General features: G+C 47.1%; 52 protein-coding genes (2 of these 52 only partly in view). 4 read left to right on the forward strand and 48 right to left on the reverse strand.

Annotated elements, in window-relative coordinates:
• Together LG211_RS13910 and LG211_RS13915 are read right to left on the reverse strand one after the other, a co-directional pair.
• On the reverse strand, window positions 1-217 hold the start of the coding sequence (locus LG211_RS13910; RefSeq protein ID WP_253020960.1) for a molybdopterin biosynthesis protein. 1,688 nt of this gene lie to the left of the window's left edge; 217 of the gene's 1,905 nt are visible here — the first part of the coding sequence; it begins with the start codon at window positions 215-217; the stop codon falls past the left edge of the window.
• A 12-nt stretch (window positions 218-229) separates the two neighbouring features.
• Window positions 230-1,459, reverse strand: coding sequence for a molybdenum cofactor synthesis domain-containing protein (locus LG211_RS13915; protein WP_148397589.1), 1,230 nt, complete (start codon window positions 1,457-1,459; stop codon window positions 230-232).
• 112 nt (window positions 1,460-1,571) lie between these two features.
• Between LG211_RS13915 and LG211_RS13920 the strand changes: the two genes are divergently transcribed.
• A complete protein-coding gene (locus tag LG211_RS13920) occupies window positions 1,572-1,832 on the forward strand; it encodes a GIY-YIG nuclease family protein (RefSeq protein ID WP_227755419.1) in 261 nt (86 codons plus the stop codon).
• Window positions 1,833-1,974: 142 nt separating this feature from the next.
• On the opposite strand, the gene LG211_RS13925 is transcribed toward LG211_RS13920, so the two are convergent.
• From LG211_RS13925 to serC, 25 genes are all read right to left on the reverse strand, one after another.
• Window positions 1,975-2,643: a peptidoglycan recognition protein family protein gene (locus LG211_RS13925; RefSeq protein ID WP_269477818.1), complete on the reverse strand. Its 669-nt coding sequence runs from the start codon at window positions 2,641-2,643 to the stop codon at window positions 1,975-1,977.
• Between the two features lie 86 nt (window positions 2,644-2,729).
• Window positions 2,730-3,815 (reverse strand): ornithine racemase Orr, encoded by a 1,086-nt coding sequence (gene orr, locus LG211_RS13930; protein WP_269477819.1) that lies wholly within the window; start codon window positions 3,813-3,815, stop codon window positions 2,730-2,732.
• Between the two features lie 17 nt (window positions 3,816-3,832).
• Complete coding sequence (locus LG211_RS13935; protein WP_269477820.1) at window positions 3,833-5,419, reverse strand: GlmL-related ornithine degradation protein; 1,587 nt, start codon at window positions 5,417-5,419, stop codon at window positions 3,833-3,835.
• Window positions 5,420-5,463: 44 nt separating this feature from the next.
• Complete coding sequence (oraE, locus tag LG211_RS13940) at window positions 5,464-7,680, reverse strand: D-ornithine 4,5-aminomutase subunit OraE (protein WP_148397593.1); 2,217 nt, start codon at window positions 7,678-7,680, stop codon at window positions 5,464-5,466.
• A 2-nt stretch (window positions 7,681-7,682) separates the two neighbouring features.
• Entirely contained in the window at window positions 7,683-8,048 is a 366-nt protein-coding gene (locus LG211_RS13945; protein ID WP_227755423.1) for an ornithine aminomutase subunit alpha, read from the reverse strand.
• Between the two features lie 67 nt (window positions 8,049-8,115).
• Entirely contained in the window at window positions 8,116-9,534 is a 1,419-nt protein-coding gene (gene ortB / locus LG211_RS13950) for a 2-amino-4-oxopentanoate thiolase subunit OrtB (RefSeq protein ID WP_227755424.1), read from the reverse strand.
• Window positions 9,534-9,833 (reverse strand): 2-amino-4-oxopentanoate thiolase subunit OrtA, encoded by a 300-nt coding sequence (gene ortA / locus LG211_RS13955; RefSeq protein WP_227755425.1) that lies wholly within the window; start codon window positions 9,831-9,833, stop codon window positions 9,534-9,536. The genes ortB and ortA overlap by 1 nt, the downstream gene beginning before the upstream one ends.
• A gap of 90 nt (window positions 9,834-9,923) precedes the next feature.
• Window positions 9,924-10,982, reverse strand: a complete 1,059-nt coding sequence (ord, locus tag LG211_RS13960; protein WP_269477821.1) for a 2,4-diaminopentanoate dehydrogenase — start codon at window positions 10,980-10,982, stop codon at window positions 9,924-9,926.
• Window positions 10,983-11,389: 407 nt separating this feature from the next.
• Window positions 11,390-12,778, reverse strand: coding sequence for a sigma-54 interaction domain-containing protein (locus LG211_RS13965; protein ID WP_148397598.1), 1,389 nt, complete (start codon window positions 12,776-12,778; stop codon window positions 11,390-11,392).
• 111 nt (window positions 12,779-12,889) lie between these two features.
• Window positions 12,890-13,606 (reverse strand): hypothetical protein, encoded by a 717-nt coding sequence (locus tag LG211_RS13970; RefSeq protein ID WP_269477822.1) that lies wholly within the window; start codon window positions 13,604-13,606, stop codon window positions 12,890-12,892.
• A gap of 25 nt (window positions 13,607-13,631) precedes the next feature.
• The gene (locus LG211_RS13975; protein WP_148397600.1) at window positions 13,632-14,723 is read right to left on the reverse strand and encodes an alanine/ornithine racemase family PLP-dependent enzyme; all 1,092 of its coding nucleotides are present in this window, start codon (window positions 14,721-14,723) and stop codon (window positions 13,632-13,634) included.
• A 2-nt stretch (window positions 14,724-14,725) separates the two neighbouring features.
• Window positions 14,726-16,537, reverse strand: coding sequence for an AMP-dependent synthetase/ligase (locus LG211_RS13980; protein ID WP_269477823.1), 1,812 nt, complete (start codon window positions 16,535-16,537; stop codon window positions 14,726-14,728).
• Between the two features lie 3 nt (window positions 16,538-16,540).
• Window positions 16,541-18,172, reverse strand: coding sequence for an AMP-dependent synthetase/ligase (locus LG211_RS13985; protein ID WP_269477824.1), 1,632 nt, complete (start codon window positions 18,170-18,172; stop codon window positions 16,541-16,543).
• A 267-nt stretch (window positions 18,173-18,439) separates the two neighbouring features.
• Window positions 18,440-18,649: a cold-shock protein gene (locus LG211_RS13990; protein ID WP_148397603.1), complete on the reverse strand. Its 210-nt coding sequence runs from the start codon at window positions 18,647-18,649 to the stop codon at window positions 18,440-18,442.
• Between the two features lie 656 nt (window positions 18,650-19,305).
• Window positions 19,306-20,565: a pre-peptidase C-terminal domain-containing protein gene (locus LG211_RS13995; RefSeq protein WP_227755429.1), complete on the reverse strand. Its 1,260-nt coding sequence runs from the start codon at window positions 20,563-20,565 to the stop codon at window positions 19,306-19,308.
• Window positions 20,566-21,045: 480 nt separating this feature from the next.
• Entirely contained in the window at window positions 21,046-21,450 is a 405-nt protein-coding gene (locus LG211_RS14000) for a C-GCAxxG-C-C family protein (RefSeq protein ID WP_227755430.1), read from the reverse strand.
• Between the two features lie 57 nt (window positions 21,451-21,507).
• A complete protein-coding gene (locus tag LG211_RS14005) occupies window positions 21,508-22,083 on the reverse strand; it encodes a DUF2238 domain-containing protein (protein WP_227755431.1) in 576 nt (191 codons plus the stop codon).
• Entirely contained in the window at window positions 22,084-23,868 is a 1,785-nt protein-coding gene (locus LG211_RS14010; protein WP_269477863.1) for an ABC transporter ATP-binding protein, read from the reverse strand.
• Window positions 23,869-23,926: 58 nt separating this feature from the next.
• The gene (locus tag LG211_RS14015; protein WP_227755433.1) at window positions 23,927-25,306 is read right to left on the reverse strand and encodes an NAD(P)/FAD-dependent oxidoreductase; all 1,380 of its coding nucleotides are present in this window, start codon (window positions 25,304-25,306) and stop codon (window positions 23,927-23,929) included.
• Between the two features lie 177 nt (window positions 25,307-25,483).
• Entirely contained in the window at window positions 25,484-26,713 is a 1,230-nt protein-coding gene (locus LG211_RS14020) for a L,D-transpeptidase family protein (RefSeq protein ID WP_269477825.1), read from the reverse strand.
• Between the two features lie 78 nt (window positions 26,714-26,791).
• Window positions 26,792-27,043 carry a DUF1292 domain-containing protein gene (locus LG211_RS14025; RefSeq protein ID WP_148397609.1) on the reverse strand — a complete coding sequence of 84 codons (252 nt, stop codon included), beginning with the start codon at window positions 27,041-27,043 and terminating at the stop codon, window positions 26,792-26,794.
• 66 nt (window positions 27,044-27,109) lie between these two features.
• Window positions 27,110-28,966: an excinuclease ABC subunit UvrC gene (uvrC, locus tag LG211_RS14030; protein WP_148397610.1), complete on the reverse strand. Its 1,857-nt coding sequence runs from the start codon at window positions 28,964-28,966 to the stop codon at window positions 27,110-27,112.
• Complete coding sequence (locus tag LG211_RS14035; RefSeq protein ID WP_148397611.1) at window positions 28,959-30,323, reverse strand: D-alanyl-D-alanine carboxypeptidase family protein; 1,365 nt, start codon at window positions 30,321-30,323, stop codon at window positions 28,959-28,961. Before LG211_RS14035 ends, uvrC begins: the two co-directional genes overlap by 8 nt.
• Window positions 30,324-30,331: 8 nt before the next feature.
• The gene (locus LG211_RS14040; RefSeq protein WP_148397612.1) at window positions 30,332-31,543 is read right to left on the reverse strand and encodes a cofactor-independent phosphoglycerate mutase; all 1,212 of its coding nucleotides are present in this window, start codon (window positions 31,541-31,543) and stop codon (window positions 30,332-30,334) included.
• 59 nt (window positions 31,544-31,602) lie between these two features.
• Window positions 31,603-32,691: a 3-phosphoserine/phosphohydroxythreonine transaminase gene (serC, locus tag LG211_RS14045; protein ID WP_269477826.1), complete on the reverse strand. Its 1,089-nt coding sequence runs from the start codon at window positions 32,689-32,691 to the stop codon at window positions 31,603-31,605.
• A gap of 126 nt (window positions 32,692-32,817) precedes the next feature.
• Between serC and LG211_RS14050 the strand changes: the two genes are divergently transcribed.
• Window positions 32,818-33,984, forward strand: a complete 1,167-nt coding sequence (locus LG211_RS14050; RefSeq protein ID WP_148397614.1) for a 3-phosphoglycerate dehydrogenase family protein — start codon at window positions 32,818-32,820, stop codon at window positions 33,982-33,984.
• Window positions 33,985-34,685: 701 nt separating this feature from the next.
• On the opposite strand, the gene LG211_RS14055 is transcribed toward LG211_RS14050, so the two are convergent.
• The 5 genes from LG211_RS14055 to LG211_RS14075 all read right to left on the reverse strand — a co-directional run bounded on the left by LG211_RS14055 (window position 34,686) and on the right by LG211_RS14075 (window position 40,513).
• Window positions 34,686-35,804, reverse strand: a complete 1,119-nt coding sequence (locus tag LG211_RS14055; RefSeq protein ID WP_269477827.1) for a DmpA family aminopeptidase — start codon at window positions 35,802-35,804, stop codon at window positions 34,686-34,688.
• Window positions 35,805-35,821: 17 nt separating this feature from the next.
• Window positions 35,822-37,147 carry a TRAP transporter large permease gene (locus tag LG211_RS14060; RefSeq protein ID WP_269477828.1) on the reverse strand — a complete coding sequence of 442 codons (1,326 nt, stop codon included), beginning with the start codon at window positions 37,145-37,147 and terminating at the stop codon, window positions 35,822-35,824.
• 9 nt (window positions 37,148-37,156) lie between these two features.
• Complete coding sequence (locus LG211_RS14065) at window positions 37,157-37,726, reverse strand: TRAP transporter small permease (protein ID WP_269477829.1); 570 nt, start codon at window positions 37,724-37,726, stop codon at window positions 37,157-37,159.
• Window positions 37,727-37,810: 84 nt separating this feature from the next.
• Window positions 37,811-38,887, reverse strand: a complete 1,077-nt coding sequence (locus tag LG211_RS14070) for a TRAP transporter substrate-binding protein (protein WP_269477830.1) — start codon at window positions 38,885-38,887, stop codon at window positions 37,811-37,813.
• A gap of 105 nt (window positions 38,888-38,992) precedes the next feature.
• The gene (locus LG211_RS14075; protein ID WP_269477831.1) at window positions 38,993-40,513 is read right to left on the reverse strand and encodes an amidohydrolase; all 1,521 of its coding nucleotides are present in this window, start codon (window positions 40,511-40,513) and stop codon (window positions 38,993-38,995) included.
• Between the two features lie 266 nt (window positions 40,514-40,779).
• On the opposite strand from LG211_RS14075, the gene LG211_RS14080 reads away from it, so the two are divergent.
• Entirely contained in the window at window positions 40,780-41,664 is an 885-nt protein-coding gene (locus LG211_RS14080; protein WP_269477832.1) for a MurR/RpiR family transcriptional regulator, read from the forward strand.
• 498 nt (window positions 41,665-42,162) lie between these two features.
• Here LG211_RS14080 and LG211_RS14085 read toward each other — a convergent pair whose 3' ends face one another.
• Genes LG211_RS14085 through LG211_RS14105 form a run of 5 tightly spaced genes read right to left on the reverse strand, consistent with a single transcriptional unit; the run spans window position 42,163 to window position 44,973 of the window.
• Complete coding sequence (locus LG211_RS14085; RefSeq protein ID WP_148397615.1) at window positions 42,163-42,357, reverse strand: nucleic acid-binding protein; 195 nt, start codon at window positions 42,355-42,357, stop codon at window positions 42,163-42,165.
• Window positions 42,354-43,232, reverse strand: coding sequence for a YihY/virulence factor BrkB family protein (locus LG211_RS14090; RefSeq protein ID WP_148397616.1), 879 nt, complete (start codon window positions 43,230-43,232; stop codon window positions 42,354-42,356). The genes LG211_RS14085 and LG211_RS14090 overlap by 4 nt, the downstream gene beginning before the upstream one ends.
• A gap of 22 nt (window positions 43,233-43,254) precedes the next feature.
• Entirely contained in the window at window positions 43,255-43,857 is a 603-nt protein-coding gene (rdgB, locus tag LG211_RS14095) for an RdgB/HAM1 family non-canonical purine NTP pyrophosphatase (RefSeq protein ID WP_148397617.1), read from the reverse strand.
• A gap of 15 nt (window positions 43,858-43,872) precedes the next feature.
• Window positions 43,873-44,424 carry a manganese efflux pump MntP gene (locus tag LG211_RS14100; RefSeq protein WP_148397618.1) on the reverse strand — a complete coding sequence of 184 codons (552 nt, stop codon included), beginning with the start codon at window positions 44,422-44,424 and terminating at the stop codon, window positions 43,873-43,875.
• Window positions 44,425-44,973 carry a DUF6506 family protein gene (locus tag LG211_RS14105; RefSeq protein ID WP_148397619.1) on the reverse strand — a complete coding sequence of 183 codons (549 nt, stop codon included), beginning with the start codon at window positions 44,971-44,973 and terminating at the stop codon, window positions 44,425-44,427.
• A 136-nt stretch (window positions 44,974-45,109) separates the two neighbouring features.
• On the opposite strand from LG211_RS14105, the gene LG211_RS14110 reads away from it, so the two are divergent.
• Entirely contained in the window at window positions 45,110-46,027 is a 918-nt protein-coding gene (locus LG211_RS14110; protein ID WP_148397620.1) for a D-2-hydroxyacid dehydrogenase, read from the forward strand.
• A gap of 320 nt (window positions 46,028-46,347) precedes the next feature.
• On the opposite strand, the gene LG211_RS14115 is transcribed toward LG211_RS14110, so the two are convergent.
• From LG211_RS14115 to LG211_RS14165, 11 genes are all read right to left on the reverse strand, one after another.
• A complete protein-coding gene (locus LG211_RS14115; RefSeq protein WP_269477833.1) occupies window positions 46,348-48,300 on the reverse strand; it encodes a bifunctional metallophosphatase/5'-nucleotidase in 1,953 nt (650 codons plus the stop codon).
• Entirely contained in the window at window positions 48,290-50,593 is a 2,304-nt protein-coding gene (locus LG211_RS14120; RefSeq protein ID WP_269477834.1) for a bifunctional diguanylate cyclase/phosphodiesterase, read from the reverse strand. The genes LG211_RS14115 and LG211_RS14120 overlap by 11 nt, the downstream gene beginning before the upstream one ends.
• A gap of 27 nt (window positions 50,594-50,620) precedes the next feature.
• Entirely contained in the window at window positions 50,621-51,337 is a 717-nt protein-coding gene (locus LG211_RS14125) for a B3/B4 domain-containing protein (protein WP_148397624.1), read from the reverse strand.
• 542 nt (window positions 51,338-51,879) lie between these two features.
• On the reverse strand, window positions 51,880-52,449 hold the full coding sequence (locus tag LG211_RS14130; protein ID WP_148397625.1) for an N-acetylmuramoyl-L-alanine amidase family protein: 570 nt from the start codon (window positions 52,447-52,449) through the stop codon (window positions 51,880-51,882).
• A gap of 71 nt (window positions 52,450-52,520) precedes the next feature.
• Window positions 52,521-53,027 (reverse strand): DUF6933 domain-containing protein, encoded by a 507-nt coding sequence (locus LG211_RS14135; RefSeq protein ID WP_148397626.1) that lies wholly within the window; start codon window positions 53,025-53,027, stop codon window positions 52,521-52,523.
• Between the two features lie 42 nt (window positions 53,028-53,069).
• Window positions 53,070-54,449 (reverse strand): aminopeptidase, encoded by a 1,380-nt coding sequence (locus LG211_RS14140; protein ID WP_148397627.1) that lies wholly within the window; start codon window positions 54,447-54,449, stop codon window positions 53,070-53,072.
• Between the two features lie 156 nt (window positions 54,450-54,605).
• The gene (locus LG211_RS14145) at window positions 54,606-54,857 is read right to left on the reverse strand and encodes a type II toxin-antitoxin system antitoxin (protein ID WP_336246071.1); all 252 of its coding nucleotides are present in this window, start codon (window positions 54,855-54,857) and stop codon (window positions 54,606-54,608) included.
• A 15-nt stretch (window positions 54,858-54,872) separates the two neighbouring features.
• Window positions 54,873-55,880 (reverse strand): SPFH domain-containing protein, encoded by a 1,008-nt coding sequence (locus tag LG211_RS14150; protein ID WP_227755444.1) that lies wholly within the window; start codon window positions 55,878-55,880, stop codon window positions 54,873-54,875.
• A gap of 173 nt (window positions 55,881-56,053) precedes the next feature.
• On the reverse strand, window positions 56,054-56,872 hold the full coding sequence (locus tag LG211_RS14155) for a MerR family transcriptional regulator (RefSeq protein ID WP_148397628.1): 819 nt from the start codon (window positions 56,870-56,872) through the stop codon (window positions 56,054-56,056).
• A 79-nt stretch (window positions 56,873-56,951) separates the two neighbouring features.
• Complete coding sequence (locus LG211_RS14160) at window positions 56,952-57,449, reverse strand: RNA polymerase sigma factor (protein WP_148397629.1); 498 nt, start codon at window positions 57,447-57,449, stop codon at window positions 56,952-56,954.
• Window positions 57,446-57,671, reverse strand: partial view of a hypothetical protein gene (locus LG211_RS14165; protein WP_148397630.1) — the 3' portion only. 749 nt of this gene lie beyond the right edge of the window; only the last 226 of its 975 coding nucleotides appear in the window; its start codon lies beyond the right edge, outside the window — the gene reads right to left on this strand; the stop codon is at window positions 57,446-57,448. The genes LG211_RS14160 and LG211_RS14165 overlap by 4 nt, the downstream gene beginning before the upstream one ends.

The following is a 57,671-nucleotide window of genomic DNA, read 5'->3' on the forward strand; positions in this document are numbered from 1 at the left end:
TCTTTTGTGAAATAACAGCGATGCCGTCCATTGCCGATGCGTTAAAAAGGGGTGAACAGTATTTGGCATAAGTCGCATGCCTGGTAACCCGATTAAGGGCTTCCGACACGGGAATAGTTTCATATTGAATATCCACGGTCCTCTGCAGCGCAGCCAAATAAAGAGCCGCCGCCTCATCCACCGGCTTTGTATCTAAATAAAGGTTTCTCTTTGCCATATTTTATCCTTTCTAAAACAGTACTACTTGTATGGTTTCTCCCGCTTTCAGTCCCTCTTTGTTCATGCCGATCAAGGTATAGCCCCATGCCCTGGATAAGGTAGTCATCAGCCCGGATTTTCCGAAAATGGGCCTGGCAATATATCCGTCGTCACCATCCACAAGTTCGACCAGCAGACAGGTTTCCTTGCCCGGCGCGCTGGCCACGTTGGTTTCCACCGAAGCCGTCGTATATGCCGGAGCCGGCTGGTGGGTTAATTGGAGATACAGCCAAACCGCCAGCAGTTCAAATACGATCATCGCCGCGGCCGGATGACCTGGAAGGCCCATTAAAATGGTCTCCGAAAGCGTATCATATCCCAGGATAGTCGGCTTACCCGGCTTCAGGGCGATGCCGTGGGTAAAGACCCCTGGATCTGCCAGCTGATCCAGGACATCGGCCGTATGGTCCTTTTCCCCCTGGGAACTGCCGCCGGAAACGACCACCATATCGCAGGTTTTCATGGCTGAGTCCACCGCTTTCTCCAGCAGATTGCGCTGATCCTGCAGCACCTGTTTGGACACGACCTCAAATCCATATTTTCTGCTCATGGCATCAAGCACGTAGGTGTTAATATCCCGCACCTGGCCCGGCATGGGCTTTTGATCCGCAGGCACCAGCTCGTCTCCTGTGGAAATAATGGCAATCTTCCAAGGCCGGTAAACCGGCACCGTATGAACGCCCGCCGAAGCAAGGACCCCGATTTCCTGAGGCCGCAGCCTTGTTCCCTTTTTTAAAAACAGAGACTCCTCTTGAATATCTTCTCCAATGCGGATCAGATTTCTCCCGGGTGAAACCGCATCGTATACAGCCATGCTCCTGGTATCAAAGGCTTCACAATATTCCACCATAACCACAGCGTCAGCGCCCTCCGGGATCATGCCGCCCGTCGGCACGTAGCTGCATTGCCCGGGCTGAACCATCCTCACGGCCGGCGTACCGATTTCAATCCGCTCGATGATTTCTAAAAAAACTGGAATGCTCTCCCCGGCTCCCTGGGTATCCGCCGCCCTGACCGCATATCCATCCACCGTAGATCTGCGGAAAGACGGGATAGGTTCAGGAGATACCAGATCCGATGCCAAAACCCGATCCATCGCTTCTTCCAGTTCCACAAATTCGATTTGCTTCTTTTTTTGCTGTGCCGCGATTAATAGTTTTTCGCGTGCTTCGCTTACTGTATCTACTGTTAATAGTTTCACTGCACTTTCCTTTCTACTTCTTTGCTTAGTTTTTAGCATATCGCTTCCACCTATGCGTTGTCAACGGGAAAATAATTTTGTATGATAGATACTATGGAAAGGATTTTTAATTATGAAGAAACAAGATTGCGTTTATATGCTGGAGTGCGCGGACGGTTCCCTCTATACCGGCTGGACCAATGATATTGAAAGCCGGCTGGCTGCTCATAACCGCGGAACCGGCGCCAAATATACAAGAGGCCGGGGTCCGGTGAAACTGGTCTATATCGAATACCTGCCCGACCGTTCAACCGCTCTGCGCCGCGAAGCGGCGATAAAAAAATTGAGCAGGGACAAAAAGCACCTGCTCATCGCCTCCCACCCTGGAAAATAAAAAAAGTGTGCATGACGGGAGCATAGCTCCCTATGCACACATGTCGGCCGCAAGGACCGACGCTTCGCAATGTACTTTCTTTGAAACTCCGTCAATATCGATGGCATCGATATTTCCTACGTTATGAAAAAGGCAATGCTTATCACATTGCCTTTTTCACGTCTTTTTTCAGTTTTTCCCAGGCGTCTGGATGTTCCACATAGTATTTGGGACAATCCTTGCCTGTAATATCGTAATGACGGATCACATCCTCTTCATCTAACCCAAACTCATCGCAAAGCCATGCGGTCAGCTTGATCAAAGCGCCGTATGTCTTACTGTTGAACTTTCCGTTTGCCTTGGGATGACAGACCTCAATGGAAATGGTATCCGGATTCCGGTCATTGGAAGCGGACGACTGTTCGTTTAAAGGCACACACTGAATCACTTCCCCCTTCAAGCCCACGACAAAATGCGCGCTGACGCTTGACTGGCTGGAATCGAAAAAGTCCCGGTTGGCTTTGGCGCTGCTCCCTGGATTGGCAACATAATGAATGACAATGTCGTTGACTCGTTTCATCGATTTTCCTGTTCTGGAGTGGCCGTCCTTCCCGATAAAATCCTGCTGCACAAAGGATGGGTAATCCAACTTAGATATGTCGATAGTCATAAAGCAGGATTTGAGCACAACGACGCTCATGAGAGCCAATATGACGAACATCAAAACCAGCAGGCGCTTTCGCCGCTCCCCCTGTTTTCCCCTCTTTGTTCTTGTCTTTTGTCTGATGGGTTTCTTCGCAGTTTTCCTTCTCGCTACTGTTGTTCTTGGCATACATTCATTCTAAAGCCCTCGACGTTTTTTGACAAGAGAAGGGCCTGAATGTTAACGCTTTTTTAAGAATTGCCGCCCATTACCCCTTATTTATAAACCTTTTCCACATAATTACTGGTTGCACCTTTCAGCATGGCGCCGTACCCCACTTTAAATTTGACCACATCGCCAATACTGTAAGATTCATCTGATTTGGTAACATCCAGGATCATATGGTCAGAGCTGGCTCCCAGAATATCGACCTTAGAATCCAGGGGTTTCATGCTGGTGATGTCGGTATCCTGCTGACCGATGGCAATAATTGCCCGCTTGATCTTGCCGCGGTCCTCATAGACAGGCTTTTTTCCAAAAGCATCGACCCCCGACTCCCCGATCGGAATCGACGGTTTTTCTTTCAGCTCAATGATCTGGGCCTCCAAAAGCAGGGCATCATCCGTCGTGCCGGAAAGCTTAGTCCCGTATGCCGTATCGTTTCCTAGGAGAAAGGCCTCCCCTAAGCGCAGATTGTTGATCCTTCCGGGAAGCTCCCCCTTTTCAATCAAGTAAATAGAACTGGAATTACCGCCTGAAACCATCTGCAGCTCAATGCTAAACGTCTTTTCAATATTCTCCGCCCATTGGCAGAGCCGGGATAAATTATCATGCTTTGGTATGATCGCGCCGTAGCAGGTCAGATTGACCGCAATTCCATAAAGCTGCAGATGGTCCATGGAAAGAACTTGAGAAACTGTATTGTAAATGGCCTCTTCAGCTTTGAAGAAAATGCCTTCCCTAAGATCGCCCAGATCGATCATCAGTACGACTTTATGCTTGACCCTCTGGCTGGCAGCCTCTTCATTGAGAAGCTTCAGTGTTTCAAGCTCAGAGTTGAAGCTGATATCCGCAAATCTGATCACTTTGTCGATTTCGCACGCCATGGGCAGCCGTAAAAGCACGGTTTGTTTGCCTGCTTTTCTTGCACGTTCAGCATACGTTTCAAGGTTCTGAATTCGGGAATCTGCAACAAAGTCCACGGCCGGATGCCGGCATATCAGTTTTACCACCTCCCGGTCCGCGCAAACGCCTTTTGTTACGATCATCAGACTGCAACGCCCTTGCTCTTTTGTAATTCTGGCCACACCTTCCAAATTATTTTTTAGTTTCTTCAAATCGATGGTTAATCTCGGATACATGGTTACTCTCCCCTATCTTAGTCTTTCTCTTTTGACGGCAGTCCCAGGCCTTCCCGGTAAGCGGCCATATCATACCCTTTTGCTTCACATTCTTTGATGTGTTTGATCAATGCTTCCCGCTTGGAATCCTGCGCTGCCTGATCTCTTTCCAATTCCTCTAAAACAGCCGCACCGGACCTGGTTTTTGCCAAGGAAGTATCCATTCCCCCAAAACCAGCTTTGGCTTTCGGAAACGAAATCCCCAAACTTCTTTCAAGCAGCCTTTTTGCTCCTTCTTTATGTTTTTTTGAAAGGACTCCCAAGGAAGCCATAATATAGTCCCGGTCCACCAGGACTTCTGCGTGCTGTGTTGGAAATAAACGCATTCCAGTCTCATCATGAAAGGCGATTTTCTTCATAATCGCTTCTTTGTGAGGCAGCCTGGTTAGGGCGCCTCCAGTACCGACAATATACTTGACTTGGGTTAAGTCCTTGCCTTCGGCCACACTAGTCCTGCCGGAAGGGCCGTAGATATATCGAATCTGCCCCGCATGCCGCTCTACTGCTTTCATCACTGCCTCTTCTGCCAGAATTTCCACCAGCTTGCTCTCATCCTCATTCTTAGGAATCGCCCGGTAGCTTTCCAGAGTTTGCTCCGGATCAATCCCTGCTTTCACGCATGTTTCCCGGAATTTTTCTTCACCCATGGATTCGATTACCTTCATGCGGTTGATATAGACGCCCAGATCCCCTTCCACGGTCCGCTTTGCCTTAGGCTCAGGCGAAGTCATAATGCGGGCCACCTGATCGGACTCAGCGGCAACCGAATGAAGGTCGGTGGTCGCTCCACCCACATCTAAAACCACCAGATCGCCCAGATATTCATAGAGAAGTTTCGTGCATTCCATCACTGCCCCGGGGGTAGGGACGATCGGCCCGTTTATCATGTCCCGTACATGCTCCATACCGGGAGCACGGGTGATGTGTTCCTCAAAGGCATCCTGAATCACCTTTCTGCACGGCTCCACATTCAGGTCGTCGATCTTGGGATAAACATTTTCCACATTGTACAGCTTTTGGCCGCTATCCTTATCAAAAATCAGCTTCATCTCTTCTTGATTTTCACAGTTTCCTGCATAAATCACCGGCGTTTTCAGTCCCAGGCTGCGAATCATTTCTGCATTCTCAATGGCCGTATCCCGTTCCCCATAGTCAACACCCCCGGCGATGAGGATCAAATTGGGATCGATGGCTTTAATCTTAGCAAGATCTGTCCGCCGCAATTTTCCCGCAGTCACATAATGGATGATGCCTCCTGCGCCCAAGGCAGCTTCTTTGGCGGCTCTTGCGGTCATGTCGTATACCAATCCGTGCACCGTCATTTTCAAGCCGCCCGCTGCCGAAGAAGTCGCCAGCATTTCATCGTATTCTAATGAATCGATCTTCTTTTTTCTGCAAAGATCGGCGATGGCGCCCTCAAGTCCAATCCGAACATCGCCGTCCAGCACCGATGTGGGAGCCTGCCCCTGGGCCCAGAAAACCGGCTCCTCTGAGTCAATATCCTTAAATGCGTTTACTACTGTTGTCGTAGAGCCGATTTCGGCTACCAGCACATCAACCTTCATACTCCATGTTCTTCCTTTCTTCCCGGGAGGCCGCATGAAGCGGCCTAAAGCTCGCCTCTCCGCCTCATGGCTTCTTCTGCAAGGAAAGTTGCCACATCGATGCCGTGTGAATCTCTTCCGAAACCTTCGTCAATACCGGTATTTCTCGCTTCCTCAGGGACGACCTGTGTGCCGCCTGCGGCGATGATTACCTTATCCCGGATTCCCTTTTCAATAGCCAGCTCGTTGATTCGTTTCATATTTTTATAATGGACGTTATCGTGGGAGATGATGGTCGAGGCCAAAATCGCATCCGCATTGAGTTCCACTGCCGCATCCACCAGCTTTTCCACTGGAACCGAAGTTCCCAGGTATTCCACCTTGATGCCCCACTTTTCGATGCCGCCGTGTTTGATGTTGATGATCTCCCGCAGACCGACCGAATGTTCGTCCTCGCCTACTGTACCGCAGACAACCTTCATCGGATGGTCGCTGAACTCTTTGTACAGCACCTCGTCGCTCAAGTGATGAGGCTCCGGCGGAATTTCTAGATGATTGGGATCCACGTCAAAGGTGACTTTACCCTTCATTTCAATTCTAGTACCTTCCGCATCCTGAAGGACTTCCTTGCTGATAACCTCCGGATCCTCCAGCCCCAGCTTTTTGCCGATTTCCAGGGCTGCCGCTTCTGCCGCCCGCATGTGGGTTGGAAGGCACATGGTAAGCATAATCGTGCCATCGGCGCACCACTCCATTTCTGGTTTGATGGCTTCGCCGTCCAGGTATTTCTTTACCTTTTCCAATCTCACATCCACACAGTCTTCCTCATCCAGCTCGTCGATATAGACGATCTTCTCCCGGTCCTCGAAGGTACATCCTCCGATGAGGGCCGCCGGATCGGCGGGATCGCCGCCGTACTGCTCAACATTATTGTACCCAAAATGGGCCGTTACCGGCGCCATATAATCATCTTCCCGTTCAAAGATATATCCATAGCCTACACCGCCTTCAATCTGCCTTGCGATACCATCGCCGTTTCTCGCCGGGTACTCGGCAGAATCCACGAAAAAGCCTTCCTGCACTGCCTGGAAATATCCGCCGGCTTGGACAATCTCTTCCATAAAGAGGCATGCCCGTTCTTTAATTTCTCTTGCCTTTTCTCTCAGATAGCCGTCCTCTTTCAGCTCGACCATTTCCATCAAACCGTCCAGGCCCACCAGGGTCTGTTTGGCATTGTCGCAGGCTTCGATGTTGTAAATATGCCATGGTACATTTCTGCCTTCGTCCGGGGTGATGGTGGACTGAATATCTGCCCTTGTCAGCTTGGAAATCAGCATGTTCAGCACATGAGTTACCGTAGCTTCCCTTGCGGAGGAGCAGATATATTTGGTATTCTGCTGGGCCCGCATTTTGTATCTGTCGCAAATATCCCGCAGGGCCACTGCATAGGGCAAATCCATGTATACGCTTGGCGCAGGCGTTGCCGTCGGCGGGACGGTCGATAAACTGATATTCTCAGGCTTTATGCCAACCTTCTCTGAGAAAAGGGCGTTGATGGCATGCTGGACGATCAGTTCCGGCATCACCTTCCATGCTTCTCTCGCTGTAGCGTTGGCGTTGTGAGCCCCGTCAATCTGCAGGATATCAGCCCATGCCAGGATTTTTTTTGATTCACAAGCATCGACGAAGGAACGCACGCAGTTGATATCCCGATACAGCACATTGTATTGTGGGTCCTGATGGGCTCCGTTGATGCCTTCTTCCGCGAACATGACCGCCACATCCGGGCCCGCCACGCCGGAAACATAGGAATGATAGTTGATGGGCCGGCCCACCTCATCTTCGATGATATCGAGGGCTTTTCTCTGAGCCCGCACCTGTTTTCTGGTGATCGGAACGCCGCCGATGCCCTGGGGCGTGCCTTCCATCAAGCCGTCTATATGGGACTGCCCCATATGGCGGATAACCATAATATGATCGGCTCCGTGCCACGCGGCCATCCGCATTCTGCGGATATCATCCTCAAATCTTCCGGAAGCGATTTCCGTTGTGATCACCGCATCCGGCTGGGGATCGATGTTTCCAAAATATTTTGCCGGCGGTAGGCCTACCCCGTTTTCCAAAGGCTCCGAGCAATCATGGTACTCAAAGGGACCCATTTTTAAATTGTCAACGTGCTTTCTCCAGGTCCAGCCTCTTCTTCTGGGTTCATATTTATCCAGGTCTTTAAGGATGTTACGCACATCCAGCTTTTCATTGGCTTCCAATTTGAAATCCGTCATTTTTATTTGCCTCCCTTCGTAAACAGGGACACTGCTTCATCCCAGCCTTCACCCCTGGCCAGCATCTCGCCGGCTTCTCTTATGGAAATATCTTTCTTTTTGGCCATTTTATAAACCACGTGGCCGGCGCCATGTCCCATGAGGCCTCTGTCCATACAGCCTTCTACGATTTTCTGCGTATCCAGGGAGGAAATGCCCATTCTCAGGAGAACGGCCCGCTCTACTGAAGGGGTGGTGTTTTTTTTGCCCAGCTCCAGGAGGGGGTCAACCACCTGAGCCGTTAACTGCCAGAACCGGTCGTATAACTCCTGGTCGCTGAGACCTGCGATATGCTTTCTGCGTTCCGCGAAATCATCTTCTCTTCTCATCCTTATCATCCTTTCTGTCCCCGGCCTTTCATCAGCCCGGCCGGTATGCTGGTTTCCATCATCTTGTTTAAAGGGAAGCTTTTATCTCTTCTACCGCTTTTTTCACCCAGTCCACATCTTTTTTCGTTTCTTCCGCAAGGTATTGGTAATCTTCTTCAGTGGGATCCATGGTATATTTTTTCAAGTTGGCTTTAATCAAAGATTTTTTCTGGCGGTCCAAATCCATGTCAGTGGCTTTGATCAGGGTCGGATGCTCCGGAATGATGACGCTCTTTCCCGGCACCTCATCCTTGGGGTCGCCAAAACGGACTTCTATCCCGTTTTCTCTTGCAAAGGATAGCTGTGGCTGGACATGCTTTCCAGCTCCCGTATATTCTGTCTCCTGGACAACGATCATCTGATCCTGGTCCATTTCCTGCGCCAGGGCAAAGGCCGCCGCCAGAGAAGTGTTTCCTGCCGGCCCTTTTTCCAATCCCTCTAAGGTAGCCAGACATTCGGTAATATAGAAGACGTCGCCTTGTGTGATGGTCACGTACCGATCCATGTAGCGCAGCGGTCTGGCCGCGGATCTTGGTACGTCGGAATGGTCCGGATCCACAGCGTAAGGTACGCCGAATCCAGTGTGGCCGGTGGTACAGGACTTGAGATTAAAGGCTTTATCCGATGCCATATGCAGGCCGGAAAGATCGATGGATGCTCCAATCACTTTGGTATCCTTGGCCCCGGCTTTCATCAGCCCTCTGGCCGTTCCGGTCAGGTTGCCGCCGCCGGCGTTGGTGCAGACCACCACGTCCGGATCTTTCCCGTACTTTTCTCGAAATTGCATGGAAATCTCATAACCCAGTGTCTCCACGCCTGCGATTCCAAAGGGCGTATATAAGGATGCGTTAAAGTATCCGGTTTCTTCCAGCAAAAGGATGAACTTATAAAAGAGCTCCGGTCCTACGGTCAGCTGAACCACTTCGGCTCCCAAAGCTTCGCATTTTCTCGCCTTTTCGATGATCTCCGGCTGTCCAACGCCCTTGGAGTCATAGCATTCCTGAACAATGATGCATTTCAATCCCGCAATGGCGGCCTGGGAGGCGACTGCTGCTCCGTAATTTCCCGATGTGGCTGCGATCACGCCCTTGTAGCCCAGCTTTTTCGCGTGAAAGACGGCGTTGGCCGCTCTTCTGGCTTTAAAGCTTCCCGATGGGTTGGCGGCTTCATCCTTGACGAAGATGCGGGCGCCTTTTCCTTCCGGCGCGCAGGCCCTTGCCAATGCGGTCAGATTTCTCAGTTCCAGGATCGGTGTGTTGCCCACATTTACGCTGTACTGGATTTTCTGCATTTCTTCCAGGGTATAACCGGTCTCACGCATCATTTTTTCGTAGTCAAAGGCCATGGACCCTGATTCAAACTGGGAATAGTCAATGCCGATGGCATCTTTCATCACTTCCTGTTTTCTGCTCATTACGCTGTCATAATCCTGAGGTAAGTTTGCCATTATTGTTCACCTCCAAATATGATTTCTCTCACTTGTTTATCAATTTTGAGCAGTTCAGGCACGCAGGTTCCGAAATCATGTTCATAATACGGGTTCACTTCAATCAGCGTGCCGGTCTCATGCCTGCCGTTGACGGATTCGATCTCAACCTCATCTCCGATCTGTGCATCTGCCAGCAGATAGCCTTTTGTCCACATCTCCAGGGGAACCTTCTTTGTATCCTCAGGAAGCTTTCCTGTCCTCTGCTCCGCTTTTAAAATCACCTTATGGATTCGCACCCATTCACCTTTTTTAACCATTGTCTCCTCCTAAAAAATACGGTTAGATGGCAGGACACCCTCTGCTGCAAGCTGAGCGTGTCCTGTCATTTTTGTATACGTATGAATCAACTATTTTACAATTTTTGCTTCTTCATAGATCATGTCTCTCATATCCCCCATGATGACCCTTGGAACCGGCAGGTCGATCATGGTATGAAGGCCCGGTCTTGCATTGATGATATGGGGAATCATATTGACGCACATGGCGATGGTTCCGATTCCTCCCGGTACCTCCGGCGAATTGACCATGTTGATGTTGGGCGTGCCCTTGATGATCACATAGTCTCCGGTCTGAACGCCCACCTGCTCCGGCTCGATCTGCTGTGGATGATCCATTTCGATCTTCAGCTCGCCGTCTACGTAACCCTGACCTTTCATGGCGCATCCGGCGACGTTGCCGGCCTTGGCGAAGCCGTAAGGAGATTTCCGGTCTACATCGGTCATAATTGGATCCATGGACTGGGTAACCTTTTCCACATCCCAGCCGATGGCGTCTGCGATCATGTGTATGGATTCGTGGAAACCAACGTGGCCTGATAATTTACCGGTCTTGACTCCATCCACGAATTCTTCCCTGGTAATGCCGATTCCCTGCTCTTCCATGACAGCCGGACCAAAAGGTGAAAGGCTGTTGACTCTCCTGGAAACAATATGTTCCACTTCTTCACAGCAGCCGGTCATAGTCACAACCAGCAGGTCCATGATCAATCCCGGATTGATGCCGGTACCCACGATGGAAACGCCGTTTTCCTTGGCGATGCGATCCAGCTCCGCTGCTTCCTGCGGGGATTGGGCTTTTGGATATGCCATCTCTTCCGCAGAAGATACCACGTTGATCTTTCTTTCGAGGACAAATCTCAGCCGGTCAAAAGCGGTTTTAACAAAAGAGTCCGTGCAGCAGAGAACCACATCCGCCGCTCCTTCTTTGATCACATCTTCCGGAGCACCGATTAACACATCTGGCCGGTCACCACGTTCTGTCTGAATGTAATCATACATGGACTTGCCGATCTTGGCGCCTCTTCCGGCAACGCCGACGATATCAACGCCCTTTTTCTTGAGAAGCAGATCCGCCATACCGCCGCCCATAGCGCCAAGACCCCAAATAATTACTTTTACATTTTTCATTTCCATATTCTCCTTTTCATCTTAATATCGCTTCGCTATTACGCTTTTACTTTTATCTTGATTCTGCTAATATATAAAGCAATCTCCATGCCAAATCCGCATAATTTGATGAGGACATTGTAAGCACTGAAAATTCAGCTTTGAATGTTTTTATATAATTTTGAATATTTTATCTATAGCTTGTCATGCGCCCGTTTTTTTTGCACTTTATAGCCCATTTTTTTGCACTTCGTTCATTTTTTAATGCCTGTTTTGATCGAATGGCGCATGAATAGCAGTTCCTTCTTACTTATTCCTTATCTTAGTATGCGATTCCTTTTGACATTTTATGAATTTCGTGGAAATAAAAAAGACCGGATAGAAATCACGCTGATTCCCGTCCGGTCCAATTTGTGTCTACAGACTCTCTATAATTGATATTTTTTTAATTTATGCTGCAAGGTCTGTCTTTTTATTCCCAACTGCTTGGCTGCCTTGGAGATGTTGCCTTCGCAGTTTGCAAGGCTGGTTCGAATGACGGCGCTTTCTATCCTGCCAAGATATTGATCCAAGCTTTCTTGCTCTCCATCAAAGTCGGTATCAGCAGAAACTTCGCGATATGCTTCTTGAATTTGAACTTGTTTTTCAGTCAGCACATGCTCCTGATCTGCCAGCGATACTGCCGACATAATCATGTTTTCCAGTTCCCGAATATTGCCGGGATAACTATAGTTTCGCAGCTTTTCCAATGCTCCGTCGGACACCATCCATACTTCTTTTCTATACCGTTTATTATGTTTTTCTAAAAAGCTGTCCACTAAAATCGGCAGATCGTCCAGACGCTCCCGCAGAGGAGGAATGGTAAGGTTGACTACATTGAGTCGGTAGTATAAATCCTTTCGCAAAGCCCCGCTTCTAATCAAGGATTCCGGAGATTCGTTGACCGTGGCGATGATGCGCACATCGATAGGAATGTCTTTCTTGCCGCCTACCCGCCGGATGTAATCTTCTTGCAGCACCCGCAGCAGTTTGCTCTGCAGCTCATAAGGCATGGCACTGATTTCATCCAGCAGCAGAGTGCCGCCGCTTGCTTGTTCAAATAGTCCGGCCCTGTCCACAGCACCTGTAAAGCCGCCTCGTTCCGTACCGAATAGAATCCCTTCCAAAAGGCTTTCCGGGAGCGCAGCGCAGTTCTGTGCCAGGAACGGTTTATCACTTCTTTCACTGGCAAAATGGATGCTCTGGGCAAACAGTTCTTTCCCGGTTCCGGTTTCTCCATAAATAAAAACTGACGCATCGGTTTTGGCTGCTTTTTGTGCACGTTCTACTACTTCTTTAAACGCTCTGTTCTCGCCGATCAAATTTTTAAAACTGTAGCGCTTGATTTTAGGCCTTTGGGGTTCTTTGGGGTTGATACTTTCCTTTTGAAGCTTGAGAATGGTGTCGCTCATGCTTTTAATTTCAGTAATATCTTTGCCGATTTCAATCGCTGCGATCACCTGCCCGTCGACTTCCACCGGAATGGTTGAGTTGACGGCCGTGATTTCTTTTCCGTATTTATTGCGATAGGTTTGATGCTGATTGATAGTTGCCTTATTTTCATTCAAAGCCCGATAAAGGGAGCTTTCTTCGGGCGGAATATGGGAGAACGCTTCTTGGAACGGCTTGCCCAAAACGTCTTCCCGATTGGTCTTTTCCAAACTTGCCATAGCCTCATTATATATGATGCTCTTGCCTTTTGCGTCCACCACATGGACGCCTTCATCTACGATCGCGGTCAGATCATGAAGGATTTTCCGGTAGTCCTTTGCTTTCATGTCTCCACCTCCTGGTCCCTTTTAATTCGATATTCTCCGTATCCCGATAGTTAGAATAGTATAGCACAAAAAAAACCAGGGTGCAAATTAATTTGCACCCTTAGCACTTTACTATATGACAGGTTGTTCGGGCAGGGGAATGTTTTTTCCCCCTACCGGTTTTCCATGATAGGTTTTCCAGAACCGCCAGAAACACATAAGCAAGCGAATCTCAGCCACCAGCACCACGATACCGCAGATCATCCCTATTATAAAGAAAACCATTGCTACTGTCTCCAAAGCTGCAATACTGCCTAAAGCAATCACGAAAAACAGCAGACCGCCTATAGAGGCCCAAATATACATGGTCCAGATGCTGCGGCACTTCTGCGCCAGATACTGCTCCCCCTCCATAAGGGCGATGTCACGGCAGCCATAAAGCAATTGATAAACGCATATGAAGCTAATGATCAATATCGCCAAAAAGAAGAGAACCATTGCTGCCAGGCTGATCAAGCCGACAACAAAGGAAGCATCTCCCAGGCTCTCATTTTCATCGGGCCAGTAAGCATTCACCAAGAAAAGGAAAAGTGCTGCCAACGCTGCTGCAGAAAGCAGGATCGTAATCAAAGTAAACGTTTTCGCCTTGCGAAACCGCTCATTGATGCGGCTGCACTTAAAAACACCCACAATGGTTATCACCCATCCGACCAGTTCCAGAGGCAGAACCAAAAAGGCAGCGGATTCGTCGACCGCAGAAATGAGCGAATCGACGACTGATAACACCATTGTCACAATCGATCCAATTACAATCAGTCTTAGTCCCCGCAAATCGTAATACACACACATGCGCACACCTCCTCAGTCAATGGGTCTATATATACACTACGTCCACATTCTGTGAATTGGTTGCATAGACAATGGTGGCATAACAGAGATCAAATTCGACCACGTCTCCCACTTTATAGTCGTGTTTGCAGTTCTGCACGTCGAGAATGGTATGATCGCTGGATGCTCCCAATATTTTAATTTCTTCATCGCGTGGCAGCAGCATATCGGCAAACGCAAAATCCACTTTGCCCAGGCCAATGATCGCCCGTTTATGTACACCCTGGTCTTCAAAGGCTGGATGGTTCCCAAAGGCATCGAACTCGATCTGCCCCACCGGATAGCTGGGCTTTTCTTTCACTTCGATAACTTCCGCCTGCAAGGTGAACACATCCTGGTGCATATCGCTCATGTCAAAGCCCCAGAGGTCCTGCAGATCCTTTGCCAGAATAATGGCTTCGCCGATGCGCAGCTGATTGATTCTGCGCGGCATATTCCCTTCCAGAACCCTTGGATAAGAAGTAGTCGATCCTCCGGAAACAAATTCCAGTTCCCTTCCGATCTTCTCTTCAATCATTTCTACGCACTCGACCAGCTCGTTGAGTTTTTCCGGCGTGGCCGCAATCGCTCCATAACAGCCCAAATTGGTTCCAATTCCGGCCAGCTCCAGATTGTAGAGCTCGTTTTCGACCCGAAGCGCCGCCTGCAGCAGCTCTTCTTTATCCCAGTAGCCTTCCCGCAAATCGCCCAGGTCTACCATCAGGATAACCTTATGACGCCGGTCCTGCAACCCGGCCTGATGGTTCAGCGCTTCCAACACCTTCATTTCACTGTTCAGGCTGACCTCTGCCAGACGAACCACATCGGCCGCCTCGCTGAGCATGGGGATCCGTATCATCATAAAATCCGACTGGACTCCGAAATTTCTTGCTTCTTCAATCTGCTCCAGCCTCGAGGTAGCAATGTAGCGGCAGCCGGCCAGTGCAAACTGGTTAGCGCATTCAGGAAGGCCTGTACAGCCTTTGATGACGCCTGCCACTTCAATTCCCTGGTCTTGGCATTTAATGAGAACATGGTCAATATTATGTCTCAGTTTCTTCAAGTCTACAACTAATTTCGGGTATTTGTTTTTGTTCATTTTCACCTTTCCTCTCTGTTCGAATCTGCATAGCGGACAATCTTTTTGGCCGTATTTTTCGCAAAATCCTCTTTACGAATGATGATCTTCTTAATTTTCTTGAAAAATGGCGTCATCTCATTAATCTTGTCAACTTCCTGCCAGAGCAGTTTCTGAGCCTCCTCCAGCGAGTATTCCTTTCCCACCTTTTCCTTCAGTTCCTCTTCATCCAATTTGACGGAAGCAACAATCGTCGTGTCTTCCCCGTCATCACTGTCCTGCCCAAAAACAAAGGATTCTTCAATGAAGGGAACATTGCTCAAATAGTATTCCAGCTCTTCCGGATAAACGTTTTTGCCGTTTTTGGTAATAATCACATTCTTTTTACGGCCTGTGATGTAAGCATAGCCGTCCTCATCGATATAGCCCAGATCTCCGGTATGGAACCAGCCGTCTCTGATCACTGAAGCCGTTGCCTCCGGCATATTGTAATAACCGAGCATGATGTTGGGTCCTTTGATGCACAGCTCACCGATTCCCTCTTCATTGGGCGAATCGATCCGCATGGAGCATCCGGGGAAAGGAACGCCAATGGATGTGGCTTTGGGCGCAGTATCGGGGTTGAGGGCGCCCAGAGGCGCGCATTCCGTAAGGCCGTAACCCTGCAGCGCCTGAATGCCGAAGTCCTGGATCCCCTCCAGGATTTCGGGGTTAATGGCAGCACCGCCGCAGATCATGATCCGCATTCTTCCGCCGAATACAGCACGGATCTCTTTCAGGAAAAGATTCCCCAGATCCAAACCAATTTTTTTGGTTTTACGGTTGAGCTTCAAAACCTTTTTCAACATCTTTTCCTTACCCTGCTTGCGGACATTTTTCCAAATTTTTTTGTACATACTTTCGAAAATCAGCGGCACACCCAAGAACATGGTCGGTTTTACTTCAGCAAGATTTTTGGTAATATATTTCAGTCCTTCACAGTAAGCGATGGCCGCGCCCTTGTAAATGGGCATCAAAAATCCGCAGGTGCATTCGTAGGTGTGATGGATCGGTAAAACGGAAAAAAAGATATCCCAATCGTTTACCTTTAAAACCGTCGGAGAAACCATCAGGTTGGACGCCAGGTTCCAGTGGGAAAGCATAACGCCTTTGGATACGCCGGTAGTTCCCGATGTAAAGAGAATAACACTTAATTCATCCTTGTTGATCTGGGCATCCAAGAATCGCCGGTCGCCTTCTGCGATCAGCCTGATCCCTTCCTTGACTAAAGGTCTCCACGCCTGCACCTGGCCTTGATCCTGATCAGCATCCATGTTGATCAGACTCTTGAGTACCGTGCCGCCGCTGTTTTTCATATCTTCAAAAGTTTTCTGAAAGCGCCCTGAAAAAATAACGCAGCTTACCTCTGCCTGAATGATCAGTTGTTTCAGCTCCAGGGGATTGAGCTCTTTGTCCAAGGGCACGACAATACCGGTACCGCACAAAGCAGCCAGATAAGAAATCGCCCATTGACAGCAATTGTCGCCGATTACGCCAATTCGTTTTCCCTTCAGGCCGGTATCAATCAGCGCCGTCCCCAAGCCATTAACCATATCCAGCATTTCCGTATAGGAAACAGTCTTATACGGACCGCCCTTTTCCATCTTTTGATAAAAAGCAGTATGATCACCATACAGCTGGGCGCTGGTTTCAATCATGTGCTTGATATCCATGATTGGGCGGCTTTCTTTGTATTTTACTGCTGGGCTGGTGCTGGCTTTAATCTGAGCTACGATTTCCTCAGCCGCTTGCAGGTCGGCACCTTTTAAAGCGCGGTATTCTTCTTTACTGAGCATCTATTAATCCTCCTGTGGATCGTCATTTTGCAGCTGACTATGGCGTTTGATCTTGCGAGTGGTGGTTTTTTCAAATTCTTCGTCTCTGATCCGGAATCGTTTCACCCGTTTGTAGAGAGGCATTTCTTCGTTGGTTTCATCGATAACTGCCTTCATAAAGTCTTTCAGGCCTTCTTCACTCATTTCTCCCAACTCCTCGTTGATTGCTGCGTAATCCGGATAAATATCCGCGCGTACGATCGTGTCGCCGGTTCGCTTGTCAATTGTTCCATAGACCATAACTTCTTCTATATATTTGTTTTTCAACAAATAGTATTCCACTTCTTCCGGGAAAATGTTCTTTCCATTTTTGGTGACGATTACATTTTTCTTCCTGCCGCAGACATAAAGGAATCCCTCTTCGTCAAAGCGGCCGTAATCTCCTGTATAGAGCCATCCGTCCCGGAGAACCTGCTCGGTCGCCTCCGGGTCATTATAATACCCGATCATAACCGAAGGTCCTCTGCATATAATTTCGCCTATGCCGTCTCGATCTGGGTCGATAATTTTCACTTCTGTTCCCGGCATTGGTTTTCCTACAGAATCGGCTTTGCTGTAACGGTCCCGGTTTACTGCAATAATGGGCGCGTTTTCCGTCATTCCATAACCTTGAATCATTGGAATTCCCATAGCCTCATAGTCGCGGATTACTTCTGGATTGATGGCCGCCCCTCCGGCAATGAACAGGCTCATATGATTGCCTGTGCTTTGATGAAGTTGGCCAAAAATTTTGCGGATCAGTTTTTGGTTGTTATATAATTTTGTCTTCCGTGACAAACGGACCATATTTCTCATGGTTTCGGCCTTGCCCGAACCTTCTGCCTGTTTCCAAATCTTTTTGTGCATAGTCTCAAAAATCAGCGGTACCCCCAGCATTACGGTGGCCTCTGATTCTTTCATATTTTTTTGTATATGCTTAAGCCCTTCGCAGATAGCAATGCACATGCCTTGATACATCCCAGTAAAGATATGGCACGTCATCTCATAGGAATGGTGCATGGGCAGGACCGATAATCCCATTCCCGGGCTTTCAATCTTTACATATTTCGACATGTTATAAACATTGGCGGAAATATTTTTATGGGAAAGCATGACGCCTTTGGCAAGGCCGGTAGTTCCGGAAGTAAACAGCAGTGAACACATGGCTTCCCGGTCGATGGGAGCATCGATAAAACGTTTGTCCCCCTGGTCGATCAAAGCCTGCCCTTCTTCGATTAAGCGGTCGAAGGAAAGAATGCTGTCCTCATGCTCCTCTGTGGACATGCAGATCCGGTATTGTACGCCTTCTACCTGGGAAAGTGCGATTTCTACCGTGTCCTCCAGCTTTTTTGAATAGATAATGGCGCTGACTCCCGCCCGCTCCAACAGATGGATGATTTCCTTCGGCGGAAGTTCCCGATCTAAGGGAACGACTACTCCGGTTCCGTTGACCGTACCCAAATATGAAACCACCCATTTATAGCTGTTTTCACCAATAACAGCTATCTTGGCCCCTTTAAGTCCCAGATCAATCAGCCTAGTTCCCAAGGCATCCACATCCTTTTTTACCTGAGAATAAAAGATGGGGCGATATTCCCCTCCAGGTACATCTTTCACAAGATAGGCTTTCTCCTCGGCAAAGATCTCTGCGCTTGTATTTAGCATATCTTTTAGATCGTTTATGTATCTGAATTGATAAAATGTATCTTTGTATTTTCTACTATTCAAATGGATAAAACCCCTTTCCCGGTTTCCCGTATAATTACAAAACGCCTGATAGTTTATTGTATCATTTTACGGAGCCCAGTGCAATTGGCAAAGAAAAAAGCTGTCTCTGCTTTTGAGAGACAGCTTCGGTTCGATCACTTTGTCTTACATGCTATGTTATGCTAAGCGAACATTGGCAGCTCTTGTCTTGCCCCGCTTAACGTCATCTTCAATGTCAAAAGTAACCTTCTGGCCTTCCTTGAGTGTCTTGAATCCGTCAGCGATAATGGCTGAGAAATGCACGAAGAGGTCTTCGCCGCCATCATCATTTGTGATAAATCCAAATCCCTTGTCATCATTAAACCATTTTACTGTACCTGTATACATTCTCCGGTACCTCCTGTTTCTTAATTATACTTCATAGATCCAAGTATAAAAAAATGCGGTTTAAAAGTATCCCAGGCAGGAACTTTTAAAAACCACATTGCTTATAACCGTTCTCCATTCAATACAAGCTTAGTATAGCATGTAGTTGTCAGATTTGTCAAACAAAATTCGCTCAATTTCCGTTCTTTCTGATGAGTTTTTGGGCGTGCTCCCGATGGGTTTTGCCGAAACAACTGGGGCCGCTGCGCAGAGGCGGCAGCTGGCCGGTATTTTTTTGAGGGGTTTTGGGGATCATCGGCGCGAAAAGGGCAGGTTGCCGGTGCTCTGGGGTTTACTAGTACGAAAGTGGTGGGCTGGCAGTGCCCTGGTGTGGTTTACCATAATCAAAACGAGCCATTTTGACCGAAATTAGTGTAAATTTTGTGGGCTGCAGAGGACAGAAATAGTACAAATCAGAAGCAACGTTGGTTTTGGCAAAATTCACCCCTCGAAAACGGTGAAAAATTGCACTAATTTTGATCAAAGCTGCAAAATTAGTGCAATCCTAGACGATAGGCGGTCACACGAAGCAACGGAATCGCTTTTTTTCATGCAACAGCCCCTGTTGTGTTTTATTGTTCTGGTTGAAACGCTTTCAATCAGTCAGTGGAAAGTGCTTATTTCCAGGACAGAGAGTACCATCCTGATGACGTTTTGGTTCCTCTGTACACTTTAATGTAGTATGTACCCTTAGGCAGCTTTCCATAAGACTTCAGTGTCAGTTTATTGTTGTAATAGTTGTAGTTGTATGCGCTGCTTACTTTCTTTCCCTTCTTATTGTAGACAACAACCTTCAGCTTATTGTTGGTAGCGCCCTTCATCGTCAGAGTTACTTTTTTCTTTCCGCCCAGCTTAAATTTATACCAATCAGCCTGGCTGCTTCCAGCAATAATCGTGCCCTTTTTGGTCTTTTTCTTTTTGATGGTCACGGCCTTAGACTTCTTTTTCCCGGATTTTTCGGTGATTTTTTTGTTGGTTACTTGTAATTGGTAGCCTCCATCATAATTGCTGCCAGCCGCAACTTTTATATAGTAGGTGCTGCCTTTTTTTACTCCATATGTAGGAACATATCCCGCATATGTATAATTAGACAATGCCTTTTTCTTGCTATTACATAGTGCGATCTTATCGTACCCTTCGCTGCTCCCCACCTTTAAATAACCTGTTTGGGTTGCTTTGAATTTAAAATAGTTTGTCTGGGCATCTTTTTGACCTACCGCAATCGTTGATCCATTTTTAACAGTACGGTCAATACCTGAGATGAAACCAGCTGACATGTTCAATGTTACCGCAACTGTGGGTTGGGAAGCATAGTCGTTCGAATACGCTCCAATATAATATGTCCCCGCTGCAGGGATTTTAATAGCAATTCCATCGGCTGCACCCGCTCTTACAATGCTGCTACCACCTGCAATTTGATTTGTCAGCGCAGGGTCTTGGAAAAGACCAAAATATGCTGTCCCAGTACTTTCAGGATAATTGTACGCCGCTAAAATAAGAGTTCCTTTAGATGGCAAATAAATCGATTGCTGGAATCCATACTTATAACTGCCAAGGGAATCTGCCGGAGCGCTATAGTCAATTCTCGCCACTGGAGCCGTTTCATATCCAGTTACCAGGGTTGCTACAGTAAGATTTCCTATTGCCTTTGTTTTTGCCGATTTCGATGTTGCTTTAGTTTGGTCACTCTGTGCTTTAATCTGTTTTTCAAGGTCAAACCCTTTTTCCAACTGTGAAAATTGTTTCTTCCCTTGTGAAGCCTTTATCGCGCCGCTTGCCTCGCTGCCGCCCGTATCTGCGAACGCTACGCCGGCTGAAGTAAATACCAATGTGGCGATCAAAAGCGCCGACAGCAATTTGCTCATTCCTTTTTTCATATTGCTCTCCTTTTTGAATACTGTTGGTTCAATTCATATTTAGTTATCATTATACCTGATTTTCACAGATTTTCCACTATTTTTTCACACATTGATCATGTTTTTTTATCAGAACAAATCCTTTAAATCCAAAGGTTACAGCCATGCATGTCCCACATGAAACCTCTGTATGTTTTAAGCAAAATATGCATATTCATTCACATTTGTAGTTCCCATTTACTAAAGCCGCAATCTTGGATCCATAAAAAATAAAAACAAAATAATTGTCCTTTTTAGCGAATTAGGATTAATAAAGCTTGCTGTTTAACGGAAATGCGAGGCATTGATGGCAAAACGGACAGCGCAGTGATCGAAACTACGCAAAGAAAAACGACCCTGCCGAAACCTGCAGATCAACTGCACGTTCCGATCGGGCCGTTCCTATACTGCAATTGTTAACGTGGGTACAAAGGGCGAATCACGATTTCGAAGGAAACTTTTTTATTTCAACAAAACCTCTTCAATTATTTTTGCCGCGTCCTCAATACAGCCGTCGCAGCTGCGCAGCACATTGCCTCCATTTATCCCCTTTAACTCAGCGCAGATCACCGTCTTATTCTTTTCTTCAAATTTCTTAGTCATTTCTTTCATCATCTTATAGCACTGCTTCTTTGTAGCAGGCTTGCTCAGGTTTCCATCGCTCAGTTTCATTCCTGTGAGGGCGGCCATAGCACTGACGGCCCCGCAGGTTCCCATTGTTCCCATTCCAAAGCCAAAGGCCTCTGTCATCTTAAATGCCTCCGCCTTATCCACACCCATCAGATCACAATAAGCACATGCCACCGCCTGCGCACAATTGTAACCACTCTTATGATTTTCTACTGCCTTTGCAACTCTTTCAGTCATTTGTCATCCTCCTTTTTTCTCTTCCGTTTCAAAAAACATCCCCTTTTTCGGCCAAAATCAGCGGCTGTCCCCGGGGTCAGGTTTCCTTTTTTTATCCCTTATTAGCCAGACAAAAAAGCCGGCTGTGTAAGTAAGTGCTCCCAAGGCGCCGGAAACAATATCACCCATGGTGTTAAGATTGTTTCCCTGCATATTTGTATGGATCAACTGGTCTGCCGAAAACTCGTAAATCTCCCAAATTGCCGCACATGCGCAGGAAAAGAACAACGCAAACAAGATTTGAACCAGCAGCAAACGCTTTTCGTGGTAACGCTTTAAGATGTATTGCATGATCAGACGGCCGCCTTCTGCAGCCAGTAGGCCGCTGAGATAGTGAACAAACCGATCATACCCGTCAATGCTGCGATAAAAGTCCAAGACTGAGCCAAAAGCTGCAGCCAGCAGGTCGAAACACAATGCCAAAACAAAGAAATGCTGGGGAGCTTTGTAAAGTACGGCAGCTATCAGAATAGACGAAACGTATGCGCCGATCATATTGATCACAGGCGGATCAATTCCTGTCGTCCGTGCGATTATCACACATATAGTAATCAAAAACCATAGTCCAATTACGCTATAAATTCGCTGCTTCATTTAGTTGCCTACCGTTTCTTCGTTGGTCGTATACATATTATAGAGCCTGCTGTACAGCCTTCCCTTGCTCATCAGCTCATCATGGCTGCCCTGCTCCTGAATGCCGTCTTCCGTCAGCACCAAAATCGTCGAGGCATTGCGGATCGTCGTTAATCGATGAGCGATGGTCAGGGTTGTTCTGCCCTTTGCCAGCTTTTCCAGGGATTGCTGAATAATCCGTTCACTTTCGTTATCCAGAGCTGAAGTGGCTTCATCCAAAATTAGAATTGGCGGATTTTTTAGGAATACCCGCGCAATGCTGATCCTCTGCTTCTGTCCGCCTGAAAGCTTGACGCCACGTTCGCCGACAAAAGTTTCATAACCGTCTGTCAGCTGGGAAATAAATTCATGAGCGCCTGCCAGCTTGGCGGCCTGGACGATTTCTTCCTTGGAAGCTCCCGGCTTTCCATATTCAATATTATCATAAACCGTTCCCGAGAACAAATAAACTTCCTGCTGTACCATTCCGATCTTGGATCGAAGGGAATGGGTTGTCACACTGCGAATGTCTATGCCATCGATCAAAATCCGCCCTTCTGTCACATCATAAAAACGAGGAATCAGATTGCATAAGGTGGTTTTGCCTGCGCCCGAAGGGCCTACCAAAGCCACGTTTTCTCCGGCTTTGATGGTCAGATCGATCTGGGTGAGAACGTTCTCATCGCTGTCTGCATAATGGAAGCTGGCATGGTCAAAAGTGATTTCGCCTTTCACCGCCTGCAAATTTTTCGCATCCGGAGAATCCTGAATTTCCACTTCTTCATCCATAACTTCAATGAATCGCTCGATCCCGGTCATACCCCGCTGGAACTGTTCCGTAAATTCAACGATTCTGCGCACTGAGGCCAGCAGCATCACCACATACAGGAGATAAGCCATCAGATCCGGAGGCGTAATAATGCCCTGCATCATAAATAAGGAACCGGCCACAACGACGGTGATATACATGATTCCGTCAAAGAGCCTGGTGGTGCTCTGAAAGCCGGCCATGTAGCGGTAAGCTTCCTTTTTCACATTGAGAAAGCCCTCGTTTCCTTCTTTGAATTTTTCCCCTTCAATGTCCTCATTGGCAAAGGATTTTACAACCCGCACGCCCAGCAGGCTGTCTTCCACCTGTGCGTTAATTTCGCCCAGCTGATTTCTGGATTTCTTGAACGCGGTCCGCATCTTATTATTGAATTTCATGGCAAAAAAGATCATCACCGGGATAATTGCAAAGATGATCAAAGTAAGCCATACATTCACGGAACACAGAATGCAGAAAGAAACTACGATTTTTAGAGCCGCAATATAATATTCTTCCGGGCAGTGGTGGGCGAACTCGGTCACGTCAAAAAGATCGCTGGTAATCCTGGCCATCAGCTGTCCCACTTTTGTATTGCTGTAGAAAGAATAGGACAATTCCTGGAGATGATCGAACAGGTCCCTGCGCATGTCCGTCTCGATTTTGGCTCCCATCACATGGCCGATGTTGGCCATGTAGTAATTGGCGATTAAATCGATGACACGCAGGCCCAGATAAATGGCCCCCACCGTCAGAATCAAACGCACTGTAAGACTTTCCACATCGTTCATGCCCATATCCGTCAGATAGCGGACGATCATCGGCAGAACCAGATCGCAGATTGTCGTCAGCGTCGCGCAGAAGAGATCCAGAATCAGTACCCATTTGTATTTTTTAAAATATGGAAGAAACCTCTTAATGAGATAAGAGGTTTTCTTCGTATTGATGTTATTTTCCTTCATCATTCAAATCCTTAATCGTTCTTTTTTCCTTGCTCCCCAGTTGAAGAGCCCGCCTGGATTATTTGTACTTTTCCGCCAGGAGTCTGCCCACATGAACGCCGCTTGCGGATGCCTGGGACAGGGAATGGGTCACGCCGGAGCCGTCCCCAAGGGCATACATGCCTCTTACCTTAGTCTCCAGATTTTCGTCTACTTCCACCTTGGAGTTATAGAATTTCACTTCCACCCCATAGAGCAAGGTATCCTCGTTGGCAGTTCCGGGAGCGATCTTATCAAGGGCATAAATCATCTCAATGATATTGTCCAGCTGGCGCTTTGGAATGACTAGGCTCAAATCTCCCGGTGTAGCCTGGAGTGTAGGCCTTGTAAAGCATTTTTCCATTCTGCGCGTGCTGCTCCTGCGCCCTTTGATCAAATCCCCGAAACGCTGCAGCAATACGCCTCCTCCCAGCATGTTGGACAGTCTGGCGATGGATTCGCCGTACTCGTTGCTGTCTTTGAAGGGTTCCGTAAACTTGTTGGAAACCAGCAGGGCAAAGTTGGTGTTTTCTGTCCTTAACGCCGGATCCGCATAGCTGTGCCCGTTTACGGTGACGATGCCGTTGGTATTCTCCGCAACTACCTCTCCATAGGGGTTCATGCAGAAGGTTCTGACCAGGTCGTTATACTTGTCCGTTTTATATACGATTTTGCTTTCGTATACATCGTCGGTGATATGTTTAAAAACTTCCGCCGGCAGTTCAACCCGCACGCCGATATCCACCCGGTTGCGTTTTTGTCCGATGCCCATCTTATCGCAGATGCTGGAAATCCATTTTGATCCGGAACGGCCGGTGGCCAGTACCAAATCCTTGCAGGACATGACTTCTCCTCCATCGGTGGTGATTTCAAAAGTTCCGTCATCCTTTTTCACCACATCCTGTATGGTTGTATAGAACATGGTATCGACTTTACTGCTGCAATAGTCGAAGACCCGGCCCAGAATTTTCACATTGCGGTCTGTCCCCAGATGGCGCACTTTGGCTTGCAGCAGATGAAGATTGTTTCGCAGGGCCGTTGTCTTCAGCTCAGAGCTGGCAGTGGAATAGAGCTTGGCATCCGCTCCGCCCATGCTACACAGCACATCGTCCACATATTCCATCAGTTCCAGGGCTTCCTGCGTTCCCACGTAATTATGCAGGTCGCCGCCGAACTGGGTGGTGATATTGTATTTTCCGTCGGAAAGGGTGCCTGCGCCTCCATAGCCGTTCATGATGTGGCATGGAGTACATTTGAGACACGACTTGGCGCCTTTCTTAATCGGGCACTGGCGTTTTTCCAGGGGCGCCCCCTTGTCAATCATAAGTACGTTTGCCTTGTTGTCTCTCTTTGTCAGCTCGTAAGATAAAAATACACCGCTGGCGCCTGCGCCAACAATGATGATGTCATAGTTTTTCATTTCATTCCCTCCAGAATGGCTTTTACTTCTACTCAATTCTTATATTTTATGCTGTTTTGTTCCTTTTGTAAAGTGTTGGACGAGGTTAAATCATTCCAAAAAACAAGGCTGCTGCATGAAAAGCGATTTGCTTCATACAGCAGCCCCTTTTGGGGTTCCGTTCATATTTAAGCCCAACTATTTTTTCTTCTTTTTGATGTTGGGGTCGGTCGGGTCGTATTTCTGGCCGGCCTTAATTTTTTTAACTTTCGGCTTATCGAATGGTCCTGCTGACTTTCCGTCGTAAATGGTCACCTTGGTTTTCTGATACCTGGCAATATCGTAGATAATCTTAGCGTTGGCTGTCTGCAGACGGATGCATCCGTGAGAAGCGGCTTTACCCAGATTATTGTAAGCAGAAGATGTCAGGGTGCGATTATTCTTCTGATTGTAATTGACAGAATGGAACAGGTAGCCTCCTGTAATTCTGGAACAGTACTGGCCGTAGCAATAACCGCCCATCGTCGGTCCGCCCAGCTTTGCCCAGCGGTACGTTCTGTTCTTGGTGAGGTAATAGGTTCCCTTGACAGTAGGAGTCTTGGATTTACCCACGGAACAGGCCATGGCCTTCACCGGAATCGTAAAGCCCCGCTTACCGTCTTTCGCGTAAAGAGTCACACAATTCTTTTTACGGTTCACCTTGATAAGAATGTCTTTTTTCTTCCACTTGTTTCCGAACTTGGCAATCAAATCCTGACAGAGCTTTCCTTTGCTGTCAAAATAGTATTTATATTTTCCAACATAGTTCCAGCCGGTAAGGGCAGTGCCTTTTTTGAAATAGTAGCGCTTTCCGTTTACCCGTTTCCAGGCCGTGCCTTTATAGACTTTCCCGTTTTTCTGGAAATAGTAGATTTTGCCGTTGTTCATTTTCCTCACGGAATTCTTATATTTCTGTTTGACTCCGTTTTTATAATAGTAGCTGCCGCTGACTCCGGAGTAAACTTTCCCGGCTTTGTAAAGCTTGTTGTTCTTTGTTCCGGAAAAAGGCTTGCCGTTGACATACAGCAGGCTGTTGTAGGTGCCGTTGGCTAAAACACCGCTCACATAGTATGCGCTGTTGTAGGTGCCGGTGTAGAGAGCTCCCACTCCACTGGTACCTAAATTATACAGCTTACCGTCGATCATCTGCATCCCTGTCAGCATAGCACCGTCTCTATAATAGGTGCCGTCATTCTGCCACCCATCTTTTGGCTGCTCCGCCTGTGGCGGCGGATTTTCACTTGCAGCTGCTGCGTTACTTTGAGCAACCGCCTGGTCAGGCGGCTCCGTTTCTGCGTACACATGATTTCCCGCAAACATCCATATCCCCAGCAGTACCGCCAGGGCGGCCAATCCTACCATCAGCCCCCGAGATCTCGTTGATTGCATTCTTGTTTCTCCTTCTTGCATAAATATGGGGACCGATTAAAAACCGTCCCCCAGTTCGCCGTATTCTGTGCGTATGTCCTACTCTTCTTCCGTCATCAGCTCGTCGAATACTGCAACTGCCTTTTCGAATTCAGCGTCATTTTCAATATCGATCAGCTCGAACTCGTCTTCACCGGTTTCCTTATATCCATAGATATACACGTCATCGGAATCATCCTGAGGAATCAGGGCGATATATTCCTTACCCTCTGCTTCGAAAACGCCCAGGATCTCGCATTCCAATTCTGTACCATCATCATATTCCAATGTGATGAAATCTGCATCTGACATATTTGTTTCCTCCAAAAATTTTCTAAATTTGTACTAATATCATTACTATACCATCATGCCGGGGTTTTAGCAATGAAAATATTCTTGAATTTTGATTGCCAGTTTTTCTGTAATTCCTTTTACTTCCTGCAACTGTTCCTGGGTAGCGCTCTTGATTCGATCCACGCTGCCGAAGTGATCCAGCAGGGCATTTCGCTTTGCCGGGCCGATGCCTTCAATCTCATCGAGAACTGATGTCAGCATCCGCTTATTTCGCAGGCCTCTGTGGTATTCGATGGCAAATCGGTGTACCTCTTCCTGTACCGTACCCATATATTTATACAGCAGCGGATGATCCTTGAGAAGAATCTCTTCCATTCGGCCTTCCTTGAAGAACACTAAGGACCGGGTCCTGTGATGATCGTCCTTTGCCATGCCTGCAACTGCCAGGTCCAGCTCCAGACCGCGGATCATTTCCAGCGCCGCATTGACATGGCCTTTTCCTCCGTCAATGAGAATGAGATCGGGAAAGACGGAAAAGCCTTCATCCCCTTCCAGCGCGCGGCGGAACCTGCGGAACAGGACCTCCTGCATGCTGCCGTAATCATTGGGACCTTCGATGGATCTGACCTTGAATCTGCGGTACGATTTCTTATCCGCTTTCAGACCCTCAAAGACGACCATGGCTCCCACCGTATCTACCCCGTTGGTATTGGAAATGTCATATGCTTCGACCCGGTATTCGCGGCCATTGTACGTTCCTTCTTCGTAACCCATTTGAATGAGAATGTCGAAAATTTCTTTGCCCAGGCTCACGGCCCTTTCCTTTCGGACTTCCGCCCGCTGGTCAATGGTTTTGACCATTTCCACCACATCTTTTTTGGCCAGCTCCAGGACCGCCCGCTTTTCGCCTTTTTTCGGCGCCAATAAATGGACCTGATGGCCTGCCAGTCCGGAAAGGTATTCTTCCAGCAACCCCTTTTCTTCCGGCTCCTTTTCCAGGATGATCTCCTTGGGCAGACTGAGGCTCTGGCTGTAGTGCTGCTTGATGAAGGCGGATATGATATCCTCAGACGAGTCTTCTTCCATGGATTGGAGATCATAAGTCTCCCGGCCGCTCAGCTTGCCGTCGCGCACAAAAAACAAAACCACGTGCCGCTGTTTGGCGCCCCTTGCCACCAAAATCAAATCCACATCTTTTGTATCCTGGAGCACGACCCTTTGTTTCTCAGAAAGGGTCTTTGCCGCCATGATGTAGTCACGGTACTCGGCCGCCCGTTCGAAATCCAAGGCTTGGGAAGCTTCCGCCATCTGTTCTTCCAGATAAGTGAGCATGCCTTTTGTCCGGCCTCTCAAAAAATCCACTGCGTGATTGACCTTTTCCCGGTATTTCTCAGGCGAAACCGTGCCCTGACAGATGCCGTCGCACTGGTCGATATGGTAGTTGAGGCATGGGCGGAATCCTTTGGGGAATACGCGGGCCGAACATTTTTTCAAGGAGTAGACCTGATTGAGAAGATCGACGATCTGGTTGACCGCCCCGGCGTCGCTGTAGGGGCCGAAATATTTGCTGCCGTCTTTTTTCACCAGCCGGGTCTTAATGACGCGTGGGTAGTCCTCCTCCATGGTTACCTTAATATAGGGGTAGGTCTTATCATCCCGCAGGAGCACATTGTATTTGGGCATATGCTTTTTGATCAGGTTGCACTCTAAAATCAGAGCCTCCATTTCGCTTCCCGTAGTAATGTACTCGAACTCTTCGATCTGGGAAACCATGGCCCTGACTTTGGGGTCCATGTGTCTGGAGGACTGGAAATATTGGCGCACTCTGTTTTTGAGAGAAATCGCCTTTCCCACGTAAATGACTTGCCCCAGTTTATCTTTATGCAGATAAACTCCCGGTGAATCCGGGAGTTTTTTAAGATTTTCCTGAATATCAAACATCGTTTCTTCGCTCTTGCTCTCTTCTTTTCTGTCTTTTTGCTTTAGCCGCTTTTCGTCTGCTGCGCTTGCTGCCCGGACGCCGGTTGAGCGCGGCCAGGATGATGATCATCAAAATGATAATACCCGCTGCGATATAAATCAAAACAGCCAGCCAATCGGGGATTCCAATACGTGACAATGGGCCGCCTTCTTCAATGGTCTTTCCTGCCACGGCGTCAACCTGACTCATGAGACGGTCGCCGTCGTATACTTTGATAATGCCCACTTGATCGCCTTTTTTTACAGGAGCCTGAAGCTTTCGCTTTTCAAACTCCGTATGTACATTCTTGATGTCCTCACCCTTTTCCACTGTTACCGATGCCGGGCCCTGCGCTACGGCGGGCACGTTTCTATGGGCGCCTCGTTTTACCCGAACCTTGCCGACCTTCTCCGCCTTTTCCACAATTTGATGGGTATCGTAGAATTTATCCAAGGTATAATCCCAGAGCTTTATGGTATCGTAAAAGCGCATCTGGGGTCCGGAATGAAGGACCACGGAAATCAGCTCCGTGCCATTGCGGTCAACCGCTCCTACAAAGCAGCCGCCCGCCGTACTGGTCAGTCCGGTTTTGACGCCGATGGTTCCCGGATAATAAGGGGTGAACTTGATCGTTTCCTTTTTATCCGTTCCAGTGCCTTTTTCCACTTCAACCTCTTTGTTATACCAAAGACATTCGTTGGTGCTCTCCAGCTTGCGGGCTTTGGATTTGTTGGTGGCCGGGATCGTGTACTCCGTTGTGCTTACCAACTTGCGGAAGGTTTTATCCTTTAAGCCCTCCCGGGTCATCACCGCCAAATCGTAAGCAGTGGTCAGGTGGGCTTCCTGTCCCTGCCAGTTAAGGCCGTTGGGATTGAGAAAGTGGCTGCTTTTGGCGCCGCATTCCTTTGCCTTGGCATCCATCATTTTGGCGAAATTTTCTACAGTTCCGCCCATTTCTTCCGCCAGTACCACTGCCGCGTCATTGGCCGAATAGACCATCAGCGCGTACAGCAGCTGCTCCGCCGTCAACTCCTCGCCTTTTTTCACATCCATAATGTTGCCCATTTTGGTAGCATCATGCTTTACCGTAATCACCTGGTTCAAATCCAGCTTTTCCAACGCCAAAAGGCAGGTGGCGATCTTGGTGGTACTGGCCGGTTCCCGCTTGGAGTAGGCGTCCTTTTCATAAAGAATTTTTCCAGTGGATGCGTCCATGACAATAGCTGCCTGCGCGTCCAGATTCAAATTATCCGCAGACGCAGCAAATGCCGGCACCGCTTGGGTACAGGCAATTGCAATGATTGTAATAACAATAAATAGTTTCTGCTTGAACTTCATACCTTCTCCTATTTTTCAAAGAAGAAATCCGCCAGAGCAAAACCGCTGTCCATGTACTGTCCTTTTGCGCCGGATTTTTCGTTGAATTGACGTTCTCTATCCTCAGGCTGTTCTTTTCTGCTGTCATAAATCACATATGGAACCGGATCCGCCGAGTGGGTGCGGATCGCCAGGGGCGTTCTATGGTCAGGAACGATGAGAACCCGGAAATCTTCGCCAGCCTGGCGGAAATATTCCACGATGGGCGTGAGAACCTTGCGGTCGATGGATTCCAGGCACTGAATTTTTCCTTCAAGATCGCCCTGGTGGGAGCATTCGTCCGGCCCTTCCAAGTGCATGTATACGAAATCCTTTCCATCCTTATATTCCCGGATAGCCGCGGCTGCTTTTCCTTCAAAGTTGGTGTGAAGGGTGCCGGTTGCGCCTTCCACGTCCACCGAATTCAGCCCCGCGCAGATGGCGATACCTTTAATCAGGTCGACGGCGGAAATGGCGGTTCCTGTAATGCCGTATTTATCGTAGAAGGAGGACAGACTCGGTTTTCTGCCCTGGCCCCAGATCCACAGGGAATTGGCCGGATTGAGCCCGCGGGCGATCCGGTCTTTGTTTACCGGATGGTCTTTCAGGAGCTCATAGCTTTCCTTCATCATTTTAGTGATAAAATCGCTGCCCTCGCCCTTTGGCAGATGGTCGCCCGCCTTCTGGGTCAGCACGTCGTGAGGCGGCGTCAGCTCGTAATCGGTAGAGCCGTTATGAACGATCATGCAGTGGCGGTAGCTGACTCCAGTATAAAAGCGGATATTCTCATCGGCAAACTTTTCGTTGACTGCCTGGATCAGCTGATCCGCTTCTTCCGTGGTAATGTCTCCCGAACTGTGATCGGTAATAATCAGGTCTTCGTAGTCGCCTTCCCCTGTCAATGTGACGATGTTGGTACGAAAGGCAACATCCGTATCGGACATGTTGATGCCGATGCTGGCTGCCTCCAGAGGCGACCTTCCTGTCAGATAAACAGCCGGATCATACCCCATTACGGAAAGATTGGCCGCATCCGAACCAGGCGCCACTCCAGGGGGGATAGTCTTTACCATACCCACCATTCCTTTTGCGGCCAGCTGGTTGGTCATATTCAGATCGGCAGCTTCCAGCGGGGTTTTCCCGCCCAGCTGATCGACCTTTTCGTCTCCTGCTCCATCGGGAACCAAGATCAAATATTTCATGCTTTTCCTCCTAAAATGTCAAAGGCTTCCCTTCTTGTGAGGGGAAGCCCGGTTTACGTTTACTTGTTTTCGGCTTCGAACTTCTTCATGAATTCAATGAGCGTATCCACTCCTTCCGGCGGCATAGCATTGTAAATGCTGGCTCTCATTCCGCCGATGGACCGGTGTCCGTTCAGGTTGTGCAGGCCGCAGGCTTTTCCTTCTGCTACGAATTTCTTGTCCAATGCTTCGTCGCCTGTGACGAACACCACATTCATCAGTGAGCGATCCTTTTCCCTTACCGGACAAGTATACAGTTCACTTTCGTCGATATATTTGTACAGCTTGGCAGCCTTTTCTTCATCCAGCTTGTGCATGGCCGCGACTCCGCCGATTTCCTTGATGTGTTTGAACACTTCTCCGGCCACATAGATGCCGAAGCAGTTGGGTGTATTGTATGCGGAATCGTTCTCTGCATGGACTTTGTAATCCAGATAAGTGGGAACCGTATCCTTGGCAAAGCCGATCAGATCTTCTCTCATGATGACGATGGTAACGCCTGACGGCGCTACGTTCTTCTGCGCGCCCGCATAGATGAGGCCGAATTTGGAAACATCGATCTCTTCAGAAAGGATGCAGGAGGACATGTCCGCTACCAGTGGGATGTCGCCTGTATCCGGGATGTATGGGTAATGGGTCCCGTAAATGGTATTATTATAGGTTATATGTACATAATCCGCATCATCTCTAAAGTCTTCTCTCTTCACTTCCGGAATGTAGGAGAATGTGGATTCTTCGGAAGATGCTACAATCTTGATATCTCCGAATTTTTTCGCTTCCTTAGCGGCTTTCTTAGCCCAGGAGCCGGTGATGATGTAATCGGCTTTTCCTGATTTTCTCAGCAGGTTAAGGGGCACCATGGCAAACTGCAGCGTACCTCCGCCCTGAAGGAACATAACTTTATAATTGTCCGGAATGTTCATAATATCCCGCAGGTCCTGTTCCGCATCCGCCAGGATTGCTTTGAACTCCTTGGAACGATGGCTCATCTCCATTACGGATTCTCCGCACCCTTTATAATTGGGCAGATCTGCGGCTACCTTTTCGATCACGGAAAGCGGCAGCATCGACGGGCCTGCCGAGAAATTATATGCTCTATTATTGCTCAAATTCGTCACCTCCATAAGCTACTTGAGTCAATTCAACAAATTCATGATTTCCTATTATATCACTTTACTGCCTCATGGTAAAGTGCTATAATTTAGGATAATTCAATTTTATAGAGAGGTGAAACCATGTACAAAATCGCGACCCTGAACAAAATTTCACCGGTAGGACTTTCCCGCCTTACCGATGATTATACGGTAATTGACAATACAGATGAAGCAAACGGCATTCTGGTCAGAAGCCAGGCCATGCACGATATGGAATTCGGAGACAGCCTGCTGGCCATCGCCCGTGCGGGAGCCGGCGTCAACAATATTCCTCTGGACCGCTGTGCACAAGAAGGCATCGTTGTCTTCAACACACCGGGAGCCAACGCCAACGCAGTAAAGGAACTGGTTCTGGCAGGAATGGTCCTGGCCGCAAGAAACATCCCCGACGCTCTGGCATGGGCAAAGACTCTGGCCGGTACGGAAGGCGTGGGTAAAGCTGTCGAAAAGGGCAAAGGGCAATTCGCTGGTACGGAGATTAAAGGCAAAACCTTGGGTGTCATCGGCCTGGGCGCAATCGGCGTGCTGGTTGCCAATGCGGCGGAAAAATTGGGTATGGATGTCATCGGCTATGATCCGTATCTGACGGTCAAGGCTGCCCACGGCCTGTCCAATACGGCAAAGATCGTCGATGATCTGAAGGATTTATATCCCCACTGTGATTACATAACCATTCATGTTCCGGCTGTCGCTGATACAAAGGGGATGATCAATGAAGACGCTTTCAATAAAATGAAAGACGGCGTGGTCTTCCTCAATTATTCCAGAGACACGCTCATCAATGATGATGATCTTGAAAAGGCGCTGGCTGCCGGAAAAGTAAAGAAATATGTTACTGATTTTACGGATGATCGAGTGATTACCTTTGATAATGTCATCGTACTTCCCCATTTGGGAGCTTCCTCTGCTGAGGCGGAAGACAACTGCGCATCTATGGCGGTGGATCAGATCATGGATTATATTGAGAACGGCAACATCACCAACTCGGTCAACTTCCCGGCCTGCAATCTAGGACCAATCGTCCCCGGGTCGACACGGGTCTGCGTCATACACAAGAATGTTCCTTCTATTTTAGGTCAGATTACCGGTATCTTTGCAGATATGGGGCTGAATGTAGAAAATATGATCAATAAAAGCAAAGGGGATTACGCCTATACGCTTCTTGAGCTCTCCGGAGATGTGGCAGAAGCGGATCTGAAATCCAAGCTGGATGATGAAGCGATCATTTCAATAAGAGTTATCAAATAAGTTTTATATAAGCGACCTGCTTCTCGAGCAGTCGCCTGGCACCGGAGATTGCACTAATTTTGCAGCTTTTTCAAAATTAGTGCAATTTTTCAATGCTTTCAAAGGTGGGGGGGATGTTAAAGGAGGGCGGCCCCAGGGGCCGCTTGAGCTGGTTTTCGGGAAATCATCGCTGCCTAGGGGGTTTTCTCCCGGATTGAAAAGTCGGCCTCCTGCCTCCGAGCTGCGGCAGACTTCCGCATTCCGGTAAATTTCTGTAAAAATCTGCATTCTTTTCGCAAAGTTGTAGGATTGCGGGGCCGGATCCCGGCAGCTTTCGGCCTGTACGGCCTCATTGCGAATTTGAGAGTGCTTGGCCCTTGGAACTTGCGTAAAAAGTAAAATTCTGTTTCAGTTTTTTCCCGAAAAATCTCCACAGCCTATCTCCAACTGCTTCCAGGCTGCGGCCGGCATCCTGCCAACTCCTTCCACCCATCAGGGCCAAGCTGGATTCAAAAAAGAAAAAAGCCGCTTTTCGTATCCCAAAATGCAGCTTTACACCTCTTATTTTTCAGTTTTTATCAAGCTTCATCACAAAATCTCGAAATCAGGCCCGAGCAGGGTCTTCAAATGGGAAGAACAGATACAAAAAATCGAGAATCCGATTTTTTTATATCTGTTCTTATAACTCACCCTTTTACAAGCCTGTCCTTTCACTTCTTTCCTTAGATGATACGCCTCTCCTTTAGAAATTTTACAACCTGATCCTCCGGAATGGACGGTACATAATTGCAGTTTCTGCCTGTCATACTTTCCGCCATAAACATCGCGTTTAAAATCGCCTCTTCCACGCACTGCACCACAGCCCGATAAAGCTCGTCCATTTTAAAATCAGAGAGCAGTACAATATCAGACTGATCATAACCAAAAGCATTGGCATTGGCCGTTGAGAAAGCGAGGAATACATCCCCCGATCCGTTCTGACACCCGCCCCCTAACCGGCCGATCCCCAGCGGAATCCGCTTGCACATTTTAGACAGCTGCCAGGGAAGCACCGGAGCATCGGTAGCCACAACAACGATGATCGATCCATCTCCGTCTTTTGGCGATATTGACATGAGGTTTTGCTCATATCCTTGAATCAGACGTCCAATCTGTACCCCACGAATACAAAATTCTTCCCTTGTCCCGTGGTTTGCCTGTACCAGCGCGCCCACGGTAAATCCGCCATCTTCTTCACGCAAAACCCTGGATGAGGTGCCAGTACCGCCTTTAAATCCATGGCACCTCATCCCAGTCCCGCCGCCGACGTTCCCTTCCGCCACCGGTCCACCCGCAGCTGCGTTCAGGGCTTCCAACGCATGTTCCTCAGTCACTTTAAAGCCGTTTATGTTATTCAATATCCCATCGTAGGTTTCACCGACAACCGGATAAAAAAAGCCGTATCCTGGTATTTCCCTACCATTATTAAATCCCGGATAGAAAAAATCATTTTGAACCATCCACTTGGCTGCCGCTTCACGGACGATGCCGACGCTGTTGGTATTGGTTATCATAACCGGACCATGCAGAAAACCCGAATCATCGATCCAATGAGTTCCTGTCATTTCCCCATTTCCGTTAAGGTCAAATCTACCTGCCAAAACTGCGCTGCGCTGTTTTCCCCGAGGCAGTATACAGGTGACGCCGGTACGGGCAAAATCACTGTCATAACGGGTCGTTGACTCAGGCCTACCCAATATCACAGTTGCAAATCCCACCTCCACACCGGCTACATCCGTAATCGCATTATACTTGCCGCAAACGCCTTCAAAGGGAATCCCTAAATCTCTTGCTCTCGTCATAAATCCAATCCTTTCTATTACGCCTGCATACTCGAAGGCAAAAACGTAGCCAATATTGGAAATGCCGTCATAATCCATATGAACAGAAACATAACGATTACGAAGGGCAACGTGCCTTTAATGGTTTCCATCATATTATCTGTTCCCGAAATACTGTGGGTTACATAAAGGTTGAATCCTACCGGTGGGGTAATCAGCGACATTTCAAGCAAAACCGTCAGTGTCACGCCAAACCAGATCGGATCAAACCCCAGCCCATTGACCATAATCGGGTAGAATACCGGCACGCTGATCACCAACAGATCAATCCCATCCACAAGGCATCCCAATACGATGTAAATGACTATTATGATCGCCCAGATAATATACTCGTTAATGGGCAGATTGGCCACATAGGTACTCAAGGTCGACGGTATATTCAGCAAGGATAAGGCCATGCCCAGACACCTGGCTCCTACAATGCTGATCATCAACTGTGCATTTACTAAGATTGTTTCTCGAATCGCTTCCAGAAGAAGCGTCTTTGTCATAGTCTTGTAATAAAGCCCCCATAGGGCTAACGATATGAGGACCGCAACTGCTCCCGCTTCTGTGGGAGTGGCGATTCCGCCGTATATGGAGCCCATGATTCCGCCAATGAGGAGAATGATGGGCCATAAATCTTTCAGCGATAATAATAGATCTTTCAGATAATGGATTCCTCCGAATTTGCTCCTCGGCGGAGCCCAATGGGGATTTTTAATGCATGCAAAGGCGATATACAATATGAAACAGGCGCCCAGCAGTATTCCAGGTATGATACCCGCAATAAACAACTGTCCGATTGAATTGCCTGTCAGCGATCCGTACAGAATCATCATGATTGACGGCGGAATCAAAACACCCAGCGTTCCGCCGGCGCATACCGAACCGAGAGTGATGCCTTTGGCATATCCCTGCCGGTCCAGTTCGGGTATGGATACCCCTCCTACGGCTACAGTGGTTGCTGTGCTTGAGCCGGAACAGGCGGCAAAAATACTGCAAGCAACGATATTGGTATGAAGCATGCCGCCAGGAAAGGGTCCCAGAATCCGTTTAACGCCTTTGAACAGAGAATCGCTGCATCCGCTCAGTATCAAGATTTCCCCCATAAAGATAAAGAGCGGCATCGCCACCAGGGTATACGAATTAATGCTGTTGATCAGAGTGCTTTCCAGCACATTTTGCATGTTTCCTTGCCCCAGGAACATTAGAGCTATAACGGAAGTGCCAAACAGTGCGAAAGAAATCCAGGTTCCGGTAGCCATCAGGACTAACAGTATGCCGACTATGATAATGACGTAAAATAAAATGCTTAAATCCATTTCGCCCTCCTATTCTGTATCGCCGATCTGGTCATAAAAACGCAGCGGCGATTTTCCGGTTATCATATGTATCACTCGATTGATTAAAAAACCGGCCATATCCAAGGCTAAAATAATCATTCCCACAAGGATTGACAGGGAAAAGATCCACAGGGGAGTCTGCATTGGTCCGGAACTCAAGGCATTTCTAGTAATGCAATAGTCCATCCAGTTATAGGAAAAACCAATCAGATATACCAGACACAGTAAAGAGAAAGCTGCCGCGAAAATGGCCATGATATCCTGTCCTTTGATTGACATCCGTTTTACAATTAAATCCATTTTCAGATGTTTGTTATACCGATGTGCATACCCGAAGCTCAGGTATGACATTGGAACCAGCGCAAGGCCGCTCCATTCCTCTACGAACATCCAGCTTTGATGTATGAATAACCGATTGAATACACCGGCGCAAATGATTATAACAACGCCCGCGAGAAGTAGGCCGCAGATAACCCCTGCTGCTCTGGAAATATGAAAGGCAATCGTATCAACGACCTTTATGATTTCGATTAATCTATTTTTTTGTTTATTTTCCATATCTTCACCTTTTCAAGAGGGGCCGCCGCAAGAGCCGCCGCAGCGCCGCTGTGGGCCAGCCCCTATGATACAATTATGCTGGCATTAATTCTGGCTCGATACAAGTTCTAATAGCTGCTGCCCCAATTCTCCGGCGCTTTCTGCCCACGGAGTCCATACGGATTTGCTGAGCTGGGCTGCAATTTTCTCTCTCACCTCATCGGACGGTGTGACCACTTTTACCCCTTTCTCTTCATGCTGTTTGACCAGCGCCGCGTTTTCTTCCACTTCTTTCATTTCCGGTTTGTTGGCTGACTCGCTCATGATATTTAGGAATGTTGTCCGAACATCGTCCGGCAATGCGTTGAGTGCATCCATGTTTACCATCAGGCCGTCTGACGACTGGGAAATTTCCCATAGATTGATGGTGTCGCAATAGTCAAAGTATCCATTGGAGGTAGCGAACTGTACGCCGGTTGTTACTGCGTCAATCAAGTTGGTGGATAAGGCGGTGTAAACTTCGCTGGATTCGATGGTTACAGGCGTACCGCCCAAAGCTTCTACAAATTTCCCGAATTCAGAGGAGTAAACACGGACTTTATGGCCTTTTAGCCCCTCCGTCGTATCCACGCCATAACCCATGGTCATAAGCCGCTGTGCGGTAGCCGGCACCATATGTACCATCGTAGCATTCCAGTCTTCCTCCAGCTTCTTTTCAAGCAGCCCGTTTTTGTCCTGCTTGAAATCTCCCCATAATTGTTTGTTGATGTCCCATGCCTTCATAGAATCGGCAGGGAACAGCAGCGGCAGGGTATCAACCCCAAACGCAGGATCCACCGATGTTACATAGCCTCCGTAAAAATGCGACATCTGGGCAATTCCTTCGTCTACGACTTTCAGCATATCGGACCCTTCATAGGGATGCTGCCCTGACCAATAGGTTTTGATCACCAACTGCCCATCGGTCTCTTTTTCAATCTGGTCAAACAGGTTTGTCCAAATTTCACAGCATGCGCTGTCTTCAGGGCCGTAGGGTGAATAAAATGACCATTCGGTGACTTTTTCAGCGTCATCTTTACCGCCGCCGCAGCCGGTCAGGCCCACGGCGCCCAGTGTAAGACAAATCAGTACTGAAACCATTACAACTAACTTCCTCTTTTTCTTCTTCTTTTTCTTCTTCATTTTCGTCTCCTTTCCGTTCAAAACTTCTTTTACCTTATAACAACATCTTTCAATATAGGGAGCCTTGTTCTGTTCTGACGCGCGGCAGGCCATATGCCGCATAATCTACTGGTTTGGCCCTTGATAAACCAGCTTTCCGTTTACAAATGTCTTTTCCACCTGAATTTCTTTAACATGGCCGGGATCGGAAAAGGGGCTGCGTTCAAGAACCACCAGGTCTGCATTTTTCCCGTATGCGAGGGTTCCTTTTTCCTTATCTTCATGGGCGGCCCAAGCGCCATTTGTTGTATAAAGCTTGAGAGCCTCCCTCATGGTTATTTTTCTGTGGGGATTGTCAGTATTAACGCATGCATCGATTCCCGCCAAAGGATCAATCATGGTTACCGGACTGTCGCTTCCGCCGCAAACCATTCCTCCGGCTCTTATAATATCGGCGATTGGTTCAACTTTCCCAGCTTCTGCAGCACCGAATCGTTTTTTATACATACTGTCTTCCCCGCTGTCCCACACTTGTGTAAAAATCGGCTGCATCGGCAGCGCCAGTTCTAGTTCGGCCGCCATTTGAATTTGTTCCTCTGTGGGATAAGAAAAGTGTTCGATTCTGTGACGAAGATGTTTCTGTCCCAATTCTCTTATCACTTGATTTAATAAATAGATGTACTGATCGATGGCGCGGGTCCCTGCCGCATGAAGGGAACACTGCATGTTGTGATCGTTTGCTTTTCGAATAAACTCCAGTATTTGAGCATCGTTGTAGTATAAGAGCCCTCTGGTATCAGGCCGATCGGCATACGGCTTAATCAGCGCCATGGTGTGCAGGGTGCGGGTTCCATCCAGGCAAATGCATCCGCCGATCCGGTCAAGCTTATACGGCATCACTTTATCGAAATCTAACGTTTCCCAATAATTTACCACTTGCAAATCGATTAAATCCCGATTGACAATCCAGGCCGGCATGTCCACCCCATAATCGCCGCCGTCCAGGGAATGGATTGTCGTCACGCCTTTGGATAAAGCAAGGTCGCTTACTGCATGCATGTATTCCTTGATTACTATCTCGTCCACCTGGGACATGATGTTATTCAGCGCCAAATAATAAGAAATATCGTCATTTACCTCTCCGGTCATTCTTCCGCGGCTTGTTACCACGCCTGGCATCTCCGGCGTTATTCCCGCTGCTTCAATTGCTCGATTGTTTAAATAGCACCCATGATAGCTTTTATCATAAATAATAATCGGTTTGTCTCTGCTGATCTGGTCCAGATCAGCTGCTGTGAACATTCTGCCCTGATACCCCTCTTTGCTGAAACAGCCTGCTGTAATCATACTTCCGGCTGTGCTGCATTTTTTGGATATCTCTTCCAGGACTTCATCAGCTGTCTTGGCGTAATTGAGATCGGCAGAGTTGAGATATTCTCCGGTTAAAGTCCCATGAACATGGGAATCAATGAATCCGGGCAAAATACATTTACCTTTCATATCGTAGACTTCACTGGCCTGAGGCATATCATCGCTTCCGCCCAATGCTGTGACCTTGCCATGGTCGATCGCCAGCCAGCTCGCTTTCGGCCGTTCTTCGTCCATGGTAAGAATTTCTGCATTTTTGATTAATATTTGGCAGATCATAAAACCACCCCCTGGCATCGCACCGCCATATTTTAAATATAATTATTTATTTTCTATATTTTTAAATAATTATATTCATTTTTTGGATAATTGTCAATTAATTCTGTCATTTTTTAAATATAAATATTTTTTTGCACTTTTATGTTTAATAGTTTTCTAAAACTGCAAAGCTTCCCATAACATTCCGCTATAGCCATTTTTCTCAAATTATGTTAGAATCCACCTAAAGGTTTGTATGAAATGAATAAATAGGATGGTACATATTTATGAATGAACACGCAAGAAAAGTTGCTAATGTTATAAACCAAACAAAAGTGAATATTGAAGATTTAATAACGAAAAAATACGAAATCCTGTCAAAAGGTGAAAAAAAAGTTGCTTCGTATATACAAAGCAACTATGTCAATGCTGTTCTTCTATCAAGCACGGAACTGGCTCAAGCCTGCGGGGTAAGCGACACGACGGTGATCCGATTCGCAAAAGATTTGGGTTTTAAGGGTTTTGCGGATTTTAAAAAACATATGAAGAACAACATTAATACGTTTCATAGCCCCTATGATTTTCTAAAAGCCATGGATGAAGACCAGGAAGAAAACGACCGGGAACTCCGATATTTGGAAATCCTCTCTAAGGACATTGAGGATTTCAGCAAATCCTTTGATTATTCCAAACTGGAGAGTGCGGTCGACCTGATTCTCAAGGCAAGGACCATTTATTGTGTTGGTATTGGTACAGATTCCATTATGATTTCATTTCTTGCAACCTATTTTAGAAAGATCGGGCTTGATGTTATCGGCCTTACAGAAGGTGGGATCGCCTTATGGGATGGCCTTTTGAAAATATCGGAAAAGGATATTATCATACTTTCCTCCTTTCCCAGATATTTGAAAGACGAGCAGCGGATCGGACAAATGGCAAACGATAAAAATATACCCCTTATCACCATTACCAATTCTGAAGCAACGGATATTCTCTGGCACAGCGACATCAATTTCCTAGTCAAAGAGACTCAAAAAACGTATTTTAACTCCATGACCATACCGAGCATCATCTGCAATCTTATCCTTTTGAAAATCTTGGATAAGGAGCCGGAAATGGTATCTTCAAATATGCAGCACTATCTCAACTTCTCAAAACCGGATTGGTTATAATCCGGGCTGCCAAAGTGCACGGCTATGCTTATGATGAATTCACCTTCATATAATAAACAATAAATTTTTACATCGGATGGGATTAGTGTAAAAACTCAATCATTTCAGCGGGCGATTCTTGCCAGATTGGTTCCGATTTCTGATTTTTACTAAATTTGCCCGCTGCAGCCCACAACTTTTGCACCATTCTGCAAATAAATAAGGCGGTTTCGTTATGGTAAATCGTTACTCTGCGAGCAATCATCTTCCATTCACCTTTCCTGCCAACTCCTTCCACCCATCAGGGCCAAGCTGGATTCAAAAAAGAAAAAAGCCGCTTTTCGTATCCCAAAATGCAGCTTTACACCTCTTATTTTTCAGTTTTTATCAAGCTTCATCACAAAATCTCGAAATCAGGCCCGAGCAGGGTCTTCAAATGGGAAGAACAGATACAAAAAACCAAAAAGTTAATCTTTTGATATCTGTCCACCCATCCCGCCCTTTTACAAGAGGCCTGCTTTATTTTTGCAGCTTTTCAATATTTTCTATGTACACGGAAACTTCACCGCACCCAGGACATACCGCCACTTTAGGTCGGATTCGTTTCGCCAGCAATTCTTCGCTCTCCACCAGCTGGATTTCCGCGGCTTCCGAGTCTTCACGGATGGAATAACCTTCGATCATTTCTTTTCCGCATCTTAAACATTTTCTCATTTTTCATTCCTCCTCATGGATGGATGTTCCACCGGCTTTCTCTTGCTGAAGCTGGTAGTATCATCCCACACCTTGTTAACTAAAATTCCCAGGCAAAGGACCCAGGCCAGGAAATAAAACCAAAACAGAACTGCGACAATGGATGACAGTGCTCCATAGATAATGTCGTAATTGGCAACGCTGCTGGTGTATTTTGCATAGACCAGGGTCACAAGCAGCATGCCCACAGAGGCAAACACACTCCCCGGCAAAATTTTTCTAAAAGGCACCCTATTGGTAGGCAGTATATAATAATTGTAGCTGACCATCAAAAAATACAGGGCCAGACCAAGCAGCCATCTGAGGTACATCCAAATGCTATTGATATACTTATCCGCATCCAGATCGAAGAGCTTCACCACGGTCCGCAAAAGCAGATCACCGTAGCCCAGAATGAGCAGCGCAAATGCAATCGTAAACAACGTTACGATCATAGTTCTGACAGCCCGCAGCCGTTCTCTCCAGTATCCTTTCCCCGTATTCTTGCCTTCTGTGAACGTATAATTCGTAATCCGCATAATCGCGAACTGCGCCCGGGACGCCGCCCACAAAGCGACACACAAAAATACAATGTTGCCTGCGCCCGCCGAAGAGAATTGAATCAAATTGAGCAGCATTCCGGAAAGCTGTTCTCCAGTGTATTTACTGATCCATTCGACTACATACTGATTGTTCAAAGGCAAATGAAAGTACCCCAGGATTTGGGTCAGCAGCAAAAACATGGGCACAATGGAAAGCAGCAGGTAGAACGAGATTTGCGCGGCAAATCCCTGATAATATGGATCTCTGAATTGCTTAATCCCTAAAAATGTCATTTGCAATAACCGTTGTCTCATGCTACACTCGTCTCTTTCTCAATTATTTTGCCGCCCTTGCTTCCAGCTGCCTTCTCAAATCTTTCAGCGCATTCGCTCTATGGCTGATTTGATTTTTTGCGTCAGGCTCAAATTCTCCAAAGGTAATGTCATAGCCCAGCGGCACAAAAAGAGGATCATATCCAAACCCATTAGGTCCTCTTTCCTCCAGCACCAGATGGCCCTCAACTTCTCCCCGTGCGACGATGGTATCACCGTCTGGGTACACCATGGTAATTACTGAAACAAATCTGCCGGTTCTTTTTTCATAAGGCACATCTTTGATCAAATCCTTCAGCTTATCGTTATTGGCCTGATCGTCGCCGTCTATTCCTGCAAAGCGAGCAGAATAGACCCCCGGCGCACCATCCAGACAGTCCACTTCCAGTCCGGAGTCATCGGCAATTGTAATCTCATTGCAGAGTTTCATGATCTCATACGCCTTTTTATAGGAATTCTCTTCAAAGGTGGTTCCGTCTTCTTCCACTTCTATATCAGCAACGCCTGCCTTATCTCTAGCAACGATCTCCATGCCGAATTCTTTTGTTATAGCCTCAATTTCTTTAATTTTATGGTGATTTTTTGAAGCTGCTACAATTATGCCCATATTACTACCTCTCAGTTATAGTATTGCCTTTATCCCAATGATTACTAATATTGTTCCACCTAAAATTTCGGCTTTGCTGCCTAAAAGATCACCGAATTTACGGCCTACATATATGGAAATCATCACCATGATTGCCGTTATGATCCCGATTTCCGCTGCCGCGGCTCCGATGGGAACGCCCAGAAAGCTGAACCCCAGCCCTACGGCCAACGCGTCAATACTGGTCGCAATAGCTTGAAAAAGTAAGATCCCTAAGGTCAAAACCCGGTTTTTGGGCATCTGATGTTCTTTTAGGTGCGCAACGCCTTCCTTGATCATTTTACCGCCGATAATCCCCAAAATCAGCAGGATTACAAGTCCGGACCATGCGCTCATAATCCCGGCAAAAAGGCTCCCCGCATAGTAGCCTACCACCGGCATCAGCATCTGAAAGCCAGCGAAAAAAGCCAGCATTCCTATGTAATCCACAGACTTTAAATTTTTGTAAATCATCCCATTCGTCATGGACACCGCAACCGCATCCATGGCAAGCCCTACCCCGATCAGGGCTACTTCAATGAATCCCATTTATGCCAAATCACCGCACGATCCTACAGGAACCTTCCCTTCGATAGCTCCAATCACTGCCTGCGTCTTTTCCTTGTCAAAATAGCTGCACAGCTCTATGAAATCCACGCCCAGAGAAACAAGTTCCTTTGCCGCCGCTTTAGCTGCGTCCAGATCCTTCGTAAAACGGACATAGGTATTGCACTCTTCGCTTTTAAGACTGAATTTCTGAGTTACTTCAACTCCATCCATTACGATGACAATGCCATACTCTTTCAGAGAATCCAGCGCTTCTATTTTAACCAATTCATCGGGCAGATAATCCGCATGGGTGATGCCCATTTCTCCGGTGAAGGACTTGGAAAGCTTTGCAACCGCTTCATCATCGAAGTCGCCGCACAAATCGATCAAATCATATCCTTCCTGATCCAGCTTTTTCGCCAGTTCTTCGGTCATCTCAAAGGAACTTGTTCCGGTTACCAGACTATAGCTCTCGTCATTCTCATAGACGAACGAATAAGTTTCCGGGCTGCTCCCCGGAACGTTTTCAATGAATGCATACTTAAACATACTTCCTCCTACTAAATACTTCCTTGCGGCAACGCCGCAATAAATGGTGCGTTCATTATACCACAATGTTCCTGGACTTTCCAATCCTCATGGTGTAAAATAGCCATTGTAAAATTCATGAGGAGGGATAATAATCTTGAAAATTGTTATTTTTGACGGACATACAATCAATCCGGGCGATCTTTCTTGGGATGCGCTCGAAGCAATCGGCGATCTGACAGTTTACGATGCCACCCGGCCTGAAGAAGCGCTGGAACGCATCGGCGACGCAGAAATTCTTATGACCAGTAAATGCCCTGTTACAAAAGAGTTTATGCAGCAATGCCCCAATTTACGCTATATTGGTTCAACTGCCACCGGTTATAATAACATCGATGTGGATGCTGCAAGAGAATTGGGCATTGCTGTCACTAATATTCCTGCCTATTCAACGGAAGCAGTGGCACAGCATACCATCGCTTTAATCCTTGAGTTATGCAACAATGTGGGCCTTCACAATGATTCAGTAAAAAGCGGAGAATGGACAAACTGTAAGTACTTCTGTTATTGGAAAGCGCCGGTGATGCTGCTGTCCGGCAAATCCCTGGGGATCGTCGGCTATGGTCAGATTGGGAAAAAAGTGGCGGAGATCGCCAAAGCTCTGGGGATGAGCGTTCATGTGTACAGCCGCGATAAAGAGGCAGCAATGAAATGCGATTTCGTTTCCCTTCATTGTCCGCTGACAAAAGAAAACGCAGGATTTGTGGATGCGAATTTTATCGGACAAATGAAACCGGGTGCGATTCTGATTAATACAGCCAGAGGCGGATTGATCGATGAAACTGCCCTTGCAGATGCCCTCCGCGCAGGTCGTCTCAGTGCAGCTGCCGTAGATGTGCTGTCACAGGAACCGCCTGCAGCAGCAAACCCTTTACTGAAGCTTTCCAACTGCATCATTACGCCTCATATGGCCTGGGCCCCGGAAGAGATGCGTAGCATCATCTGCCGGACATTAGCGGACAATTTGAACAGTTTTCTGCAAGGCGGAACGCTCAATCGGGTGGACTTGAAATAAAATTTATGTTCTGTTAATCCTTAGCAAATATCCGAAAAGCTATTTCCATCAATAAACAAAAATTTTTCCCATTTCTATTCGAAACAGGCACAAATAGAGTGCTTGTCCATATAAAAATGGGATATTTTTTGTTTCTGGCAGATTGGATAGGACCAAATTGCGGCTTATTCATATTTTATACTTAGAAGTTTGCGCTAGCTTATACGAAAGCACTTGAGTTTAAATCAAATTTCACGTTAAAAGACCGAATTTATATGGACATTGCCAGCAAATTGCTGGATTTCGAATAGAAATAGATCAATATACTTTTTTGTAAATATCTATTCACCCGCAGAACCAATGGCGTGTCGCCTTTTTCTGCGCAGAAGCAGACGGACAACCATAACAATGACCGCTGTCAGCAAAAGAAGCGCTCCCGCAGCCATGAACAAAACCTTCCCTGGCTGCTTTAGCAGCTCTACCGGACTGAGACTATTCATCTCAACTTTACGGCCCTGGAGCTTGTGGTAACGGTCCGGCACAGTCCCATCATCAAAGGATTTCAAGTAAGAAGCCAGTGCATACCATGCTTTCAATTCATGGTCGCCATGATAAATAATATGATCTTCGAAATTTTTAATTGGTTGTCCCTCTTCATCCTTAGGCTCAATGGACAAGAGACCGAAAGACTTCTCTTTGACTGATCCAAGCATCTGGCAGGAATATAAATCAGCAACAACCCGATAAAGTTCATCATTCTCTAGCTCTTTATAGGTTCCGTTTCCCAAATCCCTGCGAACATCCGTAGCTCGATTGAGAAAGAGCCGATTGGGGTTATAATTGTATGCCAGCCCGCTCATATATAGCCGCGCCACCTGCATAATATTAGACACCGAAACATCTACCTCAGCAGCCGCTTTCAGCTCCTTCCCTGTCAGATAGGCGCTCACCAGAGGATATCCGGTTATTTTATCCTTTCCGTACCCCAAAGAGAGTACATTGAAGGCATCAGCTGCTGTAATCGGCCCTTCACCAAAAGAGGCCCGCACTACACCGGCCGGAACCACCGCTACATCCACGGGCCGGGCCTGAACTCCTTCAGCTTGAGATACCGCATAAAGATAAGAATCGGCAATCAAATTTCCCAGCGTGTCTTCCCCCTGATCCATTGCAAATTGTTCAATATCTGTAAAGGCTTGATCGGTTTTTGCCAAAACATCCTTCATGTGAAATCCAAACTGAGAAAAATACTCTTGATCCACAAGTTTCTCAAATCCGGCAAGTCGGGTTACAATCGATTGGTCCTCTCTAACACGGCCATCAAGGGGAAGCAGTTCATAATTTTTTAGATGGGCAGTACCGTCGCTGCCTTTTTCCAATACTAAGTGGCCCAAATTATACGTATAGCTTCCGCAGGAAGCCAATATCGTATCGCCGACCACAATCGGCTCCGCCAGCTCTGTATGACTATGACCGCTGATAATCACATCGATATCCGGTACTTCCCTTGCGAGAATTTCGTCCTCCGATTTATCCGGATTCTCATTGGTTCCGCTGTGGGAGAGACACACGATGGCATCCGCCTTTTCACCCTGCTTTATCTCGTTTACGATTGTCTTTGCCGTCTCAACCGGCTCTTTAAAATAGAGACCGCTTTCAGGTGCGAATTCGTCCGCTTCCTTCCCTAAAAGCCCGAAGACCGCAATCCTAATGCCGTCTTTCTCAATCAGCGAATAGGGTTTGACGTCATATGCATCGCATGCAGATTTCAACTGGGATGCCGCCGCCTTTTTGTCTTCATCCGCAAGCGATCTTTCCCAATCTATGTTGGCAGACAGGATCAGAGGCAGCCGTTCTCCCGACTTGACTGCTGCCTGCAGCATATTCGCCAGTCCACCCGCCCGATAATCAAATTCGTGGTTGCCAAAGGTCGTTGCATCATATTGCAGCGCGCCCATCATCCGCAGCTCTGACGCCTGGGTAGAATAAATGGTCTGATACGGCGTGCCCATGGCAAAATCACCCCCATCCAGCATAAAACTGTTTGGATATTCTTTTCGAATTTTTTCAGCCAGAGTTTGGAGTTTTGCAAAGCCGCCTCTCATCTCAGCGACTCCGTTTTTTACAATTTTTTCAGCATCCATATGAGAATGCATATCGTGGGAGAAAATAATCGAAATTTCTTTCTTCCCGCCCTGCACATCGTCTCTTTCTGATTCCGCCGCCCACACAAAAGAAGTCCCTGCGGTCAGCAGCAAGAATAAGAGTGCTATCCCAACGATTCTATTTTTCATTTGTATCCTCTCGTTCGCCACACAGGGGCATGGCTCTGTCTCCCATTTCTCGTATTAAGCAGCCAAATTCCTCCTGTGACAATGGTTTTGAAAAAATATATCCCTGGATCACATCACAGCCTGCTGCTCTTAGAAAGTCAACCGTTTCTGTATTTTCCACCCCTTCGGCAATGGTTTTAATCTTAAGTTCCCTCGCCATATTGATGATATTGGATACGACAATCCTCTCTCTCTTGATATCTACACTCTTGCGAAAAAACAGCATATCCAGCTTTAAAACACTCACTGGTAAATTTTTAAGTACATTGAGCGAAGAATAACCTGATCCGAAATCATCCAGCGAACAAGTAAACCCTTTACTCTGTAGTATACGGACGATATGGTTAAACATATCGTCATCACCAAGTGCAAGGCTCTCTGTGAATTCCAGTTGTAAAACATTGTCCGGTATTTGATATTGTTCCTTGACCTTTGTGTAATATTCAATGAAGTCCGGCTCCAAAAGACCCAGCCTTGAAACATTAACCGCAATGCTGATCGGCTGGTTTCCTTCTGCCAAGTAGCTGTGCAGCCAGCGGCATGCTTCACAAAATATAGATCGGTCCAGCTCCGCGATCAATCCGGTTTTCTCAAAGATGGGAATAAATTCATCAGGTGGTATCATTCCTTTCTCAGGATGCTTCCAACGTGCCAGCGCTTCGGCACCAACAATACGATTCCCTTTTTGGATGTTCACTTTTGGTTGAAAATGCGCTATGAACTGACCGGCATTGATACCGATCTTGCCATCGGACTCGATCTCCGTCTCCTTTAGGGCCTGTAATCGAATTTGGTCGGTAAAAAAGGCGCACTGGTTGCCTGGCAGCTGTTTTACCGAGTTTTGAGCCATATTTGCCCGATTTACCATATCATTGATCGATCGCTTTTCATCCCCAGTCCGCGGGCAGTAAAAGCCCATAGACAGGTGGATAAAATCTTTTTCCAAAACATCTGACCCGTCAACGTGTCTCAATCCCGCTAGTTCATCAAACCATTGTTCCAGCTCGGTTCTATTGTCATAAGTTCGTATACCGGTAAAATTATCTGCCGATACACGGCAAAACAGAAATTCCCGGTTCTCGTATTTTTTGAATTGCTGTGCCAGTGCCTGCAAGACGCTGTCACCAGCTTTATAGCCAAAAATATCGTTAAAATACTTGAAGTTTTTCAAATCACAATACCAGACAGCATATTGTTCTGTTCTTTGCACAAAGTCCCCTGCATCCAAAAGGAACTTGGAAAAATTGCTGCAGCCAGTCAGCTGATCCACATAAGCCAAGTTTCTCAACGATTTTTCATTGCGGTGCATGATTTTCTGCTGTTGATAGAGCAGCAGCAAGAAAATACAAAGAGCTGTAAAAATAATCGCAGACACACCTATGGCGGTCTGACTGTATCTCTGTTTAATCACCGCCTTTGGAACGGCACCTGTAATTGACCAGCCATTGATTCCAATCGGTTCAGCGATGGAAATCTGCTCTTGGCCGTTCTCTTTATACGTTAAGCTAGTCTCCTCTCCCTTTTTCAACGCATTCATCAGTTTTTGTTTCTGTTCTTTTGTTAGGAATTTCATATCATCTAAAGAGCGGGCATCCATCTTCTCTGCGGAAGATCCTCTGGCACGTATTACGAATTGGCCATTCTGATTCATAATATTGGAGCAACCTGCCCCCTTGAAAATAGGACTATTGATAATATTTGCAAGGGTATCGGCAGGATTGACCGCACACAAAATTTTGAAAACCTGTTTGTTTTTATCCTTAATTGGAACTGCATAATAATTAATGTATTCCCCTTCTGAAAAAGGGTCTTCAGTCGTGGCTGAAATACTGCTTTCGCCGGCAAGCGCCTTTTGAAAAAATAGTTCTTCGCCCAGATTAATCGGCTCATTGAGTTTACCGCCGATATCAAATAACTGCACAACTCCGTCAGTGTCCGCAACACCCATACGAATAAAGGAGTTGCCGTTGTTGATTTCTTGCATAATGTTGGACATCTCATTCGAGTTGTTGACGGCTACACCTCGAATGCAAACGGATATTCCCTCTAAAGTCTGAATATCACCCTGTACTTGCTTGACGATCGTCATTTTTTTCTGATCTGCGTCAGCCTTTATATATTCCACATTTTCTTTGTTGTTTTGCTGCATCATGTAAAAGAGAAAGATTAAGCTAGTAGCTAAAAAACACAGACACAACACAAAAGCCAGGAGTATATATTTACGATAGAAAGACTGATTTCGGTCTCTATCCATCTATTTCTCTCTTTCTTTGTTCAAATGCTATAGACTTATTTCTTTATGATCGATGTTCAAATGCTCAATCCTGCTCGAACCGCCTAGAAATCTGCAGGATAGTTCGGCCAAGTCCCGAGCTGCTGCCGCTAAGTCCCCGCTTCTTGCCGGATCCACGGATTCAATGATAAGAAAGGCATCCGTTGTATCCTCCGTCAGCATAGTGCGCTGTCCGTCCCGCCAGTTCCAGCAGCGGCAGACAGCTCCCTCATCGTCCTTATATACAACCTCCCCCGCAAGCGCATCATCATATTGTTCGTCGCCCAAGGCCAGAAATGACTCTCCTCCTTCCGCAATTGTCAGACGCAGATCGCCTGCGAACGTATTGATATCCTCTCCGCCGCAAGGTAGTCCATAATTTAAAGAAACAGAATTATAAAGATCGACCAGCGGATTAATACACCCAACCTCTTTTCCTTTTTGTATCCGCTTTAAGAGAGCCTCAATGGAGCATCTGGCGCTTTTTTTGGTTTTGAATTTTTTAAAAGCCTCTCTCCAGACAGCGATCACTTCGTTCTCACTGATGGGTTCTTTGAGGATAAATTGATTGGCGTTTTTATTGGCGTTTTCCAGCAACTGCAAGATGTCCGATCTTACCGGCTCTGCCGAGTCTTCCGTATTATCAATCCCCTTAACGAGGATGACTGCAATTTCAGCTTGCGGGAACAGCTCCCAAAAGCCTTCTTCTATTATAAACTTCGACATATGTCACCTCTCTTTCGTCCTTTGTTTATCAAATACATTGCCATTCTACCATATCGGCTGACCTCACAGCAAGTCAAAGCGCCGGATTTGATATCACCGGCGTTTTTTCAAAATAATTCTATAAAATTGACAAGCTTTTAAGCAAACTAATCATTTTTACCCCTTGACATCCAGCAAATTAAGCACTATAATGAGCTCATAAGAATTAGTAGCAACAGAAAAGAGGGATATCATGAGTAATGCTACGAAGAAAAATGTTTTCGCTAGAGGCATACGTGCATTTAAGGAAGAAGTTATGGCTTGTGCGGAAATGATTGACGAGTGCATTCACAAAGGCACTCTGTAGATCATTGATTCAAACAAATATATCCTTATATTTGTTCCGGTAAGAGTTCTTACCGGTTTTTTATTGGATTTTATTTAAGGGCTGCCCCATGAAAACAGTGATACTCGGCTGGACGGGGCTTAAATAAAGCTCGCACCTTTTTTACATAATCGGCAAAAAAGGTGCGAACATGAAACATGTGCTGTTATACGATCTTTTATTGAACGAATCCGTAATAAAGACGAATGCCTCGATAAATTCCGCGGGCAAAGCTTTCCGGATCGTTAGTCAATAGATACAAATCTCCCAAATTGGTGATATAACCCATTTCCACTAAAACTGACGGCATAGATGTGGCCCGCAGCACATAGAGACTTGGTCTGATAAAGACACCTCGATTGGCCAGTCCGGTCATGTCGTGGAGGCCTTCCAAAATCCGCTGTCCCATAGTGTAAGCCTGGGTTCCTTCACTGTATACATATGCCTCACTGCCGCTGGCAGACGTATTGCTGCTGGAGTTACAGTGCAAACTGATGAAAAAATCCGCGCCCCAAGTATTTGCCTCGTAAACTCTGGCCTGCAGACTGGTGGCATTACTGGTTCCCAGCTGCTCTTGCGGAGAATTTCTTGAGAGGCGGACTTCGAAATTGGGATCATTTCCCAGAAGAGCTGCCAGACGAACGCCGATATCATACGTGATATCCTGCTCTCTTACTCCATTGGCCTCAGCTCCGGCATTGGGATTCTGCGGGTTGTGCCCCTGATCGACAAATATTTTAATTGCCATAGCATATTCCTCCTTTTTATTCTATTTAGTGTATGCGAATAAAAAGAAATTTGCGCCATAACAAAATATGGCTATAAGTTCTCCAACTTTTCCAGCAGCCGGTCCACAGGCCTCTCCAGCTCCGAATCGCCGGTACATTTCGTCGGCGTACGATTGAGAATATCATTGAGAATTGGCTGGCGCGCGCTGGCCCCATCAACGGCGATATCGTTCCACAATACCAGTTCCACTGCTTTGTTCAAATAAGCCACCTGGCTGCGCCCATGGGTTTTGGTAACCTCCATTGCTCCGGCCATATCCAGGTAGGCTTCAATCTCCCCTTCGGTCAGTCCCGCTTCGAGAAAGCTATCACAGATTTCCCGCTCCGCCAGCAGTTCCAGCCGATCCCGATCCTGCGGACCGATCCCGCAAAGCACAAAGGAAAACCGGGTTCCGCAGTTGACCCCGATCAGCGAAGGCCGTCCCTGCAGCATGATCACATGCAATTCCCAGCAGAACAGATCGTCGGCCTTCTTGCCGTAAGGCGGCTTTTTCATCTTAAAAAATCGCTCCATGGGGATGGTAATTCCCAGCTGCATAAACGTTCTCCTCTCTTAAAACTGCTGATTTCAGACGCGTGCTTATGCGTTTGCCAGGAATGCCTTATATGTCTGGTAGGCTTCGTACACATCTGCTTTGGAGACCACTTCCCAAGGTGCATGCATATTCATCACTGCAACGCCGGCGTCAATAACATCCATATTGTAGTTGCCCATGATATAGGCGATAGTGCCGCCGCCGCCCTGGTCCACTTTTCCCAATTCGGCAGTCTGATAGTTGATGTTTGCTTCATCGAGAATTCCTCTCAGCTGGGCGATATATTCGGGATTGGCATCGTTGCAGCCGCTCTTGCCCTTGGCCCCGGTGTATTTATTGAAAACGACCCCCTGCCCCAGATAAGCGGCGTTTTTCTTTTCACTCACATTTACATACAGCGGATCCACTCCCGCGCTCACATCGCTGGAAAGCATCTTGGTATTGCTGAATGCCCTGCGAATTTTCACCTGGGACTGGTCGCCCATGCAAGCCAGCAGTTCGGCTATGGTATTTTCCATAAAGACCGACTGGGCTCCTGTCGCGCCCATGCTTCCGATCTCTTCCTTATCCACCAGGAAGCAGCAGTTGGTATATTGGCAGGATTCCACTTCCAGGATTGCCGCCAGTGAGGTATATGCACACACCCGGTCGTCGTGGCCATAACCCATGACCATGCTGCGATCCAGACCGCAGTCTCTGGCTTTTCCGCTTGGTACTACCTCAATTTCGGCGCTGAGGAAGTCCTCCTCTTCGATATCGTAGTTTTCCTTCAGAATGCGGAGAATATTTGCCTTTACTTTATTCTCTTCTTCTCCTTTTAGCGGAATGTTGCCGATGGTCACATCCAGATTCTCTCCCTCGATCACTTTGTCCGCCGTACTTTTTAGCTGTTCCTGAGAAAGGTGAATCAATAAATCACTGACACCGAAAACCGGATCCGTTTCATCTTCACCGATGACCAGTTCAATCTTTGTGCCGTCTTTTTTTACCACGACTCCGTGGAGCGAAAGGGGAATGGTAACCCACTGGTATTTTTTAATACCCCCGTAATAGTGGGTATCCAAAAGCGCAAAGCCTTCGCTTTCATATAGAGGATTCTGCTTTAGGTCCAGACGCGGAGAATCCACGTGAGCTCCCAGGATGCGAAGGCCCTCTTCAATGGGCTTTTCCCCGATCACAAAGAGCGCGATGTTTTTGCCTCTGTTCAATGCGTAGACCTTATCGCCCGGCTTCAGCTGCCGCTGCTGGCCGATGACATCCTTTAAATCGGCAAATCCTCTCTTCTCCGCCAGGGCGGTTGCTTCCTTTATGCAGGCCCGCTCCGTTTTTCCTTTGGTCAGAAAATCCTTATAGCCTTCATTAAATTCCATAACCGCTTTTAACTGCTGGTCCGTATATTTTTCCCATGCGTTTTCCTTGTACATTCTATTCGTCTCTCCTTATCAATCTAAAATAAAAAATTCCCTCGTTCTTAGTATGCAGATATCCTCAGTATATCATTTCTTCTCAAAAAATAAACATGAAAAGAGCAGATTCCCCGGCCTTTTTCTCCCCCATGCCGCGATCCGCTCTTTATTCGTTTATTTTTTACGTTTCTTTACACACTCTGCCAGAAGATATTCAATCTGGCCGTTGATGGAGCGAAAATCCTCTTCCGCCCATCTTGCAATTTCATCCCACAGGGACGGTGCGATCCTCAGCAGAATTTGCTTTTTCTTTTTCTCGGACTCTTTGAGTTTTTTCTCTCGCTCTTTGATTTCCTTTTCCAGCGCCGCCAGCTTTTCCAGCTTTTTTTGCAGCTGCTGTTCTTTTAAGTCCAGTTCTTCTTTCATTTGCCCAGGCCTCGATTAATAGATGGTTCCGCTGTTGACAATGGGCTGCGCCTCTTTATTTCCGCAGAGCACCACCAGCAGATTGCTGACCATGGAGGCTTTTCGTTCTTCATCAAGCAGAACGATATCTTCCTCTCCCAGCTGATCCAGCGCTGATTTTACCATGCCTACTGCCCCGGTAACGATCTTTTGTCTGGCTGCGATGATGGCCGATGCCTGTTGCCTCTGCAGCATAGCGGCGGCAATTTCTTCCGCATAGGACAGATGCGTAATTCTCACTTCAATAATCTCCAGGCCCGCATCGCTTACCCGCAGCTGCAGTTTTTCTTTCATCGTATCGGCAATCTCCTGGCTGCTGCCCCGCAGAGTCTTTTCATCTGTGTCCGTATCCTCCATATTGTCATAAGGATACAATCTGGCAATGTTTCGAATCGTAGAGTCGCACTGGGTGGACAGATACTGGAAATAATCATCCACATTGAAAACAGCCTTGGTTGGATTCTGCACCTTCCATACGACAATGGCCCCGATGATGATCGGATTACCCATAGCATCGTTTACTTTCTGGGTGCCGTTGTTAAAGGTGAGTACCTTTGTGGAAACCTTCTTGTTCATGGAAGCCTTCTTTGATTTGGAACCCTTTTTGTTGCTGTCATTGAATTCTTCCAGCAGGCCTTCCGGCGCTCCTTGTTTTTCCGCCACCGGATTGCGGCCCGTAGCAAAGGGATTTACAAAGAAGAATCCATGGCTTTTAATCGTCCCATAGTATTCACCGAACAAAGTAAGGACCAGCGCCTCATTGGGATTGATGACTTTCAGTCCGGCAAAGAGTATGCACACCAGACAGAATACGATCACTGCAGCAACAATTGGTACCACCAGCTCCTGGGCAATTCCAAAGATCATAACTGCGATGGAGGCCAGCAGGACCAGAATCAAAATAACCAGCATTGCCATGCCGTTAAACGGCTTTAATATTTTTTCTTCAATTTCATTATTCATATTCACCGCATTCTTTTTCATTTTTTTCTCCATTTCTTCATTAACAGTTCAATATTTATTTGATATCAAAATAATATCACATTATTATGGATTGTCAATAGAATTTTTAAGATTGCCGCGCAAAAAAAGATCTGCGCAAAGGATAGCTGATACCTTTACGCAGATCACTGCCGCTGAATGCGGATCAAATTGGGTTATTGTTTTTTTATGGGGAAGCAGACTTCGGTCACCAGTTCCTCCGGATTTTGCGTTTCTGCCGGGCTAACATGGTAGATACAGAACGAAGTCCCATCGAAGGCATAGCCGTTGTCCTTCACCCAGTTGGCTACAGCCGCGTTGACTTCCGTCAGCTTGGTGTAGCTGCCTTTGTAGGTTGCAGAAGCAATCCGGCACTCAGGGGCGGTTTTGAACTTGACATGATCGGTATCGGCGTAACGTCCCTTTACCGTTATTTGGATTTCCACATCCACGTCCTGTTCTTTGTAGCCTTCATCATAAAAGAGAGCCAGGCTGCAGCTGGGTTCTGCCGTCTGCACATTCATGCCTTTTGTTTCTTCGTACATTTGCTGCCAGAGGATGCTCTCCTGATCGTAAGCCGGTATCACCTTTCGTAAGCTGGCAACATATCGCTTTGGCATTGTCTTTAAAGTTACATTATATTTCATCGTTTCGCCGTCCTTTCCTAATCGCACGATGGCATTATCAAGGATCCGCAGGCGCTGATTCATGGCATCCAGGTTTTCCTGCAGTTCCACCCGCTTTAATACCAGATATTCTCTAAGGGCCTGAACATCATCGTATTTTTTCAGCAATTCCAGCACCATCGTCAGGCTGAATCCCATTGATTTTAAGGCACCAATGCGGCCAGCCAGCGGCAGCTGCTCTTCGCCGTAGTAACGGTAACCGGTAGCCGGATCAATCCATTTTGGTTTTAACAGTCCCATTTCGTCGTAATGGCGCAGCATGCGGATACTGATTCTTGATAGTTTTGAAAAATCTCCTATTTTTAACATTTCCTTTACCTCGCATATGCGTTTTTGTGAGCTCATTTATAGGATACGGTCTTTCATAGTGTTAGAGTCAAGCATATGATTAACCTTTTGTCAGTTTTTTTTGCAAAGCCGCTTTGCCGCGATGATAAGTTACTTTTGCTGAGCCCTCCGTTATTCCAAGAGTTCTTGAAATCTCTTTAAAAGAAAGCTCAAAATAAATCCTCAGGATAATAACGTCTTTCTGCTGCTTCTTCAGTCCCTCCACGGCGCTCCGCAGCTCTTCCTTCATAAGCCTGGCTTCACAAAGTTGTTCTGTATTGGCAGCGCGATCATAAACCAGCTCTTCTCCCAATCGGGAAAAATCAACCGATACCTCTTTGTGTTTTTTCAAGTACTTAAAGTAGCTGTTCTTGGCGATCTGGCAGAGCCAGGTAAAAAATTTGCACTTGCCGTTATATCGGTGAATGGAAATAAATGCTTGATAAAAGGTTTCCTGCGTCAATTCTTCCGCAAGAAGAGGATCGCTGCCAGTCAGTCTCAATAAAAATCCGTAGAGCGCCGAATAATACGTTGTGTAAATCTGGTCAAACCCTTTCATCTTTGCTCCTTTAGTTCTGCAAGCGGCTTTTTTTCAACCAGCTCATCGTTTTCCCAAGGGCCGGCTTGGCTGCCCTTCTTCCATTTGTCCGGCACAATACGATACAACTCTGCCTCCGAAGTTTCATCGTTGAGAAATAGGTAGGTACCATCTGCCACCTGCTTGCCAAAATAGGCGGCAGCTTTCATTCTACTCCGCTCAACAGCGCTCTGACCTTCATCG

The organism is Hominibacterium faecale (genome assembly GCF_020734085.1).
GTDB lineage: Bacteria > Bacillota > Clostridia > Peptostreptococcales > Anaerovoracaceae > Hominibacterium > Hominibacterium faecale.

Excerpts from the sequence above, each read along its gene's own strand:
- LG211_RS13920 (WP_227755419.1), top strand. The coding sequence starts at position 1,572 with ATGAAGAAACAAGATTGCGTTTATATGCTGGAGTGCGCGGACGGTTCC.
- LG211_RS13925 (WP_269477818.1), bottom strand. The coding sequence starts at position 2,643 with ATGCCAAGAACAACAGTAGCGAGAAGGAAAACTGCGAAGAAACCCATC.
- orr (WP_269477819.1), bottom strand. The coding sequence starts at position 3,815 with ATGTATCCGAGATTAACCATCGATTTGAAGAAACTAAAAAATAATTTG.
- LG211_RS13935 (WP_269477820.1), bottom strand. The coding sequence starts at position 5,419 with ATGAAGGTTGATGTGCTGGTAGCCGAAATCGGCTCTACGACAACAGTA.
- oraE (WP_148397593.1), bottom strand. The coding sequence starts at position 7,680 with ATGACGGATTTCAAATTGGAAGCCAATGAAAAGCTGGATGTGCGTAAC.
- LG211_RS13945 (WP_227755423.1), bottom strand. The coding sequence starts at position 8,048 with ATGAGAAGAGAAGATGATTTCGCGGAACGCAGAAAGCATATCGCAGGT.
- ortB (WP_227755424.1), bottom strand. The coding sequence starts at position 9,534 with ATGGCAAACTTACCTCAGGATTATGACAGCGTAATGAGCAGAAAACAG.
- ortA (WP_227755425.1), bottom strand. The coding sequence starts at position 9,833 with ATGGTTAAAAAAGGTGAATGGGTGCGAATCCATAAGGTGATTTTAAAA.
- ord (WP_269477821.1), bottom strand. The coding sequence starts at position 10,982 with ATGAAAAATGTAAAAGTAATTATTTGGGGTCTTGGCGCTATGGGCGGC.
- LG211_RS13965 (WP_148397598.1), bottom strand. The coding sequence starts at position 12,778 with ATGAAAGCAAAGGACTACCGGAAAATCCTTCATGATCTGACCGCGATC.
- LG211_RS13970 (WP_269477822.1), bottom strand. The coding sequence starts at position 13,606 with ATGTGTGTGTATTACGATTTGCGGGGACTAAGACTGATTGTAATTGGA.
- LG211_RS13975 (WP_148397600.1), bottom strand. The coding sequence starts at position 14,723 with ATGAACAAAAACAAATACCCGAAATTAGTTGTAGACTTGAAGAAACTG.
- LG211_RS13980 (WP_269477823.1), bottom strand. The coding sequence starts at position 16,537 with ATGCTCAGTAAAGAAGAATACCGCGCTTTAAAAGGTGCCGACCTGCAA.
- LG211_RS13990 (WP_148397603.1), bottom strand. The coding sequence starts at position 18,649 with ATGTATACAGGTACAGTAAAATGGTTTAATGATGACAAGGGATTTGGA.
- LG211_RS13995 (WP_227755429.1), bottom strand. The coding sequence starts at position 20,565 with ATGAAAAAAGGAATGAGCAAATTGCTGTCGGCGCTTTTGATCGCCACA.
- LG211_RS14000 (WP_227755430.1), bottom strand. The coding sequence starts at position 21,450 with ATGACTGAAAGAGTTGCAAAGGCAGTAGAAAATCATAAGAGTGGTTAC.
- LG211_RS14005 (WP_227755431.1), bottom strand. The coding sequence starts at position 22,083 with ATGAAGCAGCGAATTTATAGCGTAATTGGACTATGGTTTTTGATTACT.
- LG211_RS14010 (WP_269477863.1), bottom strand. The coding sequence starts at position 23,868 with ATGAAGGAAAATAACATCAATACGAAGAAAACCTCTTATCTCATTAAG.
- LG211_RS14015 (WP_227755433.1), bottom strand. The coding sequence starts at position 25,306 with ATGAAAAACTATGACATCATCATTGTTGGCGCAGGCGCCAGCGGTGTA.
- LG211_RS14020 (WP_269477825.1), bottom strand. The coding sequence starts at position 26,713 with ATGCAATCAACGAGATCTCGGGGGCTGATGGTAGGATTGGCCGCCCTG.
- LG211_RS14025 (WP_148397609.1), bottom strand. The coding sequence starts at position 27,043 with ATGTCAGATGCAGATTTCATCACATTGGAATATGATGATGGTACAGAA.
- uvrC (WP_148397610.1), bottom strand. The coding sequence starts at position 28,966 with ATGTTTGATATTCAGGAAAATCTTAAAAAACTCCCGGATTCACCGGGA.
- LG211_RS14035 (WP_148397611.1), bottom strand. The coding sequence starts at position 30,323 with ATGAAGTTCAAGCAGAAACTATTTATTGTTATTACAATCATTGCAATT.
- LG211_RS14040 (WP_148397612.1), bottom strand. The coding sequence starts at position 31,543 with ATGAAATATTTGATCTTGGTTCCCGATGGAGCAGGAGACGAAAAGGTC.
- LG211_RS14050 (WP_148397614.1), top strand. The coding sequence starts at position 32,818 with ATGTACAAAATCGCGACCCTGAACAAAATTTCACCGGTAGGACTTTCC.
- LG211_RS14055 (WP_269477827.1), bottom strand. The coding sequence starts at position 35,804 with ATGACGAGAGCAAGAGATTTAGGGATTCCCTTTGAAGGCGTTTGCGGC.
- LG211_RS14060 (WP_269477828.1), bottom strand. The coding sequence starts at position 37,147 with ATGGATTTAAGCATTTTATTTTACGTCATTATCATAGTCGGCATACTG.
- LG211_RS14065 (WP_269477829.1), bottom strand. The coding sequence starts at position 37,726 with ATGGAAAATAAACAAAAAAATAGATTAATCGAAATCATAAAGGTCGTT.
- LG211_RS14070 (WP_269477830.1), bottom strand. The coding sequence starts at position 38,887 with ATGAAGAAGAAAAAGAAGAAGAAAAAGAGGAAGTTAGTTGTAATGGTT.
- LG211_RS14075 (WP_269477831.1), bottom strand. The coding sequence starts at position 40,513 with ATGATCTGCCAAATATTAATCAAAAATGCAGAAATTCTTACCATGGAC.
- LG211_RS14080 (WP_269477832.1), top strand. The coding sequence starts at position 40,780 with ATGAATGAACACGCAAGAAAAGTTGCTAATGTTATAAACCAAACAAAA.
- LG211_RS14085 (WP_148397615.1), bottom strand. The coding sequence starts at position 42,357 with ATGAGAAAATGTTTAAGATGCGGAAAAGAAATGATCGAAGGTTATTCC.
- LG211_RS14090 (WP_148397616.1), bottom strand. The coding sequence starts at position 43,232 with ATGAGACAACGGTTATTGCAAATGACATTTTTAGGGATTAAGCAATTC.
- rdgB (WP_148397617.1), bottom strand. The coding sequence starts at position 43,857 with ATGGGCATAATTGTAGCAGCTTCAAAAAATCACCATAAAATTAAAGAA.
- LG211_RS14100 (WP_148397618.1), bottom strand. The coding sequence starts at position 44,424 with ATGGGATTCATTGAAGTAGCCCTGATCGGGGTAGGGCTTGCCATGGAT.
- LG211_RS14105 (WP_148397619.1), bottom strand. The coding sequence starts at position 44,973 with ATGTTTAAGTATGCATTCATTGAAAACGTTCCGGGGAGCAGCCCGGAA.
- LG211_RS14115 (WP_269477833.1), bottom strand. The coding sequence starts at position 48,300 with ATGAAAAATAGAATCGTTGGGATAGCACTCTTATTCTTGCTGCTGACC.
- LG211_RS14120 (WP_269477834.1), bottom strand. The coding sequence starts at position 50,593 with ATGGATAGAGACCGAAATCAGTCTTTCTATCGTAAATATATACTCCTG.
- LG211_RS14125 (WP_148397624.1), bottom strand. The coding sequence starts at position 51,337 with ATGTCGAAGTTTATAATAGAAGAAGGCTTTTGGGAGCTGTTCCCGCAA.
- LG211_RS14130 (WP_148397625.1), bottom strand. The coding sequence starts at position 52,449 with ATGGCAATTAAAATATTTGTCGATCAGGGGCACAACCCGCAGAATCCC.
- LG211_RS14135 (WP_148397626.1), bottom strand. The coding sequence starts at position 53,027 with ATGCAGCTGGGAATTACCATCCCCATGGAGCGATTTTTTAAGATGAAA.
- LG211_RS14140 (WP_148397627.1), bottom strand. The coding sequence starts at position 54,449 with ATGTACAAGGAAAACGCATGGGAAAAATATACGGACCAGCAGTTAAAA.
- LG211_RS14145 (WP_336246071.1), bottom strand. The coding sequence starts at position 54,857 with ATGAAAGAAGAACTGGACTTAAAAGAACAGCAGCTGCAAAAAAAGCTG.
- LG211_RS14150 (WP_227755444.1), bottom strand. The coding sequence starts at position 55,880 with ATGAAAAAGAATGCGGTGAATATGAATAATGAAATTGAAGAAAAAATA.
- LG211_RS14155 (WP_148397628.1), bottom strand. The coding sequence starts at position 56,872 with ATGTTAAAAATAGGAGATTTTTCAAAACTATCAAGAATCAGTATCCGC.
- LG211_RS14160 (WP_148397629.1), bottom strand. The coding sequence starts at position 57,449 with ATGAAAGGGTTTGACCAGATTTACACAACGTATTATTCGGCGCTCTAC.